The organism is Streptomyces sp. SS1-1 (genome assembly GCF_008973465.1).
Lineage (GTDB): Bacteria > Actinomycetota > Actinomycetes > Streptomycetales > Streptomycetaceae > Streptomyces.
Genome location: NZ_WBXN01000004.1, coordinates 5,317,475 through 5,375,145, shown reverse-complemented (window position 1 = coordinate 5,375,145; position 57,671 = coordinate 5,317,475). Strand labels below are relative to the sequence as shown.

The 57,671-nt window shown below is 68.8% G+C and carries 32 protein-coding genes, 1 tRNA gene, 3 rRNA genes and 1 pseudogene (2 of these 37 running past the window's edge); 17 read left to right on the top strand and 20 right to left on the bottom strand.

Annotation, left to right across the window (positions count from 1 at the left end):
* Both F8R89_RS26095 and F8R89_RS26090 read right to left on the bottom strand, forming a co-directional pair.
* Positions 1-279, bottom strand: the start of a protein-coding gene (locus F8R89_RS26095; RefSeq protein WP_062673055.1) for a two-component system response regulator. 405 nt of this gene lie to the left of the window's left edge; the window shows 279 of its 684 coding nt (coding positions 1-279); the start codon lies at positions 277-279; its stop codon lies off the left edge, out of view.
* 244 nt (positions 280-523) lie between these two features.
* Positions 524-5,998, bottom strand: a complete 5,475-nt coding sequence (locus F8R89_RS26090; RefSeq protein ID WP_151786217.1) for a HAMP domain-containing protein — start codon at positions 5,996-5,998, stop codon at positions 524-526.
* Positions 5,999-6,376: 378 nt separating this feature from the next.
* On the opposite strand from F8R89_RS26090, the gene F8R89_RS26080 reads away from it, so the two are divergent.
* On the top strand, positions 6,377-9,121 hold the full coding sequence (locus tag F8R89_RS26080; RefSeq protein WP_151786215.1) for a SpoIIE family protein phosphatase: 2,745 nt from the start codon (positions 6,377-6,379) through the stop codon (positions 9,119-9,121).
* Between the two features lie 36 nt (positions 9,122-9,157).
* On the opposite strand, the gene F8R89_RS26075 is transcribed toward F8R89_RS26080, so the two are convergent.
* From F8R89_RS26075 to thyX, 8 genes are all read right to left on the bottom strand, one after another.
* Positions 9,158-9,233, bottom strand: a tRNA-Thr gene (locus F8R89_RS26075).
* Between the two features lie 75 nt (positions 9,234-9,308).
* On the bottom strand, positions 9,309-9,971 hold the full coding sequence (locus F8R89_RS26070; protein WP_151788289.1) for a DegT/DnrJ/EryC1/StrS family aminotransferase: 663 nt from the start codon (positions 9,969-9,971) through the stop codon (positions 9,309-9,311).
* Between the two features lie 113 nt (positions 9,972-10,084).
* Positions 10,085-10,201: ribosomal RNA gene (rrf, locus tag F8R89_RS26065) — 5S ribosomal RNA — on the bottom strand.
* A gap of 84 nt (positions 10,202-10,285) precedes the next feature.
* A 23S ribosomal RNA gene (locus F8R89_RS26060) occupies positions 10,286-13,409 on the bottom strand.
* 308 nt (positions 13,410-13,717) lie between these two features.
* Positions 13,718-15,243 (bottom strand): 16S ribosomal RNA (locus F8R89_RS26055).
* Together the 16S, 23S and 5S rRNA genes form the textbook arrangement of a ribosomal RNA operon.
* A 496-nt stretch (positions 15,244-15,739) precedes the next feature.
* On the bottom strand, positions 15,740-17,425 hold the full coding sequence (locus F8R89_RS26045; RefSeq protein ID WP_151786213.1) for a ribonuclease J: 1,686 nt from the start codon (positions 17,423-17,425) through the stop codon (positions 15,740-15,742).
* Positions 17,426-17,578: 153 nt separating this feature from the next.
* The gene (gene dapA / locus F8R89_RS26040) at positions 17,579-18,478 is read right to left on the bottom strand and encodes a 4-hydroxy-tetrahydrodipicolinate synthase (protein ID WP_151786212.1); all 900 of its coding nucleotides are present in this window, start codon (positions 18,476-18,478) and stop codon (positions 17,579-17,581) included.
* A 213-nt stretch (positions 18,479-18,691) separates the two neighbouring features.
* A complete protein-coding gene (gene thyX / locus F8R89_RS26035; RefSeq protein ID WP_151786211.1) occupies positions 18,692-19,432 on the bottom strand; it encodes an FAD-dependent thymidylate synthase in 741 nt (246 codons plus the stop codon).
* 198 nt (positions 19,433-19,630) lie between these two features.
* Between thyX and F8R89_RS26030 the strand changes: the two genes are divergently transcribed.
* Together F8R89_RS26030 and F8R89_RS26025 are read left to right on the top strand one after the other, a co-directional pair.
* A complete protein-coding gene (locus F8R89_RS26030) occupies positions 19,631-19,867 on the top strand; it encodes a hypothetical protein (RefSeq protein ID WP_151786210.1) in 237 nt (78 codons plus the stop codon).
* An 89-nt stretch (positions 19,868-19,956) separates the two neighbouring features.
* On the top strand, positions 19,957-20,514 hold the full coding sequence (locus tag F8R89_RS26025) for a hypothetical protein (RefSeq protein WP_151786209.1): 558 nt from the start codon (positions 19,957-19,959) through the stop codon (positions 20,512-20,514).
* A gap of 56 nt (positions 20,515-20,570) precedes the next feature.
* Here the strand turns inward: F8R89_RS26025 and F8R89_RS26020 are convergent, their stop codons facing one another.
* From F8R89_RS26020 to eccD, 6 genes and pseudogenes are all read right to left on the bottom strand, one after another.
* Positions 20,571-21,023: a tetratricopeptide repeat protein gene (locus tag F8R89_RS26020; RefSeq protein WP_151786208.1), complete on the bottom strand. Its 453-nt coding sequence runs from the start codon at positions 21,021-21,023 to the stop codon at positions 20,571-20,573.
* A gap of 14 nt (positions 21,024-21,037) precedes the next feature.
* Complete coding sequence (gene dapB, locus F8R89_RS26015) at positions 21,038-21,790, bottom strand: 4-hydroxy-tetrahydrodipicolinate reductase (RefSeq protein ID WP_151786207.1); 753 nt, start codon at positions 21,788-21,790, stop codon at positions 21,038-21,040.
* Positions 21,791-21,818: 28 nt separating this feature from the next.
* Complete coding sequence (locus F8R89_RS26010; protein WP_151786206.1) at positions 21,819-23,198, bottom strand: M16 family metallopeptidase; 1,380 nt, start codon at positions 23,196-23,198, stop codon at positions 21,819-21,821.
* A complete protein-coding gene (locus tag F8R89_RS26005; protein WP_151786205.1) occupies positions 23,195-25,414 on the bottom strand; it encodes a polyribonucleotide nucleotidyltransferase in 2,220 nt (739 codons plus the stop codon). Before F8R89_RS26005 ends, F8R89_RS26010 begins: the two co-directional genes overlap by 4 nt.
* Positions 25,415-25,753: 339 nt before the next feature.
* Positions 25,754-26,041 (bottom strand): 30S ribosomal protein S15, encoded by a 288-nt coding sequence (rpsO, locus tag F8R89_RS26000; RefSeq protein WP_030046008.1) that lies wholly within the window; start codon positions 26,039-26,041, stop codon positions 25,754-25,756.
* A gap of 197 nt (positions 26,042-26,238) precedes the next feature.
* Positions 26,239-27,283, bottom strand: a pseudogene (gene eccD, locus F8R89_RS25995) (type VII secretion integral membrane protein EccD).
* Positions 27,284-27,549: 266 nt separating this feature from the next.
* Here eccD and eccCa point away from each other — a divergent pair.
* From eccCa to F8R89_RS25955, 8 genes are all read left to right on the top strand, one after another.
* Entirely contained in the window at positions 27,550-31,494 is a 3,945-nt protein-coding gene (gene eccCa, locus F8R89_RS25990) for a type VII secretion protein EccCa (RefSeq protein ID WP_151786204.1), read from the top strand.
* A 164-nt stretch (positions 31,495-31,658) separates the two neighbouring features.
* Positions 31,659-32,045 carry a hypothetical protein gene (locus F8R89_RS25985; protein ID WP_151786203.1) on the top strand — a complete coding sequence of 129 codons (387 nt, stop codon included), beginning with the start codon at positions 31,659-31,661 and terminating at the stop codon, positions 32,043-32,045.
* A gap of 130 nt (positions 32,046-32,175) precedes the next feature.
* Positions 32,176-32,475, top strand: a complete 300-nt coding sequence (locus F8R89_RS25980; protein WP_151786202.1) for a DUF397 domain-containing protein — start codon at positions 32,176-32,178, stop codon at positions 32,473-32,475.
* Positions 32,476-32,597: 122 nt separating this feature from the next.
* On the top strand, positions 32,598-34,619 hold the full coding sequence (locus F8R89_RS25975; protein WP_151786201.1) for an ATP-binding protein: 2,022 nt from the start codon (positions 32,598-32,600) through the stop codon (positions 34,617-34,619).
* An 85-nt stretch (positions 34,620-34,704) separates the two neighbouring features.
* Positions 34,705-36,063, top strand: a complete 1,359-nt coding sequence (locus F8R89_RS25970; protein ID WP_151786200.1) for an SUKH-4 family immunity protein — start codon at positions 34,705-34,707, stop codon at positions 36,061-36,063.
* A gap of 281 nt (positions 36,064-36,344) precedes the next feature.
* Positions 36,345-38,267, top strand: a complete 1,923-nt coding sequence (locus tag F8R89_RS25965) for an SUKH-4 family immunity protein (RefSeq protein ID WP_192806236.1) — start codon at positions 36,345-36,347, stop codon at positions 38,265-38,267.
* A gap of 31 nt (positions 38,268-38,298) precedes the next feature.
* Positions 38,299-40,383 (top strand): SUKH-4 family immunity protein, encoded by a 2,085-nt coding sequence (locus F8R89_RS25960; RefSeq protein WP_151786198.1) that lies wholly within the window; start codon positions 38,299-38,301, stop codon positions 40,381-40,383.
* Between the two features lie 6 nt (positions 40,384-40,389).
* Positions 40,390-40,956, top strand: a complete 567-nt coding sequence (locus tag F8R89_RS25955; protein WP_151786197.1) for an SUKH-4 family immunity protein — start codon at positions 40,390-40,392, stop codon at positions 40,954-40,956.
* Positions 40,957-40,998: 42 nt separating this feature from the next.
* On the opposite strand, the gene F8R89_RS25950 is transcribed toward F8R89_RS25955, so the two are convergent.
* The 4 genes from F8R89_RS25950 to F8R89_RS36290 form a co-directional block, all read right to left on the bottom strand.
* Positions 40,999-41,424, bottom strand: coding sequence for a hypothetical protein (locus F8R89_RS25950; RefSeq protein ID WP_151786196.1), 426 nt, complete (start codon positions 41,422-41,424; stop codon positions 40,999-41,001).
* A gap of 235 nt (positions 41,425-41,659) precedes the next feature.
* The gene (locus F8R89_RS36300; protein ID WP_192806235.1) at positions 41,660-43,069 is read right to left on the bottom strand and encodes a hypothetical protein; all 1,410 of its coding nucleotides are present in this window, start codon (positions 43,067-43,069) and stop codon (positions 41,660-41,662) included.
* Positions 43,070-43,092: 23 nt separating this feature from the next.
* Positions 43,093-44,721 carry a hypothetical protein gene (locus F8R89_RS36295; protein ID WP_192806234.1) on the bottom strand — a complete coding sequence of 543 codons (1,629 nt, stop codon included), beginning with the start codon at positions 44,719-44,721 and terminating at the stop codon, positions 43,093-43,095.
* A gap of 51 nt (positions 44,722-44,772) precedes the next feature.
* The gene (locus F8R89_RS36290) at positions 44,773-45,105 is read right to left on the bottom strand and encodes a hypothetical protein (protein WP_192806233.1); all 333 of its coding nucleotides are present in this window, start codon (positions 45,103-45,105) and stop codon (positions 44,773-44,775) included.
* Positions 45,106-45,124: 19 nt separating this feature from the next.
* On the opposite strand from F8R89_RS36290, the gene F8R89_RS36285 reads away from it, so the two are divergent.
* The 6 genes from F8R89_RS36285 to F8R89_RS25915 all read left to right on the top strand — a co-directional run.
* On the top strand, positions 45,125-46,819 hold the full coding sequence (locus F8R89_RS36285) for a toxin glutamine deamidase domain-containing protein (RefSeq protein WP_192806232.1): 1,695 nt from the start codon (positions 45,125-45,127) through the stop codon (positions 46,817-46,819).
* Between the two features lie 231 nt (positions 46,820-47,050).
* Positions 47,051-49,024, top strand: coding sequence for an SUKH-4 family immunity protein (locus F8R89_RS25935; RefSeq protein WP_192806231.1), 1,974 nt, complete (start codon positions 47,051-47,053; stop codon positions 49,022-49,024).
* A 43-nt stretch (positions 49,025-49,067) separates the two neighbouring features.
* Positions 49,068-51,221: an SUKH-4 family immunity protein gene (locus F8R89_RS25930; RefSeq protein ID WP_151786192.1), complete on the top strand. Its 2,154-nt coding sequence runs from the start codon at positions 49,068-49,070 to the stop codon at positions 51,219-51,221.
* A gap of 296 nt (positions 51,222-51,517) precedes the next feature.
* Positions 51,518-53,452: an SUKH-4 family immunity protein gene (locus tag F8R89_RS25925; RefSeq protein ID WP_151786191.1), complete on the top strand. Its 1,935-nt coding sequence runs from the start codon at positions 51,518-51,520 to the stop codon at positions 53,450-53,452.
* A gap of 141 nt (positions 53,453-53,593) precedes the next feature.
* Positions 53,594-55,846, top strand: coding sequence for an SUKH-4 family immunity protein (locus tag F8R89_RS25920; protein WP_151786190.1), 2,253 nt, complete (start codon positions 53,594-53,596; stop codon positions 55,844-55,846).
* A gap of 161 nt (positions 55,847-56,007) precedes the next feature.
* Positions 56,008-57,671: the 5' portion of an SUKH-4 family immunity protein gene (locus F8R89_RS25915; protein ID WP_192806230.1), read on the top strand. The gene runs 436 nt beyond the window's last position; the window shows 1,664 of its 2,100 coding nt (coding positions 1-1,664); it begins with the start codon at positions 56,008-56,010; its stop codon lies beyond the right edge, outside the window.

The following is a 57,671-nucleotide window of genomic DNA, read 5'->3' as shown; positions in this document are numbered from 1 at the left end:
GTGGTGCGGACCGTGGTTGATCGCGGTGAGGAAGATGATCGGGATGTCCCGGGTCCGTTCCCGTCGCTTGATGTGCGCCGCGGTTTCGAAACCGTCCATTCCCGGCATCTGGACGTCCAGCAGAATGACCGCGAAGTCGTCCGTCAGCAGTGCTTTGAGCGCTTCCTCCCCGGACGATGCCCGCACCAGGGTCTGATCGAGCGCAGAGAGGATCGCCTCCAGCGCCAGCAGATTCTCCGGCCGGTCATCGACCAGGAGGATCTTGGCCTTCTGCACCATGGCCCGCCCTCCTCGCCCCGGCAGTGCACCGGGCTCCGCCCCAGGGGACAGCTCCCTTACGCCGTCCGCCCTCGTGCCGGTCATGGTAGCCGCACCCCGCCTGTCGCCACACCCTGTCACCGCGATGTCACTGTGCACGTAGCAGAAACGTAGCGGGAGACCAGAAGGTTCCCCGAATCCCGCACTTCTACACAGCTTCGAGCACCCTGAGTCAACAAAACCACGGCACCCCGGTCCGTTCCTGTCACTGCTCCCTCATCCACTGGTTCATCACCGTGAGCAGGTGATCGGGGTCCACCGGCTTGGTCACGTAGTCGGACGCGCCCGACTCGATGGCCTTCTCCCGGTCGCCCTTCATCGCCTTCGCGGTGAGCGCGACGATCGGCAGCCCGGCGAACTGTGGCATCCGCCGGATCGCCGTGGTCGTCGCGTACCCGTCCATCTCGGGCATCATGATGTCCATCAGCACGACCGCCACGTCGTCGTGCTGCTCCAGGACCTCGATGCCCTCCCGGCCGTTCTCCGCGTACAGCACGGACAGCCCGTGCTGCTCCAGCACGCTGGTCAGCGCGAAGACGTTACGGATGTCGTCGTCGACGATCAGCACCTTCTCCCCGCCGAAGCGGATGCCCCGCTGCGTCCGGCCCGTCGCGCCGGCGTCGGTGATCGCCGCCCGCGGCTCCGGCTGCGCGGGACGCTGCTCCAGCTCCGCGGCCCGGCGCCGGCGCCGGAAGAGCGCGGCGGCCCCGTTCTGCGTCTCCCGGTACGACCGCACCTCGGCCGGCGTCTCGATCTCGGCGTCGGACAGCTCCGACAGATCGGCCGCCGACGCCACCAGGTCACCCGGGTCCAGGGGCGGCAGCTGCTGCTGATACCCCTGCGGGGGCAGTTCGCTGGGGTGCAGGGGCAAATACAGCGTGAACGTCGATCCACGCCCCGGCTCGCTCTGCGCGTGGATCTCCCCGCCGAGCAGCTGGGCGATCTCCCGCGAGATCGACAGCCCCAGACCCGTACCGCCGTACTTGCGGCTCGTGGTGCCGTCGGCCTGCTTGAACGCCTCGAAGATCACCCGCATCTTGCTCGCGGCGATCCCGATGCCGGTGTCCGTCACCGAGAACGCGATCAGCGGGGCGCCGGCCTCGCTCAGCGACCCGGCCTCCAGCAGCTGCTCCCGGATCGACTGCGGCACGTCCGAGCCCGCGGGCCGGATGACCAGCTCCACCGACCCGGAGTCGGTGAACTTCACCGCGTTGGACAGCAGGTTCCGCAGCACCTGCAGCAGCCGCTGCTCGTCGGTGTGCAGCGTCGCCGGCAGCTCGGGCGAGACCCGCACCGACAGGTCCAGGCCCTTCTCCGCGGTCAGCGGCCGGAACGTGGCCTCCACGTAGTCCACCAGCTGCACCAGCGCGATCCGCGTCGGCGAGACGTCCATCTTGCCCGCCTCGACCTTCGACAGGTCCAGGATGTCGTTGATCAGCTGGAGCAGGTCGGAACCGGCCCCGTGGATCGTCTCGGCGAACTCGACCTGCTTCGGGGAGAGGTTCCCCTCCGCGTTGTCGGCGAGCAGCTTCGCCAGGATCAGCAGCGAGTTGAGCGGCGTGCGCAGCTCGTGCGACATGTTGGCGAGGAACTCGCTCTTGTAGCGCATCGACACCGCGAGCTGCTCGGCGCGCTCCTCCAGCACCTGCCGCGCCTCCTCGATCTCGGTGTTCTTCACCTCGATGTCGCGGTTCTGCTGGGCCAGCAGCTCGGCCTTCTCCTCCAGTTCGGCGTTGGACGCCTGGAGGGCCTTCTGCCGGTTCTCCAACTCGGCCGAGCGCTCCCGCAGTTGCTCGGTCAGCTCCTGCGACTGGCGCAGCAGCACCTCGGTCTTGGTGTTCACCGAGATGGTGTTGACGCTGGTCGCGATCATCTCGGCGATCTGGTTGAGGAAGTCCTTCTGGATCTGCGTGAACGGCGTGAACGAGGCCAGCTCGATCACACCGAGCACCTTGCCCTCGAACAGCACCGGCAGCACGATCACCTGCGCGGGCGGCGCCTCACCGAGCCCGGAGGAGATCTTCAGATAGCCGCTGGGCGCGTTCTCCACCAGGATCGCGCGCTTCTCCAGGGCGGCCGTCCCGATCAGCCCCTCGCCCGGCCGGAACGAGGTCGGCATCGACCCCATCGAGTAGGCGTACGACCCCAGCATCCGCAGCTCGTACTGGTCCTCGCCCTCGGCGCTGATGTCCTTGCCGTCCACCAGGGGCATCGCCAGGAAGAACGCGCCGTGCTGCGCGGAGACCACCGGCGTCAGCTCACTCATGATCAGCGAGGCCACGTCCTCCAGGTCCCGGCGGCCCTGCATCAGCGCCGAGATCCGGGCCAGGTTGCCCTTGAGCCAGTCCTGCTCCTTGTTGGCGATCGTGGTGTCGCGCAGGTTGGCGATCATCTTGTTGATGTAGTCCTGCAGCTCCTGGATCTCGCCGGACGCGTCGACGTCGATCTTCAGGTTCAGGTCGCCGCGGGTCACCGCGGTCGCCACGCGCGCGATGGCACGCACCTGCCGGGTCAGGTTCCCGGCCATCTCGTTCACGGACTCGGTCAGGTCGCGCCAGGTGCCGTCCACGTCACGCACGCGTGCCTGGCCGCCGAGCTGCCCCTCCGTGCCCACCTCGCGGGCGACGCGGGTGACCTCCTCGGCGAACGACGACAGCTGGTCGACCATCGTGTTGATCGTGGTCTTCAGCTCCAGGATCTCGCCCCGGGCGTCGATGTCGATCTTCTTCGTCAGGTCGCCCTTGGCGATGGCCGTCGTGACCATGGCGATGTTGCGGACCTGACCGGTCAGGTTCGACGCCATCTGGTTCACGGACTCCGTGAGGTCCTTCCAGGTGCCGGCCACACCCGGCACATGCGCCTGACCACCGAGGATGCCGTCCGTGCCCACCTCACGGGCCACCTTGGTGACCTGGTCGGCGAACGAACTCAGCGTCTTCACCATCGTGTTGAACGTGTCCGCGAGCTGCGCGACCTCGCCGCGCGCCTCGATCGTCACCGTCCGCGTCAGATCACCGTTGGCGACGGCGGCGGCGACCTGCGAGATGTTCCGCACCTGCATGGTGAGGTTCTTCGCCATCAGGTTCACATTGCCGCTGAGGTCCTTCCAGATGCCCGTGACACCGGGGACGTGCGCCTGCCCGCCCAAGATGCCCTCGGTGCCCACCTCGCGGGCCACCCGGGTCACCTGCTCGGCGAACGACGACAGCTGGTCGACCATCGTGTTGACCGTCGTCACCAGTTCGAGGATCTCGCCCTTGGCGTCGACGGTGATCTTCTTCGACAGGTCGCCCTTGGCGACCGCCGTCGTCACCTCGGCGATCTGGCGCACCTGGATGGTCAGGTTGTTCGCCATGAAGTTCACGGACTGGGTGAGGTCCTTCCAGGTGCCGGAGACCCCCTGCACCTCGGCCTGACCGCCCAGCTCCCCCTCGGTGCCCACCTCACGGGCGACCCTGGTGACCTCCTCCGCGAACGACGACAGCTGGTCCACCATCGTGTTCAGCGTGTTCTTCAGCTCGAGGATCTCCCCGCGCGCGTCCACGGTGATCTTCTGCGAGAGGTCACCGCGCGCGACCGCCGTCGCGACCTGCGCGATGTTGCGGACCTGGGCGGTGAGGTTGCCGGCCATGCCGTTCACGGAGTCCGTGAGGTCCCGCCACACACCGGCGACACCGGGCACCTGCGCCTGCCCGCCGAGCCGTCCCTCGGTGCCCACCTCACGGGCCACCCGGGTCACCTGGTCGGCGAAGCCGGACAGCTGGTCGACCATCGTGTTGATGGTGTTCTTCAGCTCGAGGATCTCCCCGCGCGCGTCCACGTCGATCTTCTGCGACAGGTCACCGCGCGCCACCGCCGTCGTCACCTGGGCGATCTGCCGCACCTGGGACGTCAGGTTGCCGGCCATGAAGTTGACGGAGTCGGTGAGCTCCTTCCAGGTGCCCGACACCCCCGGTACGACGGCCTGACCGCCGAGGCGGCCCTCCGTGCCCACGTCCCGGGCCATCCGCGTCACCTGGTCGGCGAACGACGACAGCTGGTCCACCATCGTGTTCACGGTGTTCTTCAGCTGGAGCATCTCGCCGGACACGTCCACGGTGACCTTCTGCGACAGGTCGCCGTTGGCGACCGCCGTCGTCACCTGCGCGATGTTCCTCACCTGTCCGGTGAGGTTCCGGAACGCCGTGTTGACGGAGTCCGTCAGGTCCTTCCACGTCCCCGCGGCCCCCGGCACCTGCGCCTGGCCGCCCAGCTCACCCTCGACACCGACCTCACGGGCGACCCGGGTCACCTCGCTGCCGAACGACGACAGCTGGTCGACCATGCCGTTGACGGTGTTCTTCAGCTCCAGCATCTCGCCGGCCACGTCGACCGTGACCTTCTGCGAGAGGTCACCACTGGCCACCGCGGTCGTGACCGCCGCGATGTCCCTCACCTGAATGGTCAGATTCCGGAACACCGTGTTGACGGAGTCCGTCAGGTCCTTCCAGGTGCCGGCCGCGCCCGGCACATTCGCCTGACCGCCGAGCTGCCCCTCCGCGCCGACCTCGTTGGCCACACGCGTGACCTCGTCCGCGAAGATCCGCAGCGTCTCGGTCATCTGGTTGATCGTGTCCGCGAGCTGGGCGACCTCGCCCCGCGCCGACACCGTCACCTTCTGCGACAGATCACCGTTGGCGACCGCCGTCGTCACCTGTGAGATACCCCGCACCTGGGCCGTCAGATTGCCGGCCATCAGGTTCACCGAATCGGTGAGGTCCTTCCACACACCCGCCACACCGGGCACCTGCGCCTGGCCGCCCAGCTCGCCCTCGGTGCCCACCTCACGCGCGACGCGCGTCACCTCGGACGAGAACGACGACAGCTGGTCCACCATCGTGTTGACGGTGTTCTTCAGCTCCAGCATCTCGCCGGCCACGTGCACGGTGACCTTGCGCGACAGATCTCCCTTGGCGACCGCCGTCGTCACCAGCGCGATGTCCCGCACCTGAGCGGTCAGCCGGTACGCCATCGTGTTGACGGAGTCCGTCAGGTCCTTCCACGAACCCGACATGCCCCGCACCCGGGCCTGCCCGCCGAGCTTGCCCTCCGTGCCCACCTCGCTGGCCACGCGCGTGACCTCGTCGGTGAACGTCGACAGCTGGTCGACCAGGTTGTTGACGGTACGGCCGACCTTCAGGAACTCGCCCCGCAGCGGATGCCCCGTACCGTCCGGGGCCTGCGTCCGCAGCTCCATCCGCGGCGACAGATCACCCTCGGCCACCGCCGACAGCACCCGCCCGACCTCGGACACCGGCCGGACCAGGTCGTCCACCAGCGCGTTCGAGTTGTCGATCGCGGCCGCCCAGGAGCCCTCACAGGCCCCGGTCTCCAGCCGCTCGGTCAGCTTGCCCTCCCGGCCGACCATCCGGCGCACCCGCGCCAGCTCACCCGTGAGGTGGAGATTGCGGTCGGCCACCTCGTTGAAGACGGCCGCGATCTCCGACATCACGCCGTCGCCGGACACCGTGAGCCGCTTGCGGAAGTTCCCGTCGCGCATCGACACCAGGGCCGCCATCAGCCGGTTCAGGGCCGCCGTGTCCACGGCGGTGGTGCCGCCGCGACTCTTGCGTTCGCTCCTCAGGGACTGTCCGCCTTTCGCGCGCGTCCCAGTGCCCCGCGTCGCTGCGCCAGACTCCACTGTGTCCCTCCCGCAGGGGTCGACCATCACTGTCGTGCTCGGTGCTGCTGCTTCCGCGTACCCGTTGTCCACCGGGTGGCCCGCCCGGACGAACCGGGCCGCACCACGGGCTGCTGCCCACCGGACGCGCCTCACACTCGGCCTGCCCGGACCTTCACCAGAAGCCTGCCCAGTGTTTCACCCCGGCTGAACCCGGCCATAACAGTTCGGCAGCTTCGCACATCGTCCGCACACCCTCCGGACGGAAACACTGCAGACCGGCATCCGCAGGGACCGCGAAGGTAAGTAACCTTGCATGCGGCTGTCCAGCCGCGCCGGTCCGTCCGGCCTGGGCGGTGGCAGGAGGAGCACGAGCGGGCAACGGAGGGGCGGCCGGACATGACCACCGGACTGATTCCGGGGGCACCGACCCCGGACGGGCCGACGGGCGGACAGATGCCGCACCAGCGGCACGGCCCGGCCGGGCGCGAAGCCCTGCACGTCGACGACCGGACGAGGAGTTCAGTGATCACCGCGCGCGCGGCAGCCAGCTTCGAGCCCGTGGGGCGGTCCGTCGCGAGCGCCCGCTCCTTCGTCCGCGACACCCTTCAGGGATGGGGCTTCGCCGACATCGTCGACGACGCCGTGGTCCTCACCAGCGAACTGGTGACGAACGCCGTCGTCCACGCGGGCACCTCCGCGGACGTCCTGTGCCTGCGCAGCGAGGACGGCGTACGGATCGAGGTCGCCGACCGCTACCCCGAGCGCGAGATCCCGCTCCAGGGCTCCCCCGTCAACATGGGCAGCCCCGACCGCGAGGGCGGCCGCGGCCTCCAGCTGTGCGCGGCGCTCGCCGGCCGCTGGGGCGTCGACTACTCCCCCACCCACAAGCAGGTCTGGTTCCAGCTCGACCTGCCCGAGCGCCCCGTCGGCACCCGCGCCGCCGGGCCGTCGCTCCCCCTCGACCTCCTTCCGCTCGCCGACGGCCGCGTCCGCGTCGCCGTCGTCCAGATCGACCGGACCGGCGCCATCTCCTCGTGGAACGAGGACGCGGAGGACCTCTTCGGCTACGCCGCGGAGCAGGTCGTCGGCAAGCCCCTCACCGACTTCGCGGCCTGGCCGCACACCCCGGGCACCAGCACCGGCATCGCCGAGGCCCTCCAGCTCTCCCGCTGGGAGGGCAGCTACGGCATAAGGGGCGCCGACGGCCGCGTCACCCCCGTGTACGCCTCCCACCTGCGCGTCCGCGACACCGAGGGCGAGCCCTCCACGGTCTGCCTCCTGGTCCGCAACCACGAGCGGGCCGTCCTCCAGACCCCCCTGCGCATGCCGGCCGGCGACTCCGCCTCCGAGTCGTCGAGCACCGACCCGTTCGAGGTGTTCATCGGCTCCCCCGCCCCGGACGACCTCGACGGCCTCCTCCAGCGCACGGTGGAACGCGCACGCGACATGCTCGACGGTGACTCCGCCTTCCTGCTGCTCGCCACCGACGACGAGACCGAACTGGAGGTCCGCGCCTCCACCGGCCTGCCCTCCGCCCGCCAGCGCTTCGCCCGCGTCCCCGTCGAGGCCGGCCCCGGCCGCTACGGCTCGGCCCGGATGCCCGCGGTCCACGAGGACCTCACGATGGTGCCCGGCGCCGTCCCCCTGCTGCGCGGCACCGGCATGCGCTCCGTCGTCACCGTCCCCCTCAAGGTCGAGGGCCGCCTCACGGGCTCCCTCGGCGTCGCCGCGGAGGGCCCCGGCCGGTACTCCAACGAGGAGGCCCTGCGCCTCCAGTTCGCCGCCGACCGCATCGCCCTGGCCGTCGAGTCCGCCCGCCTCGGCGAACTCGAACGGCTGCGCAGGGGCTCGCTCAGCTTCCTCGTGGAGGCGTCCGACCTGCTGGCCGGCACCCTGGACCGCGACCAGACCCTGGCCCTCATGGCCCAGATGACGGTCCCGACGCTCGCCACCTGGTGCGCGGTCTACACGATCGCCGACCAGGCCTCCGAGCCCTACCTCTCGTACGTCCTGCACGAGGACGAGGAACTCATCGACGGCATCAAGTCGTTGCTCTCCAAGATCCCCCCGCCGGACCCGGTACCCACGCCCGGCGCCCGCGTCTGGTCGGCCCCCGCCGAGTCGGCGCACCAGGCCGCCCTGCGCACGTCCATGCGCAGCCTCGGCCTCGGCGAACCGGTCCGCCGCGTCAGCTCGGGCATCGGCCCCACGCTCGCCACGGCCTCCGCGGTCGGCGGCGAGACGGTGGTCCTGCCCCTGGTCGCCCGCAACCGCGTCATCGGCATGCTGACGCTGGGCAAGCCCACCGACGAGCACTTCCGCCAGGAGATCCTCGAACTCGCCGAGGACCTGAGCCGCCGGGCCGCCCTCGCCCTGGACAACGCCCGCCTCTACTCCGAGCGCACGGCCATCAGCCAGTCCCTCCAGCGCAGCCTCCTGCCGCCGGAGCTGCCCGAGATCGACGGCGTCGAGGTCGAGGTCATCTACCGCGCGGCCGGCGAGGGCAACGAGGTCGGCGGCGACTTCTACGACCTCTTCCCCATCAGCGACGGCGCCTACGGCTTCGCCATCGGCGACGTCTGCGGCACCGGCCCCAACGCCGCCGCCGTCACCGGCCTCGCCCGGCACGCCCTGCGCCTGCTCGCCCGCGAGGGCCTCAGCGGCCCCGCGGTCCTGGAGCGCCTGAACTCCGCCATCCTCGACGAGGGAGCCCGCAGCCGCTTCCTGACCCTCCTCTACGGCGAGATGCGCCCGCAGGAGGACGGCAGCGCCGAGCTGAAGGTGGTCTGCGCCGGCCACCCGCTCCCCCTCCGCCTCCGCCAGGACGGCACCGTCGAACCGGCGGCCGAACCCCAGCCGCTCCTGGGCGTCATGGAGGACCTGGAGCTCTACGAGCAGACGGTCACCCTCGACCCGGGCGACGTCCTGCTCTGCGTCACCGACGGCGTCACCGAACGCCGCGAGGGCACCCGCATGCTGGGCGACGACGGTCTCGCCGACGTCCTCACCACCTGCACGGGTCTCACGGCCGGCGCGGTCGCGGCCCGCATCATGCGCGCGGTCGAGCGCTTCGCCTCCGACGCCCCCTCCGACGACATGGCGATCCTGGCCATGCGGGTCCCGGAAGTCCACCAGGCATGAAAAAGGCCCCGCCCGAAAGGGCGGGGCCTTTTGCTATGGAGCCCCCAAACGGAATCGAACCGTTGACCTTCTCCTTACCATGGAGACGCTCTACCGACTGAGCTATAGGGGCCTGCTGCCTTGCGGGGTTTCCCTCGCGGCAACGAAAGAGATCGTACCCTGAACGCGCCCGTGCTCCCAAATTCCGTCAGAAGGCCGCCTGGAGCAGTCCGCCCAGCGCATTACAGGCCGACACCACGCGCTGCAACTCCCGCTTGGTGAGGCAGACGTCGACGGGCAACGCCAGCGTCTCGTCGGCGGCCCGCTCGGTCTCCGGCAGGGACACACACCGCCGGTACCCGGGCAGCCGGTGCACCGGCGTCTTCACGGGCACCCGGCACTCAACTCCCCTGAGCCGCACGGCCCGTGCGAAGGCATCCCGATCGGGCCGCCCATTCCCGGGCACCCGCACCACATACTGCTGATAGGTGTGCCCGTCACCCCCGTCGGGCACCAGCACACCCTTCAACTTGGCGTCCAGATAAGCCGCCCGCTCCCGCCGCCGCGCCACCTCGTCGTACGGCGCCTCGGACTCCCCCTGCTCCAGCACCAGTAGCCCACGCCGGCGTCCGACGGCCCACAGCCCCGGCACATCGGCCACCCGTCCGAAGCGGTGCACGGCGACGACGGCGGCCGTCCGCGGACCGGCGACCGCGTCCACGGCAGCGGCGTCCAGGCAGTACGTCAGCGGATCTATGTCGGCGAACACGGGCAGCGCACCCGCGAGGACCACGGCCTCGGCCACCTCGACGTTCCCGAAGGCCGGTACGACGACCTCGTCACCGACGCCGATGCCGGCGGCCCGGAGCATTTCAGCAGTACCCATGTCACGGATGCTGCGCGCGACACGTGAACGCCGGATGACGGGAAACAAAAAAGGGCTGGACCCAAAACCTAAGTTCTGGGTCCAGCCCTCTAATAATTGTTCGGCGGTGTCCTACTCTCCCACAGGGTCCCCCCTGCAGTACCATCGGCGCTGTAAGGCTTAGCTTCCGGGTTCGGAATGTAACCGGGCGTTTCCCTCACGCTATGACCACCGAAACACTATGAAACAATCAACCGCACCATGTGTGGCACATGGGGTTGTTCGTGGTTTCAGAACCAACACAGTGGACGCGAGCAACTGAGGACAAGCCCTCGGCCTATTAGTACCGGTCACCTCCACACATTACTGTGCTTCCAGATCCGGCCTATCAACCCAGTCGTCTACTGGGAGCCTTACCCCATCAAGTGGGTGGGAGTCCTCATCTCGAAGCAGGCTTCCCGCTTAGATGCTTTCAGCGGTTATCCCTCCCGAACGTAGCCAACCAGCCATGCCCTTGGCAGAACAACTGGCACACCAGAGGTTCGTCCGTCCCGGTCCTCTCGTACTAGGGACAGCCCTTCTCAAGACTCCTACGCGCACAGCGGATAGGGACCGAACTGTCTCACGACGTTCTAAACCCAGCTCGCGTACCGCTTTAATGGGCGAACAGCCCAACCCTTGGGACCGACTCCAGCCCCAGGATGCGACGAGCCGACATCGAGGTGCCAAACCATCCCGTCGATATGGACTCTTGGGGAAGATCAGCCTGTTATCCCCGGGGTACCTTTTATCCGTTGAGCGACGGCGCTTCCACAAGCCACCGCCGGATCACTAGTCCCGACTTTCGTCCCTGCTCGACCCGTCGGTCTCACAGTCAAGCTCCCTTGTGCACTTACACTCAACACCTGATTGCCAACCAGGCTGAGGGAACCTTTGGGCGCCTCCGTTACCCTTTAGGAGGCAACCGCCCCAGTTAAACTACCCATCAGACACTGTCCCTGATCCGGATCACGGACCCAGGTTAGACATCCAGCACGACCAGACTGGTATTTCAACGACGACTCCACCCGAACTGGCGTCCGAGCTTCACAGTCTCCCAGCTATCCTACACAAGCCGAACCGAACACCAATATCAAACTGTAGTAAAGGTCCCGGGGTCTTTCCGTCCTGCTGCGCGAAACGAGCATCTTTACTCGTAGTGCAATTTCACCGGGCCTATGGTTGAGACAGTCGAGAAGTCGTTACGCCATTCGTGCAGGTCGGAACTTACCCGACAAGGAATTTCGCTACCTTAGGATGGTTATAGTTACCACCGCCGTTTACTGGCGCTTAAGTTCTCAGCTTCGCCGAGACGAATCTCGACTAACCGGTCCCCTTAACGTTCCAGCACCGGGCAGGCGTCAGTCCGTATACATCGCCTTACGGCTTCGCACGGACCTGTGTTTTTAGTAAACAGTCGCTTCTCGCTGGTCTCTGCGGCCACCCCCAGCTCGAGCAGCAAGTACTCTCACCAGGTGTGGCCCCCCTTCTCCCGAAGTTACGGGGGCATTTTGCCGAGTTCCTTAACCATAGTTCACCCGAACGCCTCGGTATTCTCTACCTGACCACCTGAGTCGGTTTAGGGTACGGGCCGCCATGAAACTCGCTAGAGGCTTTTCTCGACAGCATAGGATCATCCACTTCACCACAATCGGCTCGGCATCAGGTCTCAGACTATGTGTCAGGCGGATTTGCCTACCTGACGTCCTACACCCTTACCCCGGGACAACCACCGCCCGGGATGGACTACCTTCCTGCGTCACCCCATCACTCACCTACTACCAGCTCGGGTCACCGGCTCCACCACTCCGACCTCGTCCGAAGACTCAGCCGGCGGCTTCACGGGCTTAGCATCACTGGATTCGATGTTTGACGCTTCACAGCGGGTACCGGAATATCAACCGGTTATCCATCGACTACGCCTGTCGGCCTCGCCTTAGGTCCCGACTTACCCTGGGCAGATCAGCTTGACCCAGGAACCCTTAGTCAATCGGCGCACACGTTTCTCACGTGTGAATCGCTACTCATGCCTGCATTCTCACTCGTCAACCGTCCACAACTCGCTTCCGCGGCTGCTTCACCCGGCAGACGACGCTCCCCTACCCATCCCAGAAGGCGTTGGCCCTATATTCTGGAATGACACGACTTCGGCGGTACGCTTGAGCCCCGCTACATTGTCGGCGCGGAATCACTAGACCAGTGAGCTATTACGCACTCTTTCAAGGGTGGCTGCTTCTAAGCCAACCTCCTGGTTGTCTCTGCGACTCCACATCCTTTCCCACTTAGCGTACGCTTAGGGGCCTTAGTCGATGCTCTGGGCTGTTTCCCTCTCGACCATGGAGCTTATCCCCCACAGTCTCACTGCCGCGCTCTCACTTACCGGCATTCGGAGTTTGGCTAAGGTCAGTAACCCGGTAGGGCCCATCGCCTATCCAGTGCTCTACCTCCGGCAAGAAACACACGACGCTGCACCTAAATGCATTTCGGGGAGAACCAGCTATCACGGAGTTTGATTGGCCTTTCACCCCTAACCACAGGTCATCCCCCAGGTTTTCAACCCTGGTGGGTTCGGTCCTCCACGAAGTCTTACCTCCGCTTCAACCTGCCCATGGCTAGATCACTCCGCTTCGGGTCTAGAGCGCGCTACTACATCGCCCTATTCGGACTCGCTTTCGCTACGGCTTCCCCACACGGGTTAACCTCGCAACACACCGCAAACTCGCAGGCTCATTCTTCAAAAGGCACGCAGTCACGAGACACCAGCAAGCTGATGTCCGACGCTCCCACGGCTTGTAGGCACACGGTTTCAGGTACTATTTCACTCCGCTCCCGCGGTACTTTTCACCATTCCCTCACGGTACTATCCGCTATCGGTCACCAGGGAATATTTAGGCTTAGCGGGTGGTCCCGCCAGATTCACACGGGATTTCTCGGGCCCCGTGCTACTTGGGTGTCTCCCAAACGAGCCGCTGACGTTTCGACTACGGGGGTCTTACCCTCTACGCCGGACCTTTCGCATGTCCTTCGCCTACATCAACGGTTTCTGACTCGTCGACCAGCCGGCAGACTGATCAAGAGAGATCCCACAACCCCGAATACGCAACCCCTGCCGGGTCTCACACGCATACGGTTTGGCCTCATCCGGTTTCGCTCGCCACTACTCCCGGAATCACGGTTGTTTTCTCTTCCTGCGGGTACTGAGATGTTTCACTTCCCCGCGTTCCCTCCACACTGCCTATGTGTTCAGCAGCGGGTGACAGCCCATGACGACTGCCGGGTTTCCCCATTCGGAAACCCCCGGATCAAAGCCTGGTTGACGACTCCCCGGGGACTATCGTGGCCTCCCACGTCCTTCATCGGTTCCTGGTGCCAAGGCATCCACCGTGCGCCCTTAAAAACTTGGCCACAGATGCTCGCGTCCACTGTGCAGTTCTCAAACAACGACCAACCACCCATCACCCCGAACCGAAGCTCGAGTGCACTGGGGCCGGCACTGAAGGCGACCTCGCGGCCGTACCCTCAGACACCCAACAGCGTGCCCGACACAGTCAGTCGACCAGATCAGCGTTCCACGCTCCGAAGAGCAGTACTAGCGCCTGGTCCATCCTGGACCGTGCCGAGTAGTCAACGTTCCACCCATGAGCAACCAGCATCAGACATTCGCTGATGTACTGGCCTCTGACCAACCGAAGTTGGTGAGAAGTGCTCCTTAGAAAGGAGGTGATCCAGCCGCACCTTCCGGTACGGCTACCTTGTTACGACTTCGTCCCAATCGCCAGTCCCACCTTCGACAGCTCCCTCCCACAAGGGGTTGGGCCACCGGCTTCGGGTGTTACCGACTTTCGTGACGTGACGGGCGGTGTGTACAAGGCCCGGGAACGTATTCACCGCAGCAATGCTGATCTGCGATTACTAGCGACTCCGACTTCATGGGGTCGAGTTGCAGACCCCAATCCGAACTGAGACCGGCTTTTTGAGATTCGCTCCACCTCGCGGTATCGCAGCTCATTGTACCGGCCATTGTAGCACGTGTGCAGCCCAAGACATAAGGGGCATGATGACTTGACGTCGTCCCCACCTTCCTCCGAGTTGACCCCGGCGGTCTCCCGTGAGTCCCCAGCACCACAAGGGCCTGCTGGCAACACGGGACAAGGGTTGCGCTCGTTGCGGGACTTAACCCAACATCTCACGACACGAGCTGACGACAGCCATGCACCACCTGTACACCGACCACAAGGGGGCGCCCATCTCTGGACGTTTCCGGTGTATGTCAAGCCTTGGTAAGGTTCTTCGCGTTGCGTCGAATTAAGCCACATGCTCCGCCGCTTGTGCGGGCCCCCGTCAATTCCTTTGAGTTTTAGCCTTGCGGCCGTACTCCCCAGGCGGGGCACTTAATGCGTTAGCTGCGGCACGGACAACGTGGAATGTTGCCCACACCTAGTGCCCACCGTTTACGGCGTGGACTACCAGGGTATCTAATCCTGTTCGCTCCCCACGCTTTCGCTCCTCAGCGTCAGTATCGGCCCAGAGATCCGCCTTCGCCACCGGTGTTCCTCCTGATATCTGCGCATTTCACCGCTACACCAGGAATTCCGATCTCCCCTACCGAACTCTAGCCTGCCCGTATCGACTGCAGACCCGGGGTTAAGCCCCGGGCTTTCACAACCGACGTGACAAGCCGCCTACGAGCTCTTTACGCCCAATAATTCCGGACAACGCTTGCGCCCTACGTATTACCGCGGCTGCTGGCACGTAGTTAGCCGGCGCTTCTTCTGCAGGTACCGTCACTTTCGCTTCTTCCCTGCTGAAAGAGGTTTACAACCCGAAGGCCGTCATCCCTCACGCGGCGTCGCTGCATCAGGCTTTCGCCCATTGTGCAATATTCCCCACTGCTGCCTCCCGTAGGAGTCTGGGCCGTGTCTCAGTCCCAGTGTGGCCGGTCGCCCTCTCAGGCCGGCTACCCGTCGTCGCCTTGGTGAGCCATTACCTCACCAACAAGCTGATAGGCCGCGGGCTCATCCTGCACCGCCGGAGCTTTCGAACCACTTGGATGCCCAAGTAGATCAGTATCCGGTATTAGACCCCGTTTCCAGGGCTTGTCCCAGAGTGCAGGGCAGATTGCCCACGTGTTACTCACCCGTTCGCCACTAATCCCCACCGAAGTGGTTCATCGTTCGACTTGCATGTGTTAAGCACGCCGCCAGCGTTCGTCCTGAGCCAGGATCAAACTCTCCGTGAATGTTTACCCGTAATCGGGTGCACACGTCACGAGAGCGGAACATCGGGAGGAATGATCCCGATGTTCACAGCGTCCTCGCTGTGTTTATTTCAAAGGAACCTCGCCCCAGCAGAAGCTGGAGACGGGGTATCAACATATCTGGCGTTGACTTTTGGCACGCTGTTGAGTTCTCAAGGAACGGACGCTTCCTTTGTACTCACCCTCTCGGGCTTTCCTCCGGGCGCTTCCCTTCGGTCTTGCGTTTCCGACTCTATCAGATCTTTCCGATCCGATTTCCTCGGTGCTTTCCAGGTTCCCGCTTCCGCGTTTCCCTTTCCGGCGGTTCCGACTTTATCAGAAGTTCTGAGTCGGATTTCCCGCCCTCTGCGGGGCGGTCCGGGCACATGAAGTGGCCGGGTTCCCCTCGGGCGGAGCCGTAAACGTACTGGAGCGGGGCGCCCCGATGCAAATCGAGGCGCCCCGCTCCTGCGTCACGCGGCCGTGGGCCGACGGGTCGTCAGACCTCCACGACCACCGGGAGGATCATCGGCCGGCGCCGGTAGGTGTCCGAGACCCACTTGCCGAGCGTCCGGCGGATGAGTTGCTGCAGCTGGTGCGGTTCGACCACACCGTCCTGGGCCGAGCGTTCCAGCGACTCGGTGATCCTCGGGATGACGTCCGCGAAGGCGGAGTCCTCGATGCCGGAGCCGCGGGCCTGGATGTGCGGGCCACCCGTGATCTTGCCGGTGGAGGAGTCCACCACCACGAAGACCGAGATGATGCCCTCGTCACCGAGGATCTTGCGGTCCTTCAGGGCGGGCTCGCCCACGTCACCGACGGAGAGGCCGTCGACGTAGACGTATCCGGCCTGGACCTTGCCCGTGATCTTGGCCTTGCCCTCGACGAGGTCAACGACGACGCCGTCCTCGGCGATGACGATGCGGTCGTGCGGGACGCCGGTCAGGGCGCCCAGCTCGGCGTTGGCGCGCAGGTGGCGCCATTCGCCGTGGACCGGCATCAGGTTCTTCGGGCGGCAGATGTTGTAGAAGTACAGCAGCTCGCCGGCCGAGGCGTGGCCCGAGACGTGGACCTTGGCGTTCCCCTTGTGGACGACGTTGGCGCCCCAGCGGGTCAGGCCGTTGATCACGCGGTAGACCGCGTTCTCGTTGCCGGGGATGAGCGACGACGCCAGGATCACGGTGTCGCCCTGGACGATGCGGATCTGGTGGTCGCGGTTGGCCATCCGGGACAGGGCGGCCATCGGTTCGCCCTGGGAGCCCGTACAGACGAGGACGACTTCGCTGTCCGGCAGGTCGTCGAGCGTCTTGACGTCGACGACCAGGCCCGGCGGGACCTTCAGGTAGCCGAGGTCGCGGGCGATGCCCATGTTGCGGACCATCGAGCGGCCGACGAAGGCGACCCGGCGGCCGTACTCGTGGGCGGCGTCCAGGATCTGCTGGATGCGGTGGACGTGGCTGGCGAAGCTGGCCACGATCACGCGCTTGCGGGCTCCGGCGAAGACCTGGCGCAGGACGTTGGAGATGTCCCGCTCGTGCGGGGTGAAGCCCGGCACCTCCGCGTTCGTGGAGTCGGAGAGGAGAAGGTCGATGCCTTCTTCGCTCAGACGCGCGAAGGCGTGCAGGTCGGTCAGCCGGTTGTCCAGCGGGAGCTGGTCCATCTTGAAGTCGCCGGTGTGGACCACCATGCCCGCGGGGGTGCGGATGGCCACGGCGAGAGCGTCCGGGATGGAGTGGTTGACCGCGACGAACTCGCAGTCGAAGGGGCCGATGCGCTCGCGGTTCCCCTCGGACACCTCGAGGGTGTACGGGCGGATGCGGTGCTCCTGGAGCTTGGCCTCGATGAGGGCCAGGGTCAGCTTGGAGCCGATCAGCGGGATGTCCGGCTTCTCGCGCAGCAGGAAGGGGACACCGCCGATGTGGTCCTCGTGACCGTGGGTGAGGACGATGCCCTCGATGTCGTCGAGGCGGTCCCTGATGGACGTGAAGTCCGGCAGGATCAGGTCGATTCCGGGCTGCTCCTCCTCGGGGAAGAGCACTCCGCAGTCGACGATCAGGAGGCGGCCGCCGTACTCGAAGACGGTCATGTTCCGGCCGATCTCGCCGAGGCCGCCGAGCGGGGTGACCCTCAGTCCGCCATCGGGGAGCGGCGGGGGCGGGGCCAGTTCAGGATGCGGATGACTCAAAAGACTCTCCTCACCACACGCGCCACGTACCGGTTGGGCACGTGGCGCGCATGACGTTCGTGCAGAAGCAGTTGTCGTTGTGGGGTGCGGGCACCGGTGGCCCGCCTATTCAGTTGTGAAGTCAGGTGCGCGGCTCGCGCGCGAAGTCTGTGTTTAGAGCTGTACCCCGCCGGCGGCAAGATCGATCTTGAGCTGCTCGATCTCCTCGGGCGAGCACTCCACCATGGGGGCGCGCAGCGGTCCCGCGGGCAGGCCCTGGAGGGTGAGCGCCGCCTTGGTCGTCATGACGCCCTGCGTGCGGAACATGCCGGTGTAGACCGGAAGCAGCTTCTGGTGGATCTCGGTGGCCTTCTGGACGTCACCGGAGGTGTACGCCTCGATGAGGGCGCGCAGGTCCGGGGTGACGACATGGCCGACGACGGAGACGAAGCCGACGGCGCCCACGGAGAGCAGCGGCAGGTTCAGCATGTCGTCGCCGGAGTACCAGGCGAGGCCGGAGCGGGCGATGGTCCAGCTGGCGCGGCCGAGGTCGCCCTTGGCGTCCTTGTTGGCCACGACGCGCGGGTGCTCGGCGAGCCGGACGATCGTCTCGGTGCTGATCGGGACGCCGCTGCGGCCGGGGATGTCGTACAGCATGACGGGCAGGCCGGTGCTGTCTGCGATGGCCTTGAAGTGCCGGTACAGGCCCTCCTGCGGGGGCTTGTTGTAGTACGGCGTGACGACCAGCAGGCCGTGGGCGCCCACCTGCTCCGCGTCGTGGGCGAGCTCCAGGCTGTGCCGGGTGTCGTTGGTGCCGACCCCGGCCACCACGTGCGCCCGGTCGCCTACGGCCTCCAGCACGGCGCGTACGAGGTCCTTTTTCTCCGCGTTGCTGGTGGTGGGCGACTCACCGGTGGTGCCGTTGATGATCAGGCCGTCATTGCCTGCGTCCACCAGGTGCGTGGCGAGCCGCTGCGCGCCGTCGAGATCGAGTACGCCGTCCGCCGTGAAGGGCGTGATCATGGCGGTGAGGACCCGCCCGAAGGGGGTCTGCGGAGTCGAGGTCGGAGCCATGGGTTACACGCTACTCGTTGTGCACGGCCGGGTCTGCCCTCGGGGGGTGCGGCAAAGTCAGGACAAATAAGGAGCCCGGCACTGCCTGCTCGGGGGTTCAAGCAGTGCCGGGTCCGTTTGATCAGGCTAGATGAACTTCTCTAAATGCCGCAATACGGACACTTCGCGAGGCTGACGCCGCGCTGCCGTACCGACCGCTCCAGGGCGGTCGGATCACGGCGCCACCCGGCCGTTCGCGTTGAAGGCGGCGTACGTAAGAGGCATAAGCTTGGCCCACTCCGCCTCCATGCGCTCCCCCACCATCTCGATCTCGCGCTGCGGGAATGACGGCACCTTGGCCAGCTCGTGCTGGGTGCGCAGGCCGAGGAAGTGCATCAGCGAGCGTGCGTTGCACGTGGCGTACATCGAGGAGAACAGGCCGACGGGGAGGACGGCGCGGGCGACCTCGCGGGCCACGCCGGCGGCCAGCATCTCCTGGTACGCCTCGTACGCCTGCCGGTAGGAGTCCTCCATGGCGCGGCCGACGAGCTCCTGCTGGGCCTGGGTGCCCTCCACGAAGACGTACTTGCCGGGGCGGCCCTCCTGCACGAGCTTGCGGGACTCGTCCGGGACGTAGAAGACGGGCTGGAGCTCCCTGTAGCGGCCGCTCTCCTCGTTGTACGACCAGCCCACGCGGTGCCGCATGAACTCGCGGAAGACGAAGATCGGGGCGCTGATGAAGAAGGTCATCGAGTTGTGCTCGAAGGGGCTGCCGTGCCGGTCGCGCATCAGGTAATTGATCAGGCCCTTGGAGCGCTCCGGGTCCTTCTTCAGCTCGTCCAGGGACTGCTCGCCGGCGGTGGAGACACGGGCGGCCCACAGCACGTCGGAGTCGGCCGCGCTGTGCTTGACCAGCTCCACGGTGACATCGCTGCGGAAGCTGGGCTTGAGGTCGGCGGCGGGGGTGTCGGTCACGGCTGGGGAGGTCCTTCCATCACGGCTTCGGGCGGCGCCCACTCTACGGCCCGGCTCTGACAACGGGGCGATCGGTGCCGGGTCCCGACATACGTCCGCGAATTTCTGTGAATTCGGTGAAACCGGGCACCGATTGAGGCGTTCGTTCGTCTGTCCTGATGACGATCACCCCTACGTATCCGAGAGGAGACGATCCCGATGCTTCGCCGGCGTGAGCCCGTTCCCTTCGCCTTCGTCGCCGAGGCCGACCGGTTCCGCAGCAATGTCGCTCCCCCGCCCCGTGAGCGGCCCACGCTCGGGCAGCTGGCCGGGCGCGCGCTGCTCGGTCTCACCCTCGTCGCCGGTCTCGTCGGCTCGCTGGTGATAGGGACGCCGGCCCTGTCGACCGACACCCACTCCGACACCCAGCAGTCGCAGGCGTCCGAGGGCCGCTGACCCCTTCGGACCCTCAAGGGTGGTGAGTGCTCATCCGTCTCGGTAGCCTCACCGGGCACACCCCTGCATGGATTGAGTGAGGACCAGCCGTGCCCCTGCCCTTCCTGACGGCCGACCGCGCGTTCGAGGCAGCCGACGACGTCGCGCTGCCCCACGACGACCACGAGCGCTGGCGGCGGCCCTACCGACCCGGGCCGTGGCGGGTGGGCGCGGCGGCGCTCTGGCTGCTGCTCGCCTCGTACGTGCTGTTCGCCGCGGTCATCATCGCCCTGACCGGCACCCTGACCGCGTCCGCCACCGTGTTCGGCATCGCGCTGGTCATCATCGCCGGGGCGCTGCGCCTGCTGCGCATCGGTGTGTGGGTGAGCTCCCGGGGACTGCGTCACGTCCGGTTCCTCACCACGCGTACGGTGCCCTGGCAGCAGGTCGCCACCGTGCGGACGGTTCAGCAGCCGGTGCGCTGGCTGGGGCTTCCCCGGACCGTGCAGGGGCAGGCGCTGCTCCTGGTGCGCCAGGGCCGTGGGGCGGCGGACGACATGCCGGTGCTGATGACCACGCACAGCGCGGACTTCCTCGCCCGTCTCGCCGCGTTCGACCGGGCGACCGACGCCGTCGAGGCGTGGGCCGCGGAGAACGCGCGCGCCTGAGCCGTACGCGTGAGGGGCCGGTCCACGGTGGTGGACCGGCCCCTCACGCGTACGGCTCAGGCGTCGACGGTCCTGCCGTCGTGCAGGGCGATGGCGCGCTGCATGGCCTTGCGGGCCCGTGGGGTGTCACGGGCGTCGTGGTAGGCGACGGCGAGGCGGAACCAGCTGCGCCAGTCGTCGGGCGCGGCCTCGGTCTCGGCCTTGCGGCGGGCGAAGACCTCGTCGGCGGAGTCGCGGTCGATACGGCCGCCGGGGGTGCGCCGCAGCTCGTCGACGGGCAGCCCGCCCTCGGCGTCGAGCTCGGCGGCCAGGGCGTTGGCCCGGCGGACGAACTGGGTGTTCTTCCACAGGAACCACACGCCGATGACCGGCAGGATCAGCACGGCCACACCGAAGGTGACCGTGATGACGGTGCCGGACTGGATGAGCATGACGCCCCGGCTGCCGACCAGGACGAAGTAGACGACCAGGACGGCGGCCGTCACGGCGTAGGAGATCTTCGCGCGCATCAGTGGGTCTCGTGTCAGCTCAGGTCGAGGAAGTGCTCCAGGCCGAAGGTCAGGCCCGGAGTGGTCACCACCCGCCGCGCGCCGAGCAGGATGCCCGGCATGAAGCTGCTGTGGTGCAGGGAGTCGTGGCGGACGGTGAGGGTCTCGCCCTCGGCGCCGAGGAGGACCTCCTGGTGGGCGAGCAGGCCGCGCAGCCGGACCGAGTGGACCGGGACCCCGTCGACGCTGGCGCCTCGGGCGCCGTCCAGGGCGGTCTCCGTGGCGTCCGGCGCCGGTGCCGTGCCCACCGCGCGGCGGGCCTCGGCGATGAGCTGGGCGGTGCGGGTGGCGGTGCCGGAGGGGGCGTCGACCTTCTTCGGGTGGTGCAGTTCGACGACCTCGACGGACTCGAAGTACGGCGCGGCGAGCTGTGCGAACTTCATCGTGAGGACGGCGCCGATGGAGAAGTTCGGCGCGATGAGCACGCCCGTCGTCGGGGAGGCGTCGAGCCAGCCCCTCAGCCGCGCGAGACGGTCGTCGGTCCAGCCGGTCGTGCCGACGACGGCGTGGATGCCGTGGCCGACGCAGTACTCCAGGTTGGCCATCACCGAGTCCGGCGTGGTCAGTTCGACGGCGACCTGGGCACCGGTCTCGGCGAGGGTCTCCAGCTGGTCGCCCCGGCCCAGGGCGGCGACCAGCTCCATGTCCTCGGCGGCCTCGACCGCCCGTACCGCCTCGGAGCCGATCCGGCCCTTGGCGCCGAGGACCGCCACGCGCAGCTTGCTCATCTCTTGTGCTTCCTTCAACCGGGGATGGTCAGGCGACGGCGTCGTGCAGCCGGGCCGCCTGCTTGTCCTTGAGCGGGCCGATGACCGACAGCGAGGGCCGTACGCCCAGGATGTCGCGGGCGACCGCGCGCACGTCGTCGGGGGTCACGGACGCGATGTGGGACAGCATGTCGTCGACGGACATCTGCTCGCCCCAGCACAGCTCGCTCTTGCCGATACGGTTCATCAGCGCGCCGGTGTCCTCCAGGCCGAGGACCGTGGAGCCGCGGAGCTGGCCGATGGCGCGGTCGATCTCGTCGTCGGACAGGCCGTGCTCGGCGACCTGGTCGAGCTCGTCCCGGCAGATCTTCAGCACGTCGTGGACCTGCGAGGGACGGCAGCCGGCGTACACCCCGAACAGGCCGCAGTCGGCGAAGCCCGAGGTGTACGAGTACACGCTGTAGGCCAGGCCGCGCTTCTCGCGGACCTCCTGGAAGAGCCGGGAGGACATGCCGCCGCCGAGGGCCGTGTTGAGGACGCCGAGCGCCCAGCGGCGCTCGTCGGTGCGGGCCAGGCCGGGCATGCCGAGGACGACGTGCGCCTGTTCGGTCTTGCGGCCGATCAGGTCGACGCGGCCGGCGGCCCGGACGGTGCGCCGGCCGTCGCGCGGGGCGACGGGGACGGCCGCCGGGTCCTTGAAGGCGCCCGCCTTCTCGAAGGCGGCGCGGACCTGCCGGACGACCTTCTGGTGGTCGACGTTGCCCGCGGCGGCCACGACCAGGTGCGTCGGGTCGTAGTGCTTCTTGTAGAAGCGGCGGATGCGGTCGGCGGTGAGCGCGTTGACGGTGTCGACGGTGCCGAGGACGGGGCGGCCGAGGGGGTTGTCGCCGAACATGGTGTGCGCGAACAGGTCGTGCACGCAGTCGCCCGGGTCGTCCTCGGTCATGGCGATCTCCTCGAGGATCGCGCCGCGCTCGACGTCGACGTCCTCCTCGCGGATCAGCGAGCCGGTCAGCATGTCGCAGACGACGTCGATGGCGAGCGGCAGGTCGGTGTCGAGCACGCGCGCGTAGTAGCACGTGTACTCCTTCGCCGTGAAGGCGTTCATCTCGCCGCCCACCGCGTCGACCGCGGCGGAGATGTCCAGGGCGGACCTGCGGGCCGTGCCCTTGAACAGCAGGTGTTCCAGGTAGTGCGTGGCGCCGTTCAGCGCGGGCGTCTCGTCGCGGGAGCCGACGTGGGCCCAGATGCCGAAGGTCGCCGAGCGGACCGAGGGCAGGGTCTCGGTGACGATGCGCAGACCGCCGGGGAGGGTGGTCTTACGGACCGTGCCGATGCCGTCGCGGCCCTTGATCAGGGTTTGGGTACGGGCGACGGCCCGCGCCTCCGAGGAGGTGCGGGCCGTCGCCGTGGAGCTGATCGACGTCACTTGTCGGCGTCGTCCTTCTTGTCGGCGGAGTCCTCTTCGCCCTCGATCACGGGGATGAGGGAGAGCTTGCCGCGGGAGTCGATCTCGGCGATCTCGACCTGGACCTTCTGGCCCACGCCGACGACGTCCTCGACGTTCTCCACGCGCTTGCCGCCGGCGAGCTTGCGGATCTGCGAGATGTGCAGCAGACCGTCCTTACCGGGGAGCAGCGAGATGAACGCGCCGAAGGTCGTCGTCTTCACGACGGTGCCCAGGTAGCGCTCGCCGACCTCCGGCATGGTCGGGTTGGCGATGCCGTTGATCGTGGCGCGGGCGGCCTCGGCGGCCGGGCCGTCGGCGGCACCGATGTAGATGGTGCCGTCGTCCTCGATCGTGATCTCGGCGCCGGTGTCCTCCTGGATCTGGTTGATCATCTTGCCCTTGGGGCCGATGACCTCACCGATCTTGTCGACGGGGATCTTCACGGTGATGATCCGCGGCGCGTTCGGGGACATCTCGTCCGGCGTGTCGATCGCTTCCATCATCACGTCGAGGATGTGGAGGCGGGCGTCACGGGCCTGCTTGAGGGCGGCGGCCAGGACGGAGGCCGGGATGCCGTCCAGCTTGGTGTCGAGCTGGAGGGCGGTCACGAACTCCTTGGTGCCGGCGACCTTGAAGTCCATGTCGCCGAAGGCGTCCTCCGCACCGAGGATGTCGGTGAGGGTGACGTAGTGCGTCTCGCCCTCGATCTCCTGGGAGATCAGGCCCATGGCGATACCGGCGACGGGGGCCTTCAGCGGCACACCGGCGTTCAGCAGCGACATGGTGGAGGCGCAGACCGAGCCCATGGACGTCGAGCCGTTGGAGCTCAGCGCCTCGGAGACCTGGCGGATCGCGTAGGGGAACTCCTCGCGGGTCGGCAGGACCGGGACGAGGGCGCGCTCGGCGAGGGCGCCGTGGCCGATCTCGCGGCGCTTCGGGGAGCCGACGCGGCCGGTCTCGCCGGTGGAGTACGGCGGGAAGTTGTAGTTGTGCATGTAGCGCTTGCGGGTCACCGGGGAGAGCGTGTCCAGCTGCTGCTCCATGCGGAGCATGTTGAGGGTGGTGACGCCCAGGATCTGGGTCTCGCCACGCTCGAACACCGCGGAGCCGTGCACGCGCGGGATGGCCTCGACCTCGGCGGCGAGCGTACGGATGTCCGTGACGCCGCGGCCGTCGATGCGCTTCTTCTCCTTGATGACGCGCTCACGGACCAGGGTCTTGGTCAGCGAGCGGTACGCGGCGGAGATCTCCTTCTCGCGGCCCTCGAACTCCGGGAGGAGCTTCTCGGCGGCGAGCGCCTTGACGCGGTCCAGCTCGGCCTCGCGCTCCTGCTTGCCGGCGATGGTCAGCGCGGAGGCGAGCTCCGGCTTCACGGCGGCGGTGAGGGCCTCGAGGACGTCGTCCTGGTAGTCCAGGAAGATCGGGAACTCGGCGGTCGGCTTGGCGGCCTTCGCGGCGAGGTCGGCCTGGGCCTTGCACAGGACCTTGATGAAGGGCTTCGCGGCCTCGAGCCCGGCGGCGACGACCTCCTCGGTCGGCGCCTCGGCGCCGCCCTTGACGAGCTGGATGGTCTTCTCGGTGGCCTCGGCCTCGACCATCATGATCGCGACGTCGCCGTCCTCCAGGGTGCGGCCCGCGACGACCATGTCGAAGACGGCGTCCTCGAGCTCGGTGTGCGTGGGGAAGGCGACCCACTGGCCGTTGATCAGCGCGACGCGGACGCCGCCGATCGGGCCGGAGAAGGGCAGGCCGGCCAGCTGCGTCGACGCGGACGCGGCGTTGATCGCCACGACGTCGTACAGGTGGTCGGGGTTGAGCGCCATGATCGTGGCGACGACCTGGATCTCGTTGCGCAGGCCCTTCTTGAAGGAGGGGCGCAGCGGGCGGTCGATCAGGCGGCAGGTGAGGATGGCGTCCTCGGAGGGACGGCCCTCGCGGCGGAAGAAGCTGCCGGGGATCTTGCCGGCCGCGTACATCCGCTCCTCGACGTCCACCGTGAGGGGGAAGAAGTCGAGCTGGTCCTTGGGGTTCTTGGAGGCGGTGGTGGCCGACAGCACCATGGTGTCGTCGTCCAGGTACGCCACGGCGGAGCCGGCGGCCTGCTTGGCCAGGCGGCCCGTCTCGAAGCGGATGGTGCGGGTACCGAAGGAGCCGTTGTCGATGACGGCCTCGGCGTAGTGGGTCTCGTTCTCCACTAGCGTTTTCTCCGTTACTTGTCGTCTTTCGTCCGCCGGCTGCCCGTGTGGCAGGGGGACGGTGGCGGAGAAGCGCTCCGTGCGGTGCGGGCCGGTCTTCGATCGAAGCACCCGGGGATCGCTTCCCCCCGGGGGCCACTACCGAGGACCGGCGGCGGCTAGGCGCGCTTCTCCTCGTGCCGTGGACCACATCGTTCCGTGTTCCACGTCATGCGTTGTGCTACCACACTACAAAGCGTGAGTGACAGTCCGCATGTTTCCGCACGTGCGGGGGTTTTCCGCATGTACGGCAAAGGGAGCGGCCCCCGAGTCGTCGGGAACCGCTCCCCTCATGGCGTCTTACTTGGCGCCCGCCGCACCGCGGCGGATGCCGAGGCGGTCGACCAGCGTACGGAAGCGCTGGATGTCCTTCTTGGCCAGGTACTGCAGCAGGCGGCGACGCTGACCGACCAGGATCAGCAGACCACGGCGGGAGTGGTGGTCGTGCTTGTGGGTCTTGAGGTGCTCGGTCAGGTCGGAGATCCGACGGGAGAGCATGGCGACCTGGACCTCGGGGGAGCCGGTGTCGCCCTCCTTCTGGCCGAACTCGCTGATGATCTGCTTCTTCGTAGCGGCGTCGAGCGGCACGCGTACTCCTTGGGTGTCTTCTGTTGCCACCGAGTGCCCCTGGTCTGCATCTCAGGGGAGCTTCCGTGACTCGGGAGGCGGGGATCCGCTGGGCGCAGCCCCCAGGTGGACCGGGGGCGCGTACACAAACGGCCGTCACACAGCGTACCAGCCCCGAGGCACCCCTCCGGACGGGGCCCTCCCCCGACCGGACCGGGTCAGAATCCGCCGCGGACCTCGGCGTACACGTCGAGGACGGCCAGGCAGATCGGCACCAGGGAGAGCAGCACCAGGGAGTCGGCGAGGTCGAGCATGCGGCCCCAGAAGGGGGACAGGCCCTTCTGCGGGACGATCAGGGCGATCGCGATGAGCAGGAGGACGCCCGCGCCGACGGAGGCGCCGAGCCACAGGGTGCGTACGTCGACCGGTCCGGAGTTGCCCTGGAGCAGGTCCATGATGATGTCGGCCGGCGGCGATCTCACGCGGCTCGGCCTCGGTGAGCACCCCGCAGAACACGGCGAGCGTGCCGATCGCGGAGGCGAGGGCGGCGGCCACGAACGGGGCGTCGCCCTGCGGCAGCAGCATGATCAGGACGACGGAGACGAGCAGGACGGCGACACAGCCGACCAGGAACTGGATGCGTCCCGGCCCCTCCCCCGCGTCCTGCGGGATGGCGCCGGAGCCGGCGATCAGCGCGTGCGGCAGCGCCGAGATGCCGAGGGCGACGGCGGAGCCCCGGTCGTCGTAGACACGGGCGCGGACACCGGCGAGGGCGGTCAGGGCGATCGCGGTGACACCGGCGAGGATGCCCTGCAGTCCGTGCATGTCGTGCCGGACCGGGTCGGCGAACCAGAACACGAAACCGAGCATGACCAGCAGCAGGGACCCGGCGACGAGACCCGCGAGCCGCATCAGGTTGTCGTTCCAGCTGCGCAGGTCCTGCTTGACGGCGGCGGCGATGGCGTCCACCACGTCGTCGTGCACGGCCGGAGGCAGCGAGTCCGCGAAGGTGCGCAGCAGCAGCACCTCGCCGTCCCTGACCCGGTGCTCCAGCAACGAACGGCTGGCGTCGAGCACCTGACCCTCACGGGTGACGAGGTGGTAGCCCGAGGGGCTGGTGTCCGACTGGACCAGGCCCGAGAGCCTCACGATCTCGGGAAAGAGGTCCTGGATCGGCAGGTCCTCGGGCAGCGCGACGTCGACACGGCTGTCCGGTGCTGCGATGGTGATTCGGCAGAAACCTGTCGAAGTCCCCGTGCTCACCTGGTGTTCCCCCTGCTAGACAAGGCTTCTTCGCGTCGCTCGTACGACGCGGTTGGCCACCCTATCCGTTGTGGCACCCCCCTCAGGGGGCACCTCCCGCATTCCTCCCAGGACCTGCGCCGCATCTCCATCCTCCTGGCTCCCTGGGGCCCTGCCCGCATCAGTAGGATCGACGCCTACGCGAACGACGCCTACGCGAACAGAACGTCGCGGTACACGGGGGCGTCAATGCCAGGACGTATCAATCGCGAAGGATGAGTGCATCGGTGAGCGTCGTCATCATCAAGCGACCACCGCGGACAGTGCCCCCGGCCGTCCCGGACGGCGAGGTCAAACTCGAGACGCCGCCCGAGATTCCGCGCGAGGGCGACGAGAGCATGCTGATGAACCTGCTGCCCATGATGGGCATGCTGGGTTCGGTCGGCTTCTTCTTCATGCCCAACCTGCCCTCGTACATGAGGGTGGTCGGTGGTCTGATGCTGGCCTCGACGGTGGCCATGGCCATAGCCCAGTTCGCCAAGTCGCGGCAGGGCGGCGGCGCGGGCATGGCCCAGGACCGGCGTGACTACTTCCGCTATCTGGAGCAGGTCCGCAAGGACGTGCACAAGACCGCCGAACTCCAGCGGCAGAGCCAGCTGTTCCAGCATCCGGACCCGGAGCAGCTGTGGGCGGTGGCGGCCGACAGCAGGCGGCTGTGGGAACGGCGCCCGACCGACGGCGACTTCGCCTCCGTGCGCATCGGCCGCGGTGTCCAGCAGCTCAACACCCCGCTGGTGGCGCCCGAGACGGCGCCGAAGGAGGAGCTGGAGCCGCTGACGGCGGCCGCCATGAAGGCGTTCCTCGACGCCCACGGCAGCCTGTCCGACCTGCCCGTCGCGATCTCGCTGCGCGCCTTCTACCACGTGACGGTCTGCGGTGAGACCGAGACGGTCTACGGCAACGCGCGCGCGGCCCTCGCCCAGCTGGCGACGCTGCACTCCCCCGAGGACCTGATGATCGCCGTCGTGGCGCATCCGTCGTCGGCGGAGGAGTGGGACTGGATCAAGTGGCTGCCGCACAGCCAGCACCCGAAGTCCAAGGACGGCGCCGGCTCGGCGCGGCTCCTCTTCGACGACCTCGGTGAGCTGGAGGAGTCGCTGGCGGACCAGCTGGACGACCGGCCGCGCTGGAACCGCGAGGCCAACCCGGTCTACGACCAGCCGCACCTGGTCGTCGTCCTGGACGGTGGCACCGTGCCCCCGGACTCCGAACTGGCCAGCAGCGAGGGCCTGCAGGGCGTCACCTTCCTGGAGATCGCCCCCGGCGAGCTGGAGGAGGAGCTGCGGGCGGGCCTCACGGCGTATGTGAAGCCGCAGCGGATGCGGCTGTTCGTCGGCCACGAGTCGGCGTACACCGGCCGCCCCGACGTCCTCAACGTGGCGCAGGCCGAGTCCCTGGCCCGCCAGCTCGCCCCGTTCCGGGTGGGCTCGGCGGAGGAGGGCGAACCGCTGCTGTCCAACCTGGACTTCACCGACCTGATGGGCATCGGCGACGCCGGTACGGTCGACGTCTCCCGCACCTGGCGGCCGCGCACCCTGCACGAGCGGCTGCGTGTGCCGATCGGCGTCGGGGAGAGCGGCGAGCCGGTCATGCTCGACCTCAAGGAGGCCTCCCAGGAGGGCATGGGCCCGCACGGCCTGTGTGTCGGCGCGACGGGTTCCGGCAAGTCCGAGGTGCTGCGCACGCTGGTGCTGGGTCTCGCCGTCACGCACTCCTCGGAGACGCTGAACTTCATCCTCGCGGACTTCAAGGGTGGCGCGACCTTCGCCGGTATGGCGGACATGCCGCACACCGCGGCCGTCATCACCAACCTGGCCGACGACCTCACCCTGGTCGACCGCATGCGCGACTCGATCATGGGTGAGACGCAGCGCCGCCAGGAGCTGCTGCGCTCGGCGGGCAACTACGCCAACCTGCACGACTACGAGAAGGCGCGGGCGGCGGGCGCCGCGCTGGAGCCGATGGCCTCGCTGGTGATCGTGCTCGACGAGTTCTCCGAACTCCTCACCGCCAAGCCCGACTTCATCGACATGTTCATCCAGATCGGCCGTATCGGCCGGTCGCTGGGCATCCACCTGCTGCTGGCCTCGCAGCGTCTGGAGGAGGGCAAGCTCCGCGGTCTGGACACCTATCTGTCGTACCGGATCGGTCTGCGGACGTTCTCCGCCGCCGAGTCCCGTACGGCGATCGGTGTGCCGGACGCCTACCACCTGCCGTCGATCCCCGGCTCCGGCTATCTGCGCTACGACACCGACACGATGGTCCGCTTCAAGGCCGCGTACGTGTCCGGGCCGTACCACGGCGAGGGCCCGTCCCGGGTGAGCCGTTCGACGCAGCTGCGCCCCGCGCTGTTCACGGCCGAGCAGGTGGCGCTGCCCCCGCAGCCCGTCGTGGAGGAGCCGGAGCCCGAGAACCGCGTCGACGACGCCCTCGCCGACACCGTCCTCGACGTCCTCGTCAGCCGTATGGTCAACCAGGGTCCGCCCGCCCACCAGGTGTGGCTGCCCCCGCTGGAGGAGGCGCCGTCCCTGGAGCAGCTGCTCCCGCAGCTCGCCGTCACCCAGGACCGCGGTCTGACCGCGCCCGACTACACGGCCCTCGGCCGACTGAACGTGCCGGTCGGCCTCGTCGACAAGCCGTTCGAGCAGCGGCGTGACGTGCTGTACCGGGACTTCTCCGGCGGTGCCGGTCACGGTCTGTTCGTGGGTGGCCCGCAGTCCGGCAAGTCGACCCTGCTGCGCACCCTGATCTCGTCGTTCGCGCTCACCCACACGCCGTCCGAAGTGCAGTTCTACTGCCTGGACTTCGGCGGTGGCGGTCTGATCTCGATGGAGGAGCTGGCGCACGTCGGCGGTGTCGCCAACCGTCTGGACGCCGAGAAGGTGCGCCGCACGGTCAGCGAGGTCGAGGGCATCCTCAACGCCCGCGAGGAGTACTTCCGCGCCCACAACGTCGACTCGATCGCCACGTTCCGTCAGCGCCGAGCCTCGGGCCAGCTGCCCGACCAGCCCTGGGGCGACGTGTTCCTGGTCGTCGACGGCTGGGCCACCTTCAAGACGGACTACGAGCAGTTGGAGGCGTCCGTCACCGAGATCGCGACGCGCGGCCTCGGCTTCGGCGTGCACGTCATCCTCACCGCGAGCCGCTACACCGAGGTCCGGCCCGCGCTCAAGGACATGCTCCAGAACCGCATCGAGCTGCGGCTCGGCGATCCCACCGAGTCCGAGATCGACCGCAAGGTCGCGCAGAACGTCCCGGCGACCGTGCCGGGCCGCGGTCTGACCCAGGACAAGCTGCACTTCATGGCGGGCCTGCCGCGTGTCGACGGCTCCTCGGAGACGGAGGACCTGTCCGAGGCCACGTCCATCCTGATCCGCGGCATCAACGACAACTGGCAGGGCAGCCACGCCCCGGCGGTGCGCCTGCTGCCCACGATGATGCCGGCGGACCGGCTGCCCAAGGGCTTCGAGCACCCGGACCGCGGTGTCGCCATCGGCATCGACGAGTCGTCGCTGTCGCCGGTCTTCGTGGACTTCGAGACCGACCCGCTGTTCATCGTGTTCGGTGAGAGCGAGTCCGGTAAGTCCGCGATGCTGCGGCTGCTCATCAAGCAGATCACCGAGCGGTACACGCCGGACCAGGCGAAGATCGTCATGGGTGACTACCGGCGCGCCCATCTGGAGGGCGTGCCCGAGTCCCACCTGTCGCGCTACTGCGCGGCGGCGCCCGCCCTGACGGAGACGCTGGAGGGCCTGGCCGGTTCGATGCACCGCCGGATGCCCGGCCCGGACGTCACACCCGAGCAGTTGCGCAACCGCAGCTGGTACAGCAGCCCGGACGCGTTCGTCATCGTCGACGACTACGACCTGGTCGCGACCGGCGTGAACCCGCTGGCGCCCCTGCTGGAGTACCTGCCGTTCGCCCGTGACATCGGTCTGCGCGTGATCATCGCGCGCGCGTCGGGCGGCGCCAGCCGGTCGCTGTACGAGCCGGTGATGCAGCGGATGCGGGAGCTCGGCGCCCAGGGTGTCGTGCTCTCCGGCGACCGCTCCGAGGGCGCGCTCCTCGGCAACATCACGGCGACGCAGCTGCCGCCGGGGCGTGGGTACTTCCATACGCGTCGGCGGGGTGGGCAGTTGATCCAGACGGGGTGGCTGCCGAACCGGTTCTGAGGCCTGTTGGCCGGTTCGCGTGAGTGGGGCGGTACCCGAAGGGGTGCCGTCCCTCCGCCGTTCCGGGGCCGTCCGGGGGGCTGGGTCTGTGGCCGGGGCCCCGGTTATGGTGGCGGTGGGACAGAAATGCCGAGCCACGGGGGGCAGTTGTGTCATCGGACTACATGGACTCCGATCCCGCGGTCCTCAAGAGCGAGGGCTACACGATGTTCAGCGCCGGCGTGGACTTCGCCAAGGCGGTGAAGGCGCTCCAGACCGGGCTGACCGCGCTGGAGAAGGGCGACACCCCGCCCTGGGGCGACGACGACATCGGCGAGAAGTTCGGCGTCGTCTACGAGGGCCTGCGCGACGGCATGTACGAGTCGATGGGCAGCCTCGCGGAACGTATCGCCGGCATGGGCGTCGCATTCACCAAGATGGGCCTGGCCCACGAGAAGAACGAGGCCGAGCAGGACGCGATCTGGCGCGACACGATGGCCGACTACGACGGCCAGGTGAAGGTGCCGTCGGGGGTGGCGCAGGGGCAGCTGCACACGCGGCCGTCGAACTGATCGCGGTTCGGCGTCCTCACCCCGGACCACCCGCCCGGGCGACGAGTGCGCGACCGCCATGTGGGGGACCCCTGGCGTCAGTAGGGTGAGAGCCGTACGTCGTTCGCACGTCAGGAAGAGGCCCAGCGGCATGACCGAGGCACGCAACAACGAGGCCGGGACCGCGGCCGAGGACCCCAAGGCGCGCAAGGAGCGGGAGCGGGACGAGCTGTACGCCCTCGACATCTCCGGCGTCGAGTGGCACTGCGCGCCCGGCACCGAGCAGGACGAGGAGCGCGTGGAGATCGCCTACCTGCCGAACGGCGCGGTCGCCATGCGGTCCTCCCTGGACCCCGGCACGGTGCTGCGCTACACCGAGGCGGAGTGGGAGGCGTTCGTCCTGGGCGCACGGGACGGCGAGTTCGACCTGGAGCCGGCGCCGGGCGAGTAGGCGGGACGGGAGGACGACGGGGGCTCCTGCCCGTACGCCCCCGCCCTCGTGTCCGTTCCCTGTCCGGCGCCTAAGATCGGGGCCGTATCGATTGCGTCCGCGACGGCGGAGGACGGGGACCCATGACCGGCTCGACCGAGGACTACGCACCGCACCCCCACATAGGTGGCCGTACGGCGGCGTTGCGCGCGCTCGCCGCGTGGCGGGCCGCGGCGCCCGGCGCCCCGCGCGTGGTGGTGCTCACCGGCGACGCGGGCAGCGGGCGTTCGCGACTGCTCACCGGGTTCCTCATGCTGTGCGAGCCGGAGTACCGCAAGCGGCTCCCGCTGGACGCGATGGACCCGTCGACGGTGCCGCCGGAGCTGCCGCCGCCCGCGGTGCCGAGCGCCGAGGGGCTGACCGCGGCCCAGGTCCTGTGGCTGATCGCCGACCACTTCGGGCTGAGGGCCACCGGCGTCGAGGGCGTGTACGCCGAACTGGCCGCACTGGACGAGCCGGTGACCGTCGTCGTCCCGGACGTCGACCGAGCGGGCCCGGTGCGCGCCGCCGGCGAACCGGCCCGGCTCGTACGGGAGGTGCTGGCCCCGCTGGCCGCCACCGAGACGGTACGGCTGATGGCCGAGGTGCCGCGTCCGCTCGCGGCCGAGCTGGTGGCCGGGCTGCCGCAGGGCACCGCGCAGATCATCGACGTCGACGAGCCGGAGTGGGCCGACCCGGACGTGCTGGTGCGGTTCGCGCAGGCCGCGCTGAACCCGGAGTTCGGCGCGCCCGAGCTGCCGTTCACCGTGGATCCGGCCGTCCGGCTCGCGCTGGGCGCGGCGATCGGACGGCGGGCCGGTAGTCCGCTGGTCGTAGAACTCGCCGTCCACTGCGCCCTCATGGCCCCGGAGGGCTTCGACCCGGCCGACGAGCGGTTCCTGCCGACGTCGGTCGGGTCGGCCCTGGACCTGCACGCCCGGCGGCTCGGCACCGACTCGCAGACGCTGCGGCTCCTGTTGGCGCCGCTGGCGCTGGCCGAGGCGGACGGGATACCCGTCCAGCTCTGGCCGCGGCTGGCGAGCGCCGTCGCCGGGCACGACATGAGTCCGGCCATCGCGGGGGGCATGCTGCTGGCGGGGCCGTTCGTGCAGCCGGTGGAGGTGCCGGGGCCGGGGGCGGATGCGGACAGCGACGGTGCCGACGAGGGGCGCACGCTGTTGCGGCTGCTGCATCCGGCGCTCGCCGAGGAGATCCGCGCCGGGCTGCCGAACGTGGCGGCCGCCCAGACGCAGATCGCGATGGCCCTGCTGGAGGCCGTGCCGGACCAGGACTGGGGCAAGGCCGACCCGTACGTCCGCGACCACATCGCCGGTCACACGCTGGAGGCCGGTCTGCTGCCCCAACTCCTCACGGACCCGGGGCTGTTCGTGCACGCTGATCCGGTGCCGCTGCGGGCCGCCGTCGAGGCCGTACCGCTGCAGCAACTGGGCGCGCCGGCCCGGACGTATCTGCGGACGGCTCCCCTGCTGACCCGCACCCAGGCGCCCACCCTGCTGCGGGCGGCGCTCCTGGAGACCGCGTTCGTCGAGGACGGGCTGCCCGAGTACGCCGAGGCCATCCACGGACGGCTCGGCCTTGACCTGCCGTGGCAGACGCTGTGGAGCCTGCCGGTGGCGGGCGGCGTCAGTGCGGTGACGGTGGGCAGCCTGCCCGGCGCGGAGGGGGCGGCGGCCACACCGGTCGCCGTGCTGGTGGTGCCGCCGGGGACGCCGGGGGCACGGCCGGTCGGGGCCGGTACGGAGGGTGCGGTGAGTACGGCGGGTGCGGAGGGCGCGGTCAGTTCGGACGGCCCGGTGCGTTCGGAGACCGGGCCCGCGGCGCTGGTCCACGGCCTCGTACAGCCGGGTCTGCTGGACGACGCCGATCTCGACCGGATCGTCCGCCCGTCCGAGGAGGAGCGCGCCGCCGCGCCGCTCGGCCTGAGCCGTGGCGGGGACTATCTGCGGGTCTGGAACCGGGCGGACCAGGAGGTGGTGGCCGCGCTGATCTCGGACACGCCCTTCACGGCCGCCGACCTGTCCCCCGACGGCATCCTCCTCGTGGCCACCGAGCGAGGGGCGAAGGCCCTCCGGATCCGGGCGGCGGGCGCGGGGATAGCCTCGTAGGCAGAGGTTCGACCGCCCGTCGTCTCCTTTCTTTGCTCTCCTCTCCTTTCTCAGCACCGAACAGACCGATCGAAGGAGCCTCCCCGTGACCAGCCAGGAGCAGGCGCTCGCCGTCGCCGACCGTTGGCTCAACCCGGAAGGGTCGACGGAGCCGCGCCGCGAGGTCCGGATGCAGGAGTTCGACCTGGGCTGGGTCGTGTGGGCGGCCCCCGCGGCGCCCGAGCGTGACCCGGAGACCGGGGAGCGGCGGCCGCCCTCCGAGATCGGTGCCGCGTGCGGGGTCGTGGACCGCCGCACCGGCGAACTGACGGTCTGGCCGTCGGTGCCGGTCGACGAGGTCGTGCGGATGTACCGGGAGAAGCACGGGGGTGCCGCGGGCGCCTCCGGTGGCTCCGGTGGCTCCGGTGGCTCCGGTGGCTCCGGGGATGGCGGGCGTCCGGTGACCGGTCCCGGCAACACGGCCGTCTTCACGTTCGTCGACCCGGCGAACGGCGAGGAGACCACCCTCTTCCGCACCTCCGCCCCGGGGCAGCCCCCCGCCGAGTACCAGGCGTGGTCCGAGCTGCGGCGCATGCAGGTGCCCGTCGAGAACGTGGTCGCCGTCCACACGGACCTGCGCCCCAGCCTGCTGCCCGGCGGCTACACCGCCGAGCTCCTCAACACCTTCCGCAACGCCCAGCTGTCCTGCTCCCAGACGTACGGTGCCCGTGCCGAGACGCGGGCCGAGGGCATCGCGGCGCTGGTCGAGCAGGTCGAGACGACGCACCGGATCGCCGGCCAGCAGCCGCCGCCCCGCCCGCACCGGGTGCCGGTGCCGGCCCAGGTGGCGCCGGCCACGCCGATGTCCGACGAGGAGCTCGGGCGGTATCTGGTCGAGGTGTTCGGCGGGGAGGGCGTACGCCGCTACGCCGCCGAGGCCCTGGCGGGCAGCGCGCTGCCGGAGACCGCCGCGTCGACGCTGATCTCGGCGGGCCTGCCCGACGACCTCCCGCTCTTCTTCACGGCCGACCGGCCCGACGCACCCCCGGCCGGCGGCCTGTTCACGGACGTCTCGACCAACCTGCGCGAGCGGCGCAGCCCGGCCGGCGAGGAGAAGATCGCCGCCCTGTCGTACCTGGTCCGCATGGGCTTCGACGGCGTCGCGGTCATCGCGGTGCAGTGCCTGCCCGGCACGGGCCAGCCGGACGGCCTCGGCGCGCTCTGGGCGGTGGACCCGGTCACGGCGACGGCCCGCTACGTCAACGTCTCGACGGCCGCCTTCGCCCGCTCCCTCGCCCTGCTGACGACGGCACGGCAGCGCATGCGGGGCCTGGACCCGGTGGCGGCCGGCGCGGAAGTGGCCGCGCTGCAGGAGCAGTTGGTGGCGGTGGACGCGTCGGCGCTGACGGATCCGGACGCGTGGTGGTCGCTGGTGGTCGAGCAGATGTGGCACGGGTTGTTCTGACGGTTGACGGTTGACGGTTGACGTCTCGGAGGGGGGCGGCGGTCCAGTTCGTGGTGAGACGTGGTGAGTTCATGTCCGACTCGGCTCCGGCCACTGAGCGTGTCGCGCCGGACCAGGCGGTCGCGCGGGTGTGTGACTGGTGGGGTGAAGGTGCGCAGGCGAAGGGACATCTGACTGTCGTCGGCTTCGGTGGTGGGGGTGCGGCGGTTCTGGAGGAGGTGCGCCGGCAGATCCCCGCGAGCGTGGTGGTCGATGCCACGGGGGCTGACGCGGAGGGCGTGTTGCGGCGTGCTCTTTCGCTCCTCGGCGTTCCTGACGACGCGTTGCCCTACGCCTGGGCCAGGGCCGCGTCCGAACACGGCGCCGGCAAGCTGGTTCTGATCGCCCACACCGCGCGGGCGGGACTGACACGCAGATCTGCGCAGCCCCTCCTGGTCCTCGAGCATGTCGCGGGGACGCTCGCCGCCCGAGGGCTGAGCGTCGTGCTCGACACGCTTCCTTCGGTGATGGAGGGGTCGCCGTTCGACAGGCCCTGCGTCCGGCTGGACGGTGTCCCGTCGGACGTTGGCGCGGCTGCTTCGCAATCCCTGCCGATTCGTGCGCTGGCTCTGTCCGAGCCGAGGCGGGTGCCGTGGGAGGTGTGGGGCGAGCTGGTCCGGGCCGCCGGGTCGGTGGAAGCCGATGAGACGGCACTCCGCGCGTTGGCCGCGCGGTTCCCCGATGTCCTGGTGACGACCGACGACGACGTGGCGTTCATCGACGAGTCCGTGGCAGACGCGCTGCGCCGGGACACCTCGGCGGAGTTGAGCCGACGGGTGAACAGCCACATGGTCGCCTGGCTGCGCGGATCGGCACCACGACTGCGCCACCCGGACGGCTGGGCCGCCTCCGGCCCCCTGGGCCGCTACGCCGCGCACGGTCTGGCCATGCACGCCGTGCAGGCCGGAGAGTTCGACACACTCCTGCGGGACGGCGAGGTCCTGGCCAACCTTCCATCGTCCGCTTTCCTGGACGCGGCGCACTGCGCCCACGACGGCTCGGTCCCCGACACGAACGCCGCTGCGGATGCCGTCCATCTGCACATGTACGGGGTGAGCCCTGCCGAGCAGGGCGAGTGGGCGGCGTGGCTGCACCTGATGGCCACGGCCCGCCACGACACCGAGCTGTGCACGTCCATCGAGCGGGCGGGCGTGGAACTTCCCTGGAAGGTGCGCTGGACCCACTGGCGCCCACCAGGCGGATACGACCCGAGCTACCTCGAGCCCGGCCCCATCTCGTCACTGTTCGACGTGCGCTGGCACGGCCGTCCCGCGATCGTCTCCAGCACCTACCCCCATGGCATCCGTGTCTGGGACGCCGAAACCGGCGACCTGCTGGCCGGGCCCTGGTACGGCGACGACCTCCCCGCCGAAGCCACCGCCGCACTCACCTGGCCGACAGCACCGGGCCAGGCACCTCCCACCACCCCCAAGGAACTCCGGGCATTCGACGCCACCGAGGAAGGACCCGACTACGAGTTCCTCCCCGCGCTCCTGCGCAGCGGGTCTCTGACCGTACTCGCCGGACCGGACGGGCTCTTCGCCGTGGAAGGCACCAGCCCCTCACCTCTGCCGGGACCACCGATCCTGGGCACCAAGACCGCGGCCGGCCCCGCCCTCCTCACCGACGCCACGACCACCACGGCAGCCGCCCTACCGCAGCTCTTCTCCACCGCCCGTGTCCTGCGCACCCCGCCCGAGTCCCTGCCGCCGGGACTCACCGACGTGACCGCCCGCAGCGTCCTCACCGACATCGGGCTCCCGACCATGGAGGAGAAGGGCATCCGACTGGAACCCGACTACGACGAATTCCTTTGGGAACTGCCTTGGACCGAGGGCCTGCAACCGCCCGCGGAAAACGGCCCGTTCTTCCGGATCGGCCTCTGGTCGGGCGCCGAACTCGTCGTCGACGGCCCCACCGGCCACGTCCTGCGCATGCCTCGCAGCACCGACGAAAGCGGCCTCGACGGCTACCTCGTCGCCACCGACCTCGACCGCTTCCTCGCCATGGTCACCTGGTGGATCACCGGCCGCCGCATCCTCAACACCATCGAGAACCGCGACGAGGAACACCTCTTCCGACAGCACATCGAAGACGCCGTCTGGATCATCGACGACGCCGGCTCCCGCGCCAAGATCTGGATCTACGCTCTCTACAACGACTGAGCAGGAGGCGAACGCTGATGCGAGGAGCGGAGTGGAACTGACTCCCGAGCGAGCACTCGAACAGGCTCGGGCCTGGCTGGCAGAGCCTCATCGTCTGTACCGAACCCTCGCCGTCCGGGGTGTGCCGGGCTCCGGAAAGACCGCCTTTCTCGGCGAGCTCGCGTCTCGGATCCCTGACGCTGTCCATGTCGATTGCCGAGGCAGGAACGCGGACGACATCGCCCGTGACCTCCTGCGCGCCTGGGGCGTCACCGATGCTCCGGTCTCTCTCCTTTCCGGCGCCCAGCGCATGCGAAGCGGCGGCGTGGCCCTGCTGAGCGACGTGCAATGGGCCGGCGCATTCGTGACCTCGGCCGAGGCGGGCAGAATCTGCGGCCGCGTGATCAGCACCCTCAGTCAATTCTCGCGGGCTCAGGTGCAGTTCGTCGTAGAGCGTTCGTCAGACAGACCATGGGTGGCCGCACCCAAACGGAATGACATCGTCCTGACCTCGCCGGGCGACGAGGAGGAGCAGTCCCGGGAGATGCTGGACCTTCTCACCCGGCACCCCGCACTCCTCGGTCTGGCAGCGGCAGAACTCCGTACCGTCTCCCTTCCCGTCTGGAGGGAGCTCTGCAGGTGCCTGGGCATGCAGGTCTCCTCGGCCGAACTCACCGACCTGGCACGGTCCTTGACCGATCGCCTGGTCGTCACAGAAGCATCCGGTGGTCCGGACGACTCGTTCGGCTTTCGCTGCGAATCGGATCGCCATCTCATCAGGCGGCTACGGCCTGTGGACCATGGTCGTCTGATGTCCGCGCTCCTGAAACCATTGAGGTCGCGTGGCGCGACGGCCTGGACGGACCTCGGCCCCGTCGGCACGTATGCGGCGCGAGCAGTCCCCCTCCATGCCTCTCATGCCCGGCTCGTCGAGTCAATACTGGCTGACGGGCAGGTCCTCGCGAACCTGGACGCGACTGGGCTGTTGCAGGGCTTGGCCGCGACCTGGCCCCGGGGGATTCCGCAGGGCGGCCTCGCTCTCGACGCCCACTATCTCGAGCAACTGGGACTGGCTGCCGCACCGCACACCGAGTGGGTTTCCTGGCTGCATCATGCGGCGCTCAACCGAGGGAAGAAGTCCTTGGCGCGGTCGATGGCCACGGAGTCCGGGCTCGAGCTTCCCTGGCACACCGTCTGGACCAAGTGCCGTCCGTTCGGCGGCTTCGGACGGCTGGAAGAACTGGAAGAGCTGGAAGAGCTGGAAGAAGCAGAGGCCGCACGGGCGGGCCAAGCACCCACAGCTTTCGGTACGCGGCAATTCCCAGAACTCGTGGACAGCCATTCCTGGCGTCTCCGTGCCACCGGGCCGCCAGTGCGCCACATCTTCGACCGGCCCGGCGGCGCTTCCCGCCCCTTCAGGTCCCAAGCCCTGTCGGACCCACAGTGGCTCATCTCAGGCGCGACCGGCCCCTTCGTCGTGGACGTGAGGACCTGTCCTCGGGAACAACCGCACCTGGAAGCCCTATCGGAGCCGTTCGTCGGCCCGATCACGGAGGCGGCTCTCTGGCGCTGTCCTGCCCCGGCCTTCGCCGAGAACGCGCCTTCCCGGGCATGGCTGGAAAGCTCATTCGGGCCGGGTGCATGCCGGGTGCTCTCGGAGGTCGAACTGCCGCAAGGCCTCGTCGACCCGGGCAGTCGGCGATTTCTGACCGACGTCGGGTGGCCCCACTTGACCGGCCAACTGCCCTTCCTGCGCACGACGGATCTGGCAGAGACCGGTCTGGTGGAAGTCCCCTGGCCGGACGACGTGGGCCCGCCGGACAGTGCCGGCCCCTTCTACCTCTTGGGCGAATGGACAGGCGGCCAGGTGCTGCTCGACGGCGGTACCGGTGCGGTCGTCCACGACTACGCCACCGGATACGCCTCCTGGACCTTGGCCACGGGACTGCGCCAGTTCTGCATTCTCGTCCGTCTCTACCACGCACTCCTGACCGGTCCGTTCCTCACCCCCGCCGAACGCAAGGACGCCCTTCGCAGCTTGTGGCAGTGGGCGGCGGACATCGACCCGGCCACGGAGGACGCGGACCACTGGGAGCATGTCTTCGACGGAGATCTGGACTTCTGGGGCACCGAATAGGGTTACGTGGACGCCACCGGGCTCACCGCCGAGGAGGTCCTGGGGAAGATCCTCGACGCGTTCGGTGTGCCCGATCCATGGCCCGTGCGGGTGGATTGGCTGGGGCAGCGCGAGTGGGCGGGAGTGAACGGGATGCCACTCCTCGTCGCCAACTCACAGCGGGCTGGGCGTACGCGCGACCTCGTACTCGACGTGTTCGACCCGGAAAACGCCCCGTTGGTGACCGAGGACCAACTGCCCGCCGGTCTGACCCACGAGCCGACCCGCCGCTTCCTCACCAACACCGGCTTCCCCGCCGTCAACGACTTCCTCAGCCTCAACACCCACAACCTCGCCGGCACCGGCTTCACCGAACACACTTGGCAAGGCACCAAAGACTTCAAAACACCCGTCCAAGACGGCCCTTCTACGAACTCGGCACCTGGATCGGCGGCAGCCTCGACGGAGACGACCTCATCGAAGAACTCAAGGCCTGGATCGCAGGCATCGACCCCGCCGCAGCAGCCACCCGCAGCTGGGGACACGTCACAGAAACCGACGAGTTCTACTACCTGTGACCATCCAGGAAACTGAGCCGCTGGGTAGGCCGCCGTAAGGGACCTACGGGGGCGGACGTCAGTACAGCGAGAAACCACCGCTGTGCCGGCCGCCCCCCGGCTTCTGGCCACGCGGCTCCGAAGGCGCGCCCTGCGCGTCCTTCTGCCCGGCCTCAGCGTCACTCTGCAAGGGCTCGCCGTGCCTGAGGCGGTCGCGCTCCTCCTCGGACAAGGACTCCCACTGGCCGCGCAGGGACGCCAGTCCCCCGCTGCCGAACGCCCGGGCGAACGCCGGGTCGTCCAGGGCGTCGCGCAGGGCCAGCCGGCCGGACAGCATGCGCTTGGCGGACTCCTGGAGGTCCTTGCTCACGTTGTCGGTCTGCGACAGCTTGCGCAGCGCGGCGTTCAGGGACTTGATCTGCTCGGGCTCGAGGGCCTCGTCGAGCACGCCGCGCTCGGGCGACGCGCCCTGCGGGTTCGATGAGTTGTCGGGCTGCCGTGCCATGTCGCATCTCCTCGCTGTTCCGGTCCGCTCGTCGGCCCCCGCAGTATCTCGTGATCTCGTGCGGGATGTTCCGTGGGACCGCATGGCTGCTGCAGTGGCCACCCCCACCGTACGGGCACCGCCACAGGCAGCCGTACGGCCGTCCACAACAGCCTCACATCCGGACACAGCAGTCTCACGGGGGCAAGCGGCATGTACCCGTCCGAGCGACCCGGCGACCAGCCGCCCCCGGTGGTCAGGGCAGCGCGTTGCCCAGTGTCGCGCCGACCGCGCCGACGATGGTCGCCATGAGAGCCCAGCGGGTGCGTCCGCGCCGGGCCAGTTCGACGCCGGGGGTGGCGGACGCGAGGCCTATCGCGTAGGCCACTGTCCAGGCTCCGGCCTCCGTACCGCCGTTCAGCCGCCCGACGATCGCGAAAAGGCACGCCACCGCGACCAGCGCCCCTATGGCCATGAGGCCGCCACGAGCGCTCCGCGCCTGCTGCGAGCGCTCGCTCGGCGTGCTCGGTTCCGTGAGCCTCTGAGGACGCGCCCGCAGTTCCTGTACGTCGTCCCGGACCGGACTGTCCGCGCCGCGTTCCGCCAGCATTTGTTCCCCATCACGCGTCGTCATGTGCAGGCAGCGTAGCGCCCGCCGGGCCGTACGCGAACGGCGGGCGCACCCCGTGACTTGAGCACGCGGATCGCTCGTCGCGTGGGTTTCGCGGCAGGCGTCAGCCCCGTGCTTCTTGCGGAGCTCCGAGCGAGCCGTTCCGGCAACGGCCCGGTCCTGAAACGGACTTGTGACAGCACCACCCTGAGTCGGTTCGACGGTGATTCCGTAAACTTTGCGGACGGCTGTACTCCTGTGTGATTTCCCTGGACGGGTGAGGGAGTTGTACGGCCGTTCGGTCTGACGGGGGTGCTTTCTGCTGTGTCGATGATGCTGCCTGACGAGCTCGAGTGGGTGCTCGAGATGCTGGGCTACCGATGGCCGACAGCGGACGAGGACAAGCTCAGAGACTGTGCCGAGGTGTGGCGGCAGTTCGGCGAGAAGGTCACCGAGCTGCACGGCACGGCGAACGGCGCCGCCCGGCAGGTCACCGCGCACAACGCCGGTGAGTCGATCGACAAGTTCGTCAAGACGTACGAGAAGTTCGACGGCGGTGGCGGCGGAGACGGTTACCTCCGCAACGCCGCCGAGGCCGCGTTCCTCATCGCAAACGTGCTGGAGGCCTGCGCCTACCTCGTCGAGTTCGCCAAGTGGGCGGTCATCGCCCAGCTGATCGCCCTGGCGATCGAGATCGTCGCCGCGCATGCCGCAGCCCCGTTCACCTTCGGCCTGTCCGAGGTCGCCGGCCTCGGCGCCACCCAGGTCACCCGTCTCATCGTCCGCCGCCTCCTCGACGAGCTGAAGAAGGCCTTGATCGAGGCGATCGTGGAGACGATGAAGGAACCCGCCATCTCGGCGATCGAGGCCATCATCACCGACCTCGTCCGCCAGACGGTGAACGTCGGCTTCGGTGCTCAGGAGGGCTACGACGTCGGCGCCACCCTCAAGGCCGGTGGTACGGCAGGTCTGGACGCGCTCAAGCAGAGCCCGCAGACGTTTGCCGAGGGCGTCCGCGACAGCCTGGGCCAGAAGGCCGGCAGCCGGGCCCGCCACGCGATCGACAGCCGTATCGACGGCTACGACGGGGGGTCCGGACTGCCCGACGGTGACGTCGGCAGCGACTCCGGTTCGGACAGCGGCTCCAGGTCGTCCTCGTCCTCCGACTCCTCGTCCTCCTCGTCCTCGACTTCCTCCAACTCCTCGTCGTCGAACTCGGACTCCGGCTCCGGCTCCGGCTCCAACTCCAGGGGATCCGACTCGAGTTCGAACGGGTCGGATTCGTCGACGACCACGCGCTCGGGCAACGGCAACAACGTGCCCGGCACGAACATAGGCAACGGCATATCCGCCGACACCGGCGGCAACAACATCGGCGGACCCAACGTGGGGGCGGGTCCGGACTCCGGTTCCGGGCCGGGTTCGGACTCCAGCAGTCCGTCCTCCTCGGACACGCCGTACTCGCGGCCGACGCAGTCGCCGTCCGACTCGTCCCTGTCCGACTTCGACGATCCCTCGCCGGGTGGACGCTCGCCCGGCGGTTCCGACAGCCCCGCCGGCTCGTCCGGTTCGCCGAGCACGGCCGGCCCGTCGGGCCCATCGCACAGCGGCGGTTCCCCGGTGTCCGGGCTGTCCTCCCCGTCCCCGCAGTCGGCGCCCACGCACGCGACGTCCAGCACTCCGTCGTCCTCGCCTTCAGGCGGTTCAATCGGCACGCAGGTCGACAGCCTGGCGGCGACCGCGCCCACGCAGTCCAACGCGGCGCCGACACCGACGGCCGGCGACTCGTCCCCGACCGGTTCCGGAGGCCGTCCCGACGGCGGGTCGGGTGGCATGCCGACGTCGCCCACCGCGGCCTCCCCCGCCGGTACGGCCCCTGCCTCGGGCCACAGTTCGGGCGGCCCGTCGGGCGGCGGTACGTCCCCGACAAGCCCGGCCGCCAACTCGGGCCCGGCGAGGAATCCTTCCGCCAGCACGCCTGGCACGGCACCCGCAGCCGGTACGGGACCGGCCTCCACCCCGCGCCCCACCTCTCCTACGGTGCCTCGGAGCACGCCCACTCCCGACGGCCGCGTCCCCGGGGCCGGGGACAGCCGTACGCCGGGCACGCCCGACGGCCGAATACCGGCGCAGCGCCCCGGAGGCACCCCCACGGGAGACGCCGGCACCACGCCCCGGAACACCCCGGGCACACCTCCCGGCGACCGCACCGCACCGCGCGGCAACCCCACCACGGGCACGGACGGCAACACACCCCGTCCCCGCACGACGACCACGACGCCCACGACGCCCACCGACGGCACGGCGTCCCGCACCAACACGAGCTCGACGCCGCACGACACCTCGACGTCCCGGAACACCCCGGGCACGAGGCCGAGCGACGCCTCAACGCCCCGGAACGCCCCGAGTACGACACCGGGCGACAGCTCGACCTCCCGCAACAACCCCGGTACGACGCCGAGCGACACGTCAGCGCCCCGCAACAACCCGAGTACGACACCGAACGACCGCGGCGACCGCACGCCGCACCGCACCACCACCCCGAGCACACCTCCCCGGAGTGACAGCGCCCCGCCGCGCAACGCGCCGGACCAGCCCGGGAACAGCCGTACCCCCACCGCGGGCCAGAACCCCGCCCAGTCGACGCCTCCCAGGACGACACCGCCGTCGACGACGTCACCGTCCACGTCGGCACCGAGCGGCAGCACACCCCACTCCCCGTCGACGTCTCCGGGTCCCGCCCGGCACAACCCCACGCCTCAGGGCACGCCCGGCACCCCGAACCAGCCGGGCAGCACCAACACCACCCCGTCCCGCCCGCCCCAGCAGCCGGCGGGCAACATTCCGAACCAGCCCGGCCCCCAGCCCCAGCCGCCGCACACCCAGCAGCCCCCGGCGAGCACCCCGAACCACCAGCAGCAGCCGCAGGTCACACCGGTCCCGATCCACCACACGACCACCACGCCGAGCGGGCAGCCCACCCCCTCGGCGCCCCACACCCCGGACTCGGGCCCCACCACCCCCGACCACCAGAGCACCCCCGACACCCCGAAGCCGAGGGACGTCCCGACGCCGGCCTCGGAGACGCGCAACACGAACCCCCCGGGTGGCGTGACCGACCCCAGCCGGGCCGAGCAGGATGCCTTGGAGAACTCGGTCCCCCGGGACGAGAACGGCGACCCGACCCGGCCGCCGGACCCGGCGGACGGCCCGTGGGTGCAGCACATCAACGGCGAGGGCCCGGACGCGCCGGGCCGGAGCAACAACTGTGTCGACACGGCCCTGTCCACCGTCGACACATACGCCGGCAACCCGACGGCCGCCGGCGCCCGTACCCCCGACCTGGACGCGGATGGCAACCCCTCGGACCGCGGCGAGAGGGGCGGCCGCGACCGCATCGAGAACACCCTCGGCGCCCGCTTCAACGACATGGGCAACGGCCGCGACGCCTTCAACCGCCTGGAGAACACCCTCCGCGACAGCGGCCACGGCTCCCAGGCCGTCATCATCACGCAGGACGCCAACGGCCGCGCCCACGCCTGGAACGCCGTCAACCACAACGGCAAGATCACCTACATCGACGCCCAGACGGGCCAGCAGAACCGAAACCCGCTCCACAACGGCGACCACGGCGTCTTCGCCATCCCCCTGGACTCGAACCGCCAGCCCATAACGCCGAGCACGGTCATACCCACATCCCGTCCTGACAGTGCACGCAGTGATGACCGTGAAACCTCGAGCACCTCGGGCGAAAGCAACCGCCGACCACCGCTTGACCCTGCCGGGGCCCCGGAGGGAGAGCCCCGTCCGCACCCCGAGCGGGAGAGTCCGACTGAGCGGCACAGTCAGCAGCCCCCCGACGAGAAGCAGGCCGAACTACGCGAGACTAACCCGGTATATCGCGTCGAGCATGACCACGTCGACCAGCAGATGCGCGACTGGGCCACAAACGGAAACCTCGCCGAGGCCTTGCGGATCGCTGCGGGAGATACCCCTCATCCCGATGGGGAAGGGGCATACAACCCTAGGGTTCTCACTGACAGACAGTTGCAGGATGTGCTGCCCGGATTTGAACAGCTGAACCGAGGCGAGCGAATGGCAGTGATCTCCACGCTCGCTCGACTGAGTCACACCTTCCATCAGGAATATGGCGTCACGTCGAACCCCGTACAAACGGACGGAAAATCCCGAGGAGGAGAGCTTCATGAGAATCGTGGTCCGGATTTCGCTAAGGCCCTCCTGGCCGCGGTCAGCAACCCCTCAGAGAATGTTGGAAAGCATACACCCGACCTGACTGGTCGCAACTACGCCGTCCTTGAGACCGTTGACTCAGGCGGTAATGTCAGATACGTAGTGGACTCGAGTGAAGGACAAGGAGGAAGCCACTCAGAAAGAAGCCTCCTTAACTGGATGGAGCAGGCAAACAAGACCGAAAACAAATTCAAAGTAACCGGTCTGTACACCGAACGGGAGCCTTGTGGCGACAGGAAGGGCGCCCTAGGCGCACAGAAGAACTGCTCGAAGCTCTTGAGTGACCGACTCACCGGCACTCCTGTGTACTACAGCACGACGTATCGGGCTCACGAGGCTGCCATCGACGAAAGGATGCGCCGCGGCAACGAGTTGAGGCGCGAGGAGAAGAAGGCTCTTGGGGTGACGAAGCTTGACAGGGCAACGCGGGAAGCGATCAAGGCTGAAGTGGATGAGCTCGTCCAGTCCGACGCTGAGCGTGAGATGGAGGCACAGTTCCAGGCTAGGGTCGATCTTGCCCAGGAGCTCTGGTTGAAGATCGCCGAACAGGTTTAGAAGAAAGTACAAGTAGTTTGCTCGAAGGGGAACCCTCGAGCAGCTCGAAAGGACGTCATGGCCCCCGCTCCCACGCCCCCCGCAGCGCCCGCAGATCAGTGCTTCTCCCGAATTCAGTCATGGTGGGAGGATCGCGGCACCGAGCGGTCCGTGGCGGTATCCGGCGCTAGCGGGAGTGGAAAAACCGAGGTACTCCTTCGCCTGCGGGACGCACTGCCCAACCCCGTGTATGTGGATGCCACCGGGCTCACCGCTGAGGAGCTTTTGGGGAAGATTCTCGACGCGTTCGGTGTGCCCGATCTGTGGCCCCGGCGGGTGGATTGGCTGTGGCAGCTCGAGCGGGCGGGAGTGAGCGCCAGGCCACTTCTCGTCGCCAACTCCCATCGCGCCGGACGTACGCGCCGATCGATGCAGCCCAGCCGTGTCCTCAAGCGCGTGCTGGACCCACTGGTGCGCCATGCCGGGGCCAGGGTGATCGTCGAATCGGGCCCGGAGGCGGACCACGCGCCTCGGAACTGGCTGAGCCTCCAGCTTCAAGCATCGGCAAGCGTGCCTCCTGGCGTCGACGCCGTGTCCCGCCAGCCTGCTCTGCGCGCGCTGGCCTTCGCGGAGTTGCGGTCGACGCCCTTGCCGGTGTGGGCGGCGTTGGTGCAGGCCGTTACGGGCGAGCTTGTCGATGAGGACGCCCTGGCCACCCTCGCCCAGGACCTGCCCGACCTGGTCGAAACTATCGAGGACCAGGTGCGGTTCGTAGACGAGCGGATCGTCGATGCGATGCGGGCGGAGACGACGGCCTCGGACCGGCGCCGGATCAACGTGCGCCTGATGACACGACTGCTCGCCCTTGCGGAGCAGTTGACGTCGCCGGAAGGCTGGGCGGCAAAAGGGCCGGTCGGGCACTACCTGGCTCATGCTCTCCCCGCCCACGCCCTTCAAGCTGAACAGTTCGATGACGTGAGTGTTGACGGGCGTCTGGTCGCGCATATCGCCCCGACCGCCCTCCTCGACGCGGCGAATCAGCGGGCCGCGGCGATTCCCAGCGAGACCCTCGTCGGTGATGCCGCCGCGCTGTGGGTGGCCGGGGTCGGGTCGGTCCGCCAGCCCGAGTGGGCGGCGTGGCTCCACCTCATGGCCACCGTACGCGGCGAGTCGCAGGCGGCACAGGCACTGGAACATTCAGGGATCGCCCTGCCCTGGCGCACCCGTTGGGCGCATTGGCGCCCTCCGTACGGTTGGCGGACGAGGTACCTGCGCGGTGGCTCGGTGACGGAGATCAGCGAAATGGAGGCCGGTGGACGTGTCGCCGTAGCGGCGAAGGGCCGATGGGACCGGCGGGTTCGACTGTGGGACGCCGATTCCGGTGACCTCATCGCCGGGCCGTGGAGCGACGGCATACCAGAACCAGGGCAGTCGGAGCCGCTCTGGCCGCGCGGCGAGGACAATGGCCTGGCACAGGGCTGGACGGAGTTGAACGCATTCGGCAGCAGTCTGGCCGGCCCTCAGTTCACCGAGGTCCTGCGGGTGGGCGATGGTGTGGTGCTGGCCGGGATCGGTGGCGTGGTGATGGTCGCACCCGGTGAACCGGACGCGTTCAAACAACCGGAGCCGACCCATGGATCCGCACTGCTCGGCCACTTCGGGCTGGTCGACAACAACGCACAGGACTTCTGGGACGAACCCGACCGCACGGTTCTCGAAGAGCTCTTCGAGCCACAGGCGGTACAGCGACTCGAAGCGACGGGGCTGCCACCGGGGCTACGGAACGAGGACGCCCGGCACGTCCTCCGCGAAGTGGGCCTGCCCGCCTTCACGGGCGCCGAGATGAGTCTCGTGGCCGTGGCCGAGGAAGGACTCACCGAACTCACGGCGGAAGAGGTGTGGGGGGAAGACGACGGCAGCGGTACGTACTACCTCCTCGGAACCTGGCTGGACGGCCGCATCGTCGTCCATGGCGACAGCGGCACCGTCCACCGCCTCCCCGCGGAGGGCGAGGAGGACGACTCGGGCCCCCAGGTGGCCTCGACCTTGGGACAGTTCGTGACCATGCTGCAGAACTACGTGCTGGGACGCTGCCTGCTGCCGATGGCGTCGAGCCGCACGGAACGCGAGGATGTCCGCGACGAGATCGAGGACTCGCTGACCGCGATCGACGAGGATGGCGGAGCCTCCCGAGCCTGGACGTATGCCCTCTATGACAACGACTGAAGCAATGCCCCCAGCCCCATCCGCCGTGTCTCCCGAGCAAGCCTTGGCCGAGCTCCTGGAGTGGTCGGAGAACGGGACCAAGAGTGTGGCCGAGGTGACCGGCCCCCTTGGGTCCGGGCGGACGGAGACGCTGCTGCGGCTGAGTGAGGCCCGCAGCGAGGCAGTGGTCGTGGATGCAACCGGGCTGACGTGTGAGGACGTCATCGAACGGGTCATGAGCGCCGCAGGATGCGCCGATCTGCCGGAGAAGCGGGCAGACTGGGGGTGGGAGCTGGAAGGCTCCCCGCTCGCGGGCGGGCTGGTCATCATCCTCAACGCCCACCGGGCGGGCCGTACTCGGCGCTCCAGTGAGCCGGAGCGCATGGTGCACCGCTTCACCGTCGAACTGGCTGTGGCCGGCCGTCTCAAGGTCCTCATCGAGCGGGACCTGCCGGATGTCCGTCGGGCGCATGGTCACCTGGTCGTGGCACTGCGACCCAACACCGCCGACGGCCCGGTGAGACTCCTGCCGGACGGCTTGGACAGCGAGGCGATGCGTGCCCTCGCGCTGGCCGAGGTCCGTCGTGCTCCGATGCCCGTCTGGACCGCCCTGGCGCAAGCATTGGCACCTCACGTGGGCCGGTCTCTGGATGTTGCCGCAGCGCTGGAGGCTTCCGGGGACCTCCTGGAGGTGGACGGAGAAGGCTGGGTCCGCTTCCGCGACGAGCGCCACGCCGAGGCGCTGCGTCGGAGCACCGGCGCCGAGGTCGTACGGGCTGTGAATGGGGAGTTGGTCGCATGGTTGCGCGACCAGGCTGCGGGCGGGCCGACGGGCCAGTACCTGGCACAGGGGCTGGCGATGCACGCCGTACAGGCAGGCGAGTTCGACGCGGTTCAGCGCTCCGGCAGGCTTGTCGCCCGGATCGATCAGGTCCCCCTGATCGACGCGGCTCACGCCGACGACGCATATGCCGTCAGCGGAACGTCTCCAGCCGGTGACGCCGTCAACTTGTGGATGTGCGGAGTCGATTCACTCGCGCAGGGTGAGTGGGCGTCGTGGCTGCACCTGATGAGTACGGTGCGGGGCGACGCGGAGACCGCCACCGAGATCGCCTCGTCCGGCGTGCCGCTGCCGTGGAAGGTGCGCTGGGCGCACTGGCGGCCGCCGGGTGCCCTGAGCGCCACGTACGTACGGCCCGGGCCACTGGGCGACCCCGACATCGCTCCCGAGGACTACCTCCCCGGCCGCCACGCCGTTGCCGCTCCGGGCGAGTGGGACGGGCGGCACCGCGTCTGGGACGTGAAGACCGGCGAGGAACTGGCCGGCCCCTGGCCGGAGCCCCTCCCGGCACCGGGGCAGCGCGAGCCGCTCTGGCCCACCGACGCCGAACGCAACGTCACACCCGACTGGGACGACCTGACCGTCTTCGAAACCCTGGAACCTCCATTCGTGTCGGGGCAGGTGAGGGTCGGCGACCTCCTGATCGTGACGGGGCTCGGCGGCATCTTCGCGGTCGAGATCCACGACCCGTCCGTGAGCGAGGGCATCAGCAAGGTGCACGGGGAACCGCTCTTCGACGACTCCGGTCTCGTCCCCGCACTGCACCGGGGCCTGACAGCACCACCCAGAGGCACGTACGACCCCCACCTCTTCGAACCGGGCGTCGTGCGCCGCCTGCCCGCCACCCTGCTGCCCGACGCCGTGACAGACCCCGAAGCACGCCGCATCCTCACGGACGTCGGACTACCCGCCTTCCAAGGCGCCTCGCTCCGGATCGAGGCTTTGGACAAGGTGGGCCTACCCTTGCTCTCCCTCGACGACCAGCAGGAAGACGGCGCCGCCACCGCTGGCCCGTACTTCCGAATCGGTGCGTGGGGCGACGGTGACCTGGCCATGGAGGGCACCACGGGGCGGGTCGTCGTATTGGGCGCCACCGACTGGGGTCATGTGGAGGACGACTTCGACTCCTACTTCGATGACGAGCCCGACGAGGCCGAAGACGAGGAGCAGGAGACCAGCGCTGCGGTGGTCGCCGGCAGCCTGGTTTCGTTCATCGACCGGCTCCAGCACTACCTCGTTGCCCGCTGCATGCTGGCCTCGGCGGGGAGCCGTATCGAGCGCACCGCGATCAGAGACGACCTCGAGTCCTCGCTACCCGACGACGGCACTGCCACAGACATGTCCTTCTGGACGGCAGCGCTGAGATCTACCGACTGACCTCGGCCCGAGGGATCGGAATTGGTGCGGACACCCTTCGGAGCTGAAGGAAGAGAAAAACTGACCCATGGACCCCACCCCGACGCCGTCCGCAGTCATGGCTGAACTCGCGCTCACCCGCGCCCTCCGCTGGATCGACCGCCCCCGCGACACCAGCGCCTGGATGTGGATCGGCGGGCAGGCAGGCAGGCAGCGGTAGAACGGCGCTGCTGCGCGAGGTCGTCGCCCGTCACCCGGGAGCGGTGTACGTCGACTGCGCCGGCAGCTCCGCGGAGGAGGTCGCCCGGGACCTGGCCATGGCCCTCGGCATCCCGGCCACGGACTCGTTCAAGGGCAACTTCGCCACCGTCGCCTACCAGATCACCAATGACCCCGTTGTCGTACTCGCGAACACGCAGTGGGCCGGACGGCTGCGCACCACGCGTGAACCGCAGCGCGTGCTCGGTCGGGTGGTGCGCGCGCTGATCGAATACCATCGGCGCGGCCTGCGGATTCGCCTGCTGGTCGAGGTGGACGACGGTCCGGGCCGGGCCGCCGAGTGGCGCGGACGGCAACTGACGCTGGAGGGCGGCTTCGAGCCCGGGCCCGCCCTCCCGTCACCGGACGACGACGCTCCTCTGGCGTCCGCCCTTCGCGCGCTGGCCCTGGCCGAGCACCGTTTCGTTCCCCTCCCCGTGTGGTCCGTTCTCTGTTCGGCCCTGGGCCAAGACATGTCGGAGGCCATGCTCGAGTCACTGCTCGGCAACGCGGCGGCCACCGAGTGGATCTACCCGACCGACGACGGGACTGGCGCTCCCCTGGTCTCCTTCAAGCAGGAAGCGGCCGCCCGGCACTTGCGTGCGCAGTTGCCCGCCGACGAGGCCAAGCGCTGTCACGCACGCATCGTCACCGCCCTGTCGGCCCCAGACGCCTCCGATCCCACGCGCTGGTACGCCGAGCGTGCCCTGGCCGGTCACGCTGCCGCAGCCGGCCGGTTCGAGGCATTGCTCGAGGACACCGAGGCAGTCGCCAGGGTCGGGTTCGCCTCGCTCTTCGAGGCGTTCGAGGCCGCCTTCGATGGGCAGCCCATCCCTCAGGGCACCGCGGCGGCCCGTCTCCGCTACCTGGTACGCCGTGGCGGGCACCCTTCGTCACAGGGCGAGTGGCTGGCCCTGTCGCACCTGACCTTGATGGAGGCGGGACCGGCGGAGCGAGCGGCGGCCGATCGGCTCCTGGCGGCGGCCGGACCCGTGGCCCTGCCTTGGCGGACGCTCTGGGCGCGAGGTGTCGGCGCCGGTGAGTTCAGTACAGACGCCGTGGTCAAGCGCCCGATCGTCCAAACCCTCCAGATCACGCACACTCCTTCCGGTGACGTGGTCACCGCCCGCACCCGTCGCGACCACGTCGGCCCCTGGGATCTCGCCACCGGCGCACCACGCTCCGAGCCGGGCGAGGCCGCGGGTGCGCCGAGCACCACGTCAGCGGATCAAGGACCCCGCGGATGGCGCCCTGCCGGAGCCGCGGACGGAGAAGTGGATCTGCCCCGCATGCCCGAGTACGTTCGTCAAGGCGAACGCCTGGGCCGGCACCTTGCATTGGCCTCTACGGACGCAGCGTTCGTGATCGAGATCGATCAGGGCGCAGAACAGGCGCCCCCCTCCGGTCTCCTCAAGCGGCTGGTGGGCACCGGAACGACTCTCGCTCCGGCGGACCTGCCGGCCACGGCCTCGGCCCCCACAGCCGAAAGGCTGACGGATCTCTGGGGCCCTGCGGCGGTACAGCGCTTTCCGAAGGAGACTCTGCCGTCCGCCCTGTCGGACGTCGGCGCGCGCGAGTTCCTTTCCTCAGTCGGCTTCCCCTGCGTCACAGGCTTCCTCGAACTCGACACCACCGGCCTCGCCGACACGGGCCTCGCCGACACCGGCCTGCGCCCCGCCTCCGAGCCGGCCGAGGAGGAAACCGCGTACTACTCGCTCGGCTGGTGGCAAGGAGCGCGTCTGCTCCTCGACGGTCGCGACGGGCGGGTGCTGCAAGACGGTTCGTCCGGGCTCGAGGACGCGCTGGCGGGGAGCAGCCTCAGCCAGTTCGTCGCCATGGTCCGTCTCTACTACTGGTGGTTCGCCTCCGACTGGTCGGTCGAGGACACGGCGTCGGACGTGCGTCGCTGGCTCGAACTCGTCGACCCCGATGCCTACCGGACAGAGGGGTGGCAACGGGTCTTCGAGGACTACAACTTCGCCGACCGAGTCTGACGGGACAGGTCGAGGGTCCGGGGTCGTACGTGGCGCGTACAGGCCTCGCCCGGGTTACGGCATCCCCCTCGTACACGCGCCGCCGCGCCGAGTCAGTAACGTCACGGACCGCACCACCAGTCACGGAGGGGGATCACACGAGTGCCCGAGATCGACGCTGAGGACTGGGCCCGCATCGAGGCCTGGCGGGAGCTGCCCGCACGGCAGCGGCGGGTGTTCTCCGTCCTCGGCCCGGCGCTGAGCGGCAGGAGCGCGTATCTGCGGGCTGTCCAGGACCGCTGGCCCAGCGCCGTGCTCATCGACTGCCGGGGCATGAGCGCCGACGCGGTCGCCACCCGCATGCGCGAAGAGTGCAGCACCGCTCCCGCCGGTCACCCATGTGTCCTTCTCCTCGCCAATGTGCAGTACGCGGGTGAGGTGCTGACGTCTTCCGAACCGGCTCGCGTGGCAGAGGTCCTGGCTCCCGGGTTCCGGCGGTTCCAGGGGCGTGAGGTCTGGGTCACGGCGGAGTACGACCCTGGCGTCGTAGCAGCTCCGCGCTTCGCCGAGTACGAAGTGACCCTGTCCGCACCTGCCTTGATCGCGGGTGACGGCGAGGAGGAGCCGACCGCAGTCGGCTGGCTGGGCGCACTGGCCGCTGCCGAGCTGCGTCAGGTGCCGTTGTCCGTCTGGCAGTTGCTGTGCTCCGCGATCGGCGTGCCCACGGAGGCGCGACCGCTTCTCACTTTCGCGGAGGAGCGCCCGGACGTCCTGGTCGTGGACGAGGACCGGTCGTCGGTCGCCTTCCGGTCGGAGGCCTTCCACCATGCGTGGCGGCACAGGCAGCCGATGGATACGGAGGCGCAGGCCCGCGTCGTAGGCGCGTTGATGGCCGCAGCGGTGGACGGCGACGGACCCGGGCTCTGGTCGGAACAGGGGCCGGTGAGGCAGTACGCCGCTCGCGCACTTCCTCTGCACGCGGCCCTGGCCGGCACCCTCCCCCACCTCCTGGACGACGGACGTCTGCTGGCCCAGTTCTCGCCCGCCGCACTGCGTGAGGCCCTCGCCGTCGCCCACCCCGACGGCGTGCCGTACGGCAGCGTGGCGGCGATGCTCCACTATCTGGAGGTTCAGGGCGTCACTCCCCCGTCACAGGGTGAATGGGTGGCCTGGCTCCACCACGCCGCGCTCAGCTCGGGCCGCACGGAGCTGGCCGACGGGCTACTGGCCGCTGGTGTCCCGCTGCCGTGGCGGACGACGTGGACGCGCTGGCGGCCGGCGGGCATCTTCGGGCGTACCGAGGGCGACGCCGGTCGGGTCGACGAACTCGGTGTGGTGGTCGGAGAGTCGGGGCTGACCGTCGTCACGGCCCGGGACGTGACAACCGGCAAAATCGCGTACCCGAAGTACCGGTACCTTCGCCAGGAGTGGAGCCCGACGACCGGGGAGCCGGTCTCGACTCCGGTCGAGGTGCACGCCTCCCTCTCGGACGACCCGCTCCCTTGGAGCAGCCCGCGAGGCTCCGGGAGGCACGAAGCACCGGACATCACATTCGCCGAGCACACGGACACCGGCTGGAAGCTGGATATACCCACCGTGCCTGCCCCGCCCACCTGCCCCCAGGCCGTGACGAAGGGCCTCTACATCGACGACGACGGGCACTGGGTACTCGCCGGCACCGCGGGCCTCTTCGCCGTATCCGTCCGGGCGACGGCCGACACCGCACACGACACGTACCCCCAGCGCCCCCTGATCGCCGCACACACCCGCCCCGCCCCCTGGCCGCTCCCTCCATCCGCCACGGCCGCCCTACGCGGTGAGGGCATGAGGGACTGGCTCGAGCAGACCTTCGGCGCAGGGACCTGCCACCAGCTCGCCGACGAACAGCTCCCCCAGGGCCTCACGGATCCCGCCGCACGGGGCTTCCTGACCCGGACAGGTCTGCCGGAGATCGGAGACTTCCTGCACCTGAACATCACGCCGCGCGTGGACAGCCCCCTGGTCGAGGTGTCCTGGCCCGGCCAGGACCGGAACGTGCCCCGGCAACACCGCGCCAGGAGCGGGGCGCCCAGCAGCGGCCCGTTCTACGAGCTCGGCACATGGATGTCCTCCAGGCTCCTGCTCGACGGCAGCACCGGCCGCCTGTACCGGGACACCACGGGCGGCTCTCCCGACCCCGTCGCCGGCACCAGCCTCGCCCAGTTCTTCACCATGGTCCGGCTGTACGACGAGTTCCGCAGGACCCACTTCCCGTACGTCACCGACCACAAGGACGCACGGGACAACCTCGCCAGGTGGTGCGAGCAGATCGATCATGCCGCTTCCCGGGCCGAGACCTGGACGCTCATCCTCGAGGGCCACGACTTCGAGGACAGCACGTGGGACCTGGCGTCCTACGGACTGGAATGGGTCTGAGTCGTAGTTCAGCCCTGCTGTCCGACAGCGACAGTGACTCGGGGTCGCGCAGCCGTACCAAGAGGAAGGACGAGGTCACCTTGCATGCTCCACTCGGCCCACAGGAAGCATTCGACCAGCTTCGCGCTCGACTGAACCACCTGAAGCCTACGCACGGCTTTGTGTACCTGGACGGCCCTTCTGGCGCTGGGAAAAGCCGACTGCTCCAGGAGTTCGCCGGTGCGACGCCCGGTGCCGTGCTCATCGATGCCGCCGGCTGTACCGCTGGGCAGATAGCGGATCGCGTGATGAGCGCTGTCGGCGTCCCCTACGACGATCAACGGTCCCTCTTCGATCTCTATATACGAGCGACGCAACAGAACCTCAGCCACGTTGTGGTCTTGACGAACACCCAGTGGGCTGGCACAACGCGGCTCACGCACGAGCCCGAACAAGTCGCCCTCAGCGGTGTCGTAGAAGAGTTCGGCTTCAAGTCCCAGCAAGTCGGCGTCAAGTTCGTCATCGAAGTCGACACCGAGGTGTGCGGCCTCAGTCCTCGATCGCGTCCCGTCGTACTCGCGTCGGCGCCTGACGCCACCCGTTGGTCCCCCGACTCGCTCCCACCTCGCGAGCGCGCCGCCCTCACCGCCCTGGCCCTCTCGGAACGGCATCACGTGCGCTTCGACGAGTGGCAGGCCCTGTGCTCAGCGTTCGGCACCGACCTCGACGAGGAATACCTGCGTACCATCGCCGCGCAGTCGTCTCACGTCACGGTCGACCCGTCGGCGGCACACCCCGTCGGCTTCGCTCACGAGCGCGACGCCCGGGAACTGCGCAGCCGCGTACCCTCCGAGGCGTACCGGACCTTCCAGCACGCCATCACTGACTGTCTCTTCGTCTGCACGGACGACGATCCGCTGGTCTCGCATCTCGCCCATTCCCTTCCGGCTCATGCCGCAGCCGCCGACCGCTTCGACGCGTTGCTGGCCGATCCCCGTCTCCTGACCAAGTGCACCCACACCACGCTGATCGACGCCCCGTCGCTGGCGTTCCCTAGTCGCATCGCGGCGGGCAGCACAGCCGCCGACCTGTACTACCTCGCCAATCTCGAACTGGCGCCGTCCTCGCAGGCGGAGTGGGTCTCCTTGCTGCATCTCGTGGCCCTCAGCCAGGGAGATACGGAACGCGCTGAGGCTCTGGTCCAAGCCGCGGGCCCCCTGCCATGGCGCACCGTGTGGACCCACTGGCGAGCCCCCGGCCACGTCCGTCCCGTTCTGCCTCAGATCGACGGAGTCACCGCGCTGCGATCCACCCCAGACGGCAGCACCGTCACCAGCTCCACCAGGGACGGCCACGAACAGTCCTGGGACGCCGCAACCGGCCGACTCCTCTCACGCACCGCGGAGTTGACGGGAGCCGAGGGATCAGCCGTCGAGGATGTCACCCCGACCCCGCCCACGTCGACTCGTTGGAAGGCCGAGGCATCCTGGGATCTCGTTCGCGCGGCCGTGGTGGGCAACCCCTCCTCGCTCCGAGTGATTCAGGCGCCCGCGGTCGACCAGGCCGCCTGCGTCGGCGATCTGATCGTGCTCGGCGGCACCCGGGGGATCTATGCGATTCAGCCCAACCCGGACTACATCGATGAGACTCCCCTGCCCGCGCTCCCCGCCATCACCTGGCACAGGGAAGTCACACCACGTCCCTACGACGAGGCCGCCTGCCGCCCCACCCGCGACCTGGTACTCGACGTGTTCGACGCAGACATCGCCCCGCTGCTGACCGAGGACCAACTGCCGGCCGGCCTCACCCATGGGGCCACCCGCCGCTTCCTCACCGAGACCGGCTT

What these genes read in the sequence shown, in the direction of transcription:
- F8R89_RS26020 (WP_151786208.1), bottom strand. Translation starts at nt 21,023, where the DNA reads ATGCGCGCGAAGATCTCCTACGCCGTGACGGCCGCCGTCCTGGTCGTC.
- F8R89_RS26030 (WP_151786210.1), top strand. Translation starts at nt 19,631, where the DNA reads ATGCTTCGCCGGCGTGAGCCCGTTCCCTTCGCCTTCGTCGCCGAGGCC.
- dapA (WP_151786212.1), bottom strand. Translation starts at nt 18,478, where the DNA reads ATGGCTCCGACCTCGACTCCGCAGACCCCCTTCGGGCGGGTCCTCACC.
- F8R89_RS25980 (WP_151786202.1), top strand. Translation starts at nt 32,176, where the DNA reads ATGACCGAGGCACGCAACAACGAGGCCGGGACCGCGGCCGAGGACCCC.
- F8R89_RS25925 (WP_151786191.1), top strand. Translation starts at nt 51,518, where the DNA reads ATGGCCCTCGGCATCCCGGCCACGGACTCGTTCAAGGGCAACTTCGCC.
- dapB (WP_151786207.1), bottom strand. Translation starts at nt 21,790, where the DNA reads ATGAGCAAGCTGCGCGTGGCGGTCCTCGGCGCCAAGGGCCGGATCGGC.
- F8R89_RS25950 (WP_151786196.1), bottom strand. Translation starts at nt 41,424, where the DNA reads ATGGCACGGCAGCCCGACAACTCATCGAACCCGCAGGGCGCGTCGCCC.
- F8R89_RS26070 (WP_151788289.1), bottom strand. Translation starts at nt 9,971, where the DNA reads ATGCTCCGGGCCGCCGGCATCGGCGTCGGTGACGAGGTCGTCGTACCG.
- F8R89_RS26080 (WP_151786215.1), top strand. Translation starts at nt 6,377, where the DNA reads ATGACCACCGGACTGATTCCGGGGGCACCGACCCCGGACGGGCCGACG.
- F8R89_RS25985 (WP_151786203.1), top strand. Translation starts at nt 31,659, where the DNA reads ATGGACTCCGATCCCGCGGTCCTCAAGAGCGAGGGCTACACGATGTTC.
- F8R89_RS25975 (WP_151786201.1), top strand. Translation starts at nt 32,598, where the DNA reads ATGACCGGCTCGACCGAGGACTACGCACCGCACCCCCACATAGGTGGC.